The sequence below is a fragment of the Fundidesulfovibrio terrae genome (genome assembly GCF_022808915.1).
Classification (GTDB): domain Bacteria; phylum Desulfobacterota; class Desulfovibrionia; order Desulfovibrionales; family Desulfovibrionaceae; genus Fundidesulfovibrio; species Fundidesulfovibrio terrae.
In genome coordinates this window covers 402438-460108 of record NZ_JAKZFS010000003.1, presented here as the reverse complement: position 1 = coordinate 460108, position 57671 = coordinate 402438, and the positions used below count along the sequence as shown (strand labels likewise).

The window sequence follows — 57671 nt, the reverse complement described above, 5'->3', positions numbered from 1 at the left end:
GCACCACCACCTCGAGGGTCTTCTCGTCCTCGTCCACCATGATGCGGGTGATGCGCGCTGGCGAGAGGGCGTTGGCGGCGTAGCTGGCGATCTCGGGATGCCAGACCACGATGTCGATGCGCTCGCCGTGCAGCTCCTGCACGATGTTCTGGATGCGCGAGCCGCGCACGCCCACGCAAGCGCCCACCGGATCCACGTCGCGGTCCTTGGAGGACACTGCCACCTTGGCGCGCGAACCGGGGTCGCGGGCGACTCCCAGGATGCGCACCGTCTGGTCGGACACCTCGGGCACCTCGCGCTTGAAGAGCGCGGCCATGTAGTCCGGGTGGGTGCGGGAAATGATGATCTGGGGTCCGCGCCCGCTGGGCAGGACCTCGATGATGTAGGCCTGGACGCGGTCGCCGCGCTTGTAGCGCTCGCGGGGAATCTGTTCCTCTTTGGGGAGCATGGCCTCGGTGCGGCCGAGGTTGATGATCCAGCCGCCCCGGTCGCGGCGCTGCACGATGCCGGAGACGATCTCGCCCTTGCGGTCCTTGTATTCCTCGTAGATGATTTCCTGCTCGGCGTCGCGCATGCGCTGGATGATCACCTGCTTGGCCGACTGGGCGGCGATGCGGCCCAGGTCCTCGACCTTGAGCTTGAAGCCCAGCTCGTCGTCCATCTGGACGTTGGGATCGACCTCGCGGGCCTCTTCCAGGGTGATTTCGGAGAGGGGATCCTCCACCTCGTCCACCACGATCTTGAACTGGAAGACCTCGATCTCGCCGGCCTCGTCGTTGTAGCTGACCTCGATATCCATGTGCTCGCCGAACTTTCTGGCGACCGAGGAGCGTACGGCCTCCTCGAGGGTGTCGATGAGCAGGTCGCGGTCGATGCCGCGGTCCTTGCTGATCTGGTCAATGGCCTTGCGAAGCTCCATGCCCATATAAGGTCCTCCGGATGCCGCCTACGCGCCGTCGTCGCGCGGGGCCGGTTTGTCAGCCTTGAAAGTCTTTTTGCCCTTGGCCCTGGCTTTCGCCTTGGACTCCTCGGGCGTCTCGAAAGTATACACCAGCCGGGCCTTGGACACGTCGCTCCAGGGGAAGCTGACGACGGCCCCCTCGCACTCGAGGGTCAGCACCTCGCCGTCCAGGGAAGCGAGGGTCCCCTTGAAGCGCTTGCGGCCTGAGAGCGGCTCGGCCAGGGTCACGTCCAGCTCCTGGCCCGCGTAGGGAGCGAGTTGGGAAAGCTCGAAGAAGCGGCGTTCGAGCCCGGGGGAGGAGACCTCCAGGTCGTAGGCTCCGTGCATGAGCTCCTCGACGTCGAGGGCCACTGCGAGCTGGCGGCTCACCTTCGCGCACTGCTCCACGTCGACCCCCTCGGGGCCGTCTATGTAGATGCGCAGGACGGGACGCCCCGAACCTCCGGCGATCTCGATTCCCCACAAGGAGAGACCGAGGCTTTCGGCGAAGGGTTGGGTCAATTCCCGAATCCTGGTGAGCACTTTTTCGTTGTCTTGGGTCATAATAAAAAAAAAGTGGACCGAACCGATTGGCCCACCCCTGTAATCGCCGGGGGCAACCCCGACGTCATGAGGATTTTTTTGGAGCGGGCGACGAGATTCGAACTCGCGACACCAAGCTTGGGAAGCTTGTACTCTACCAACTGAGCTACACCCGCTCGCAAAGTCCTTCATATTATGCACATTGGGGTGGGTGTCAAGTGATTTGCGGGGATTCCATCCTCTCCGGCCGGAAATAATCCTCATCCTTATAAGAGAAGTGACGAAATCCGAGGCCGGGATCGTCCGCGCGAGTCGGTTTCCGGCGAACGACCGTCTGGCACGCTTCCTGCTCATCCCTCCGGCGAGGAGGAGCACCGCCATGCAGCAAAGCTCAATCAGCGCGCTATTCGGGGCACTCAGCAACGAAACGCGTCTCAACATCATCGCCAATAATTTGGCGAACGCCAACACTGCCGGGTACAAGGCCGACAAGGTCGCGTTCCAGGACGTGTTCCAGCGGATGGCCTCCGATTACGCGCCGGACGCCCGCAACGACCTCAAACAGAAGAACCTTCTGCCGCGCCCCCTGATCGTGGCCAAGCCCCGCCTGGCCGAGCAGACCGTGGATATGACGCAGGGCAGTCTCGAGACCACCGGAAACACCTTCGACCTGGCGCTTTCCGGTCCCGGTTTCTTCCGCGTGCAGACGCCCGAGGGCCAGTTTTTGACCCGCAACGGTCAATTTTACCGCAACGCCCAGGGGCAGCTGGTGACCAACCAGGGCTACCCGGTGCTGGGCGAGTCGGGAACCATAAACATTCCCGACGGCAAGGTGGTGTCCGTCAACGCCGGAGGCCAGATCCTGGTGGACAACCAGGTCGTGGGGACCCTCGGCATCGTGGACGTGGCGAACACCAAGGAACTCCAGAAGGTCGGCCAGAGCTTCTTCACCGGGGCCAATGGCGCGCAGCCCGCCACCCGCCCCGTGGACGGCACCAGGACCACGGTCAACCAGGGCTTCATCGAGAAGCCCAACGTGGAGGTGGTCACGGAGATGGTGGGCATGATCGAGGCCCACCGCAGCTTCGAGGCCTACACCAAGATCATTTCCAGTTCCCAGGACATGGACAAGCAAGTCACCAGCCAGGTCGGCGAGACTCGGTAAGTAAGGAGGACACTCCATCATGATGCGTTCACTCTATACGGCAACCACCGGCATGGTGGCCATGCAACTTCAGATAGACACCATGTCCAACAACCTGGCCAACGTGAACACGCTGGGCTTCAAGAAGAGCCGGGCCGAGTTCGAGGACCTGATGTACCAGACACTCAACGTGGCCGGAACCGAGAACGCCGGCGGATCGCGCCTCCCCACCGGCCTTCAGGTGGGCATGGGCGTGCGCCCCACCACGGTGCACAAGTTCTTCCAGCAGGGGGACTTCCAGAACACCGGCAACCAGCTGGACATCGCCATCTCGGGCCAGGGCTTCTTCCGCCTCCAGGACCCGTCCGGCAACGACGTCTACTCCCGGTCCGGTTCCTTCAAGCTCAACCAGGACGGCACCATCGTCAACGCCAACGGCTACACCCTGCAGCCGACCATCACCATCCCCCAGCAGGCCACCAACGTGGTGATCACCGAAAAGGGGGTGCTGAGCGCCACCGACAACCAGGGCAACGTCCTGACCACGGCCAACATCCCTGTCTACACCTTCATAAATCCTCCCGGCCTCACGGCCCTGGGCAAAAACGTCTACCAGATCTCCGACGCCTCGGGCGCGGCCCAGGAGCTCATCCCCGGCGACCAGAACGCCGGAACCCTGGTGCAGGGATTCCTGGAGATGTCCAACGTGCAGATGGTGGACGAAATGGTGGGCTTGATCGTGGGCCAGCGCGCCTACGAGGCCAACTCCAAGAGCATTTCCACCGCGGACGCCATGCTTCAGACCGCGGCCAACCTGAAGCGGTAAGAGCGGGGGATGACCATGTCGCGAGAAAACCTTCCCATACGCCGCGTGGGCTATCTCCTGGCCGGATTCTGCGCCCTGCTGGCCTTTCTGGCCGCAAGTTCGTCCTTCGGGGCCGGCGTCATGGACTGGAAGCTCAAGATCGCCCCGGCCGCGGCCGTTTCCGGCGACCGGGTGATGCTGGGCGAGATCGCCCAGCCCGTGGGCCAGATCGATCCCGAGACCTGGCGCATCCTGGCAGCCACTCCCCTGTGGCCCTTCCCGGGCCGAGAGGGGCAGATCACGCTCTCCAAGAAGAAGATCCTGGACGATCTGGACAAGCTTTTCCCCAACGCCGAGGGCAACTTCCACGTGCCCGACCAGGTGGTGCTCAAGAAGGGCGGCGGAAAACCGGTGGCCGGAAGCGACGTGGAACGGATGATCGTCGATTTTCTGACGACCAACATGACAGGGCAGGACGGCGAGATCGAGGTGAAGGAAATCTCCCTGCCCGGGCAGCTGTTCGTAGACGACGAGCTCGAGCGCGTCACCGTCGAGGGCGTGGGCAACATGGTCCCCGGCCGGGTGAACCTGCGCCTTTCCATCTCCAACCTGGACGGCAAGGTTCTCAGGCAGATCGCGGCCAACGCCTTCGTCAACGTGTGGAAGGTGATCCCGGTGGCCTCGCGTCCCCTGAACATGCGCGAAGGCTCGCTCGGCTCGGACAAGGTGACGTTCGAGCGGCGCAACCTGGCCTACGTGAAGGGCACCCCCTGGAACGCCTCGGACCCCACCCCCATGCGGGTCAAGGGCTCCATTAACCAGGGAACCCCGCTCACCTCCGAGACCCTGGAGCCCATGCCCGCCATCCTCAAGGGCGAGCAGGTGGTCTGCCTGTGGAACGGCAAGAGCATCCATCTGGTCATGCCCGTGACCGCCGTCACCGACGGAGCCAAGGGCGGCCAAATAACGGTACGCAATGTGCAAAGCGGCAGGGAACTGGTCGCCATGGTTCAGGACTCCAAGACCGTCCTGGCCAGGTAGCGGAGGAACCATCACATGAACACGAACAAGACATCGCGCCTGGCCGCCTGGGCCGTGTGCGCCCTGGCCGCCACCAGCGCCGCCTGCGCGCCGCCCGCCCAGAAGCAGCCCAACCCCATGTCCTCGCTGACGCCGCCGGTGATGCAGGCTCCGTCCCCGGTCAGCAACCCCGGGTCGCTCTATTCCCAGGCGGCCCAGCCCAACTATCTGTACGAGGACAACCGGGCCAGGCGCATCGGCGACATCGTCATGGTCAACGTGATCGAGAAGTCCGACGCCAAGAACAAGTCCAAGACCAAGTCCAACGGCAAGAACACCACGGACATGGAAGTGGCCAACTATTTCACCAACCACTCCATCACCCCCATACCGGGCAACAGCATGATCAAGGGGGCCACGGGCCTCGACATCGCCGGAGCGGTCGGCATGAAGGGCTATGTGGGCACTGGCGCTCCCGTGGTGAGCACCACCCGCAACAACCAGTTCGACTCGGACGGGGAAACCGACCGCTCGTCCTCGGTCACCTACACCATCGGGTGCCGGGTGGTGAACATCCTCCCGGGCGGGGTGATGCAGGTGGAAGGCGCGCGCCAGGTGCGCGTCAACGACGACACCCAGATCATGGTTGTGCGCGGGCTTCTGCGCCCCATGGACGTGGGTCCGGACAACACCGTCAGTTCCTCGGCGTTAGCCGAGGCCCAGATCGACATGTACGGCACGGGCGTCCTGGCCGACCGTCAGAAACCCGGCTGGCTCTCGAGGATTCTGGACAACATTTGGCCGTTCTAGTCCGCTCGGGGGAGGGGACCACGGCTTACGGAGCATCCCATGTACAGGCGAAGATTTTCCATACTGCTGCTGACGGCCCTGATTCTGGCCGCCCTGGGCTCCGGGGAGGGGCGGGCGGCCAGGATCAAGGACGTGGCCTCGTTCTCGGGCGTGCGCACCAACCAGCTGGTGGGCTACGGCCTGGTGGTCGGCCTTGGCGGTACGGGCGACAAGCGCGGGTCCGACTTCACCATCCAGTCCATATGGAACATGCTCGACAAGATGGGCGTGCGCGTGGACAAGAAGACCCTGCGCCCGGCCAACGTGGCCGCGGTCATGGTCACCTGCCAGATGTCCGCCACGTCCAGGCCCGGCTCCAAGATCGACGTCACCGTGTCGTCGCTCGGCGACGCCTCCAGCCTGGTTGGCGGCGTGCTTCTCATGACGCCCATGAAGGGCGTCGACGGCGAGATCTACGCCCTGGCCCAGGGGCCGGTGGCCGTCGGCGGCTACCAGGCGTCGGGCGCGGCGGCCTCGGCCACCAAGAACGTCACCACCGTGGCCTCCGTCCCCGGCGGGGCCAACGTCGAGCGCTCTGTTCCCTTCGATTTCAACGGCCAGCACGACCTGACCATCAACCTGGGGTACGCCGACTTCACCACCGCCATGTCCGTGGTGAAGAAGATCAACCAGACCCTGGGCGGCGGGCTCGCCCGCGCCGTGGACGCCTCCACCGTGAAGCTGGAGATTCCCGAACAGTTCAAGGGCAACATGGTGCCGCTCATGGCCACCATCGAGAACCTGGAGATCACCACCGACAACAAGGCCAAGGTGGTGGTGGACGAGAAGACCGGCACCGTGGTGGTGGGGCTCAACGTGAAGCTCACCCGCGCCGCCGTGACCCACGGCAACCTCCAGATCACCGTGTCGGAATCCGCCGACGTGTCCCAGCCGCTGCCCTTCGCCCCGGTGGGAGCGCAGACCGTGGTCACGCCGCAGACCAACGTGTCCACCAGCGAGGAGAACCGCCAGCTGCGCATGGTGGAAGGCGCCACCCTGCAGGAGCTGGTGGAGGGCCTGAACGTGCTCAAGTCCACCCCTCGCGACCTGATCAGCATCCTGAAGACCCTCAAGGCCTCCGGATCGCTGCAGGCCGACCTGGAGGTCATATAACATGAGCCTGACCCCGGACATCGCCGCCCAGGCATCCCTAGCCACGGACGCCCGCAACGCGTCCCGGGCCCAGGGGCTGGCCTCGCGCCTGGGCGCGGCGCAGACGTCCGGGAAGGCTCCGGCCAAGGCCTTCGGCAAGATTCTCGAATCCGTGACCCCGGAAAAGGCCGAACAGGCCGGCATGGAGGGCGAAGCCCTCAGGACGCTCACCGTGCAGGCCCAGAACAAGCGCATGAACCCCGGTCCCAGCGAGGAGAAAAAGGCCCGGGAAGCCTTCGAGGGCTTCGAGTCCGTGTTCATCGGCCAAATGATCAAGGAGATGCGCAAGACCGTGCCCAAGGACGGCCTGCTGCACAGCTCCCAGGAAGACCAGTACGTCTCCATGTTCGACGAGGAACTCTCCAAGACCCTCACCAAACAGGGCGGCATCGGACTGGCCGATTTCATGCAGCGCCAGCTGGCCATGAGCGCTACGGCCAAATCCCAGCAGCGGGTGGCCGGGCCGGCCTCCCAGCAGGGCTTGCGCATGTCCTCCTCAGACAGCATGGCCGTCAAGGCCGACCCCAAGCGCCTCGGCCAGGGACTGCGCGACAAGCTGATGAATGCGCTCAGGCCCCAGGGGCTCTCCGGCGGACAGCAGACCATTCCCGCCCCCGAGGCGCTCAAGCCGGGCACGGCTTCCGGGGGAGCCCCGTCCGCGACGCCCGGAGCGGCGAATCCCCAGGCTCCGGCCGCGGCGGGCCGCACCCAGGCGAGTTCCCTCCAGGGAACTCCTTCCCAGCATCTGGGCGCTCCCGGGGCGCAGTACCTTGTCGGCGAGGACGCCAAACTGGCCGATGCGCAGGGCTCGTACTGGCCCGTGGACGGCGAGGTCAGCTCGGATTTCGGCTGGCGCAAGGATCCTTTCACCGGGCAGCGCGCCTGGCACAGCGGCCTGGACATCGCCGCGCCCGAGGGAACTCCGGTGCGTTGCTGGAAGGGCGGCACGGTGGCCTTCTCCGGCCAGATGCACGGCTACGGCAACCTGGTGGTGGTGGAGCACGCCGACGGATCGCGCAGCTTCTACGGCCACAACAAGGGCAACGCCGTTGCGGTGGGGCAGGCGGTGAAGGCTGGTCAGGTACTTGCACAAGTCGGTCAGACGGGCAGGGCCACCGGGCCGCACCTGCACTTCGAGGTGCGGGTGGACGACAGGGCGGTGGACCCGTCGAAACTAGGCGGAGCAAGGCTCGCGGCCGCCCCGGAACCTGAAGTAGCGGTTCCGGTCCTCTAAGGGAGATCGCCATGACCCAGCGCATTCTGGAAAATCTTTCCCGGCAATATCAGGCCCTGAAAGTGTTGAACCATCTTCAGGAGGAAGAGTTTACCCACCTGAAGGAGTTCAGGCCCCAGTCCGTGGGCGCGCTGGAATTCTCCATCCACGAACTCATGCGCCAGCTCATGGTCGAGCGCCAGGACGTGCGGCGCATGGTGCGCGAAGTGAACCCCGGCGCTGCCCGCCTGGCGGATCTTTCCGAACTCTTCGGCGAACAGTGGGGCAAGGCCCAGGCGCTGCTCGATCAGATCGACCGCCTGGAACAGGTTTGCGCCAAGCAGGCCGAGAAGAGCTACACCCTGGCCCTGGCCCTGTACGACCAGTCCAGCGGGTACGTGGATTTCTTCAAGGATAAGCTCACTCCGGTGAAGCACTCCTATGGTCGCCAGGGCGTGTTCGCCAAGACCAAGCCCGCCCCGGCCATGTTGAGGGGGGCCCTGTAAATGCCCGGCATCGAATCACTGCTCAATATCGGCCAGAAGGCCCTGAACGCCTCCCAGGTAGGCATCCAGGTCACCGGCCAGAACGTGGCCAACGTCAATACCGTTGGATATTCGCGCCAGAGCGTCGTCTTCTCGGACGACATCTACATCGACACCTCCCCTGGCCAGTTGGGCACCGGCGTCCAGGTGACCGAAATCCAGAGGATGTTCGACAAGTTCATCGAGAGCTCCTACAACGAAAAGGCCTCCTCGGCCGAGCGCTACAACATGCTCAACCAGATGATGAGCACCGTCGAGGCCACCTTCAACGAAGCCAACGCCAACGGCATATCCGACGCCTTGACCAAATTTTTCCAGGACTGGCAGAACCTGAGCCTGGATCCGTCCAACTACCCGCAGCGCCAGAACGTGGTGTCCGACACCCAGACGCTCATGTCCATCATCCACCAGGCCGCCTCGGACCTGGACACCGCCCAGAAGCAGGCCAACGATTACATCACCCAGGACGTGGGCCAGGCCAACCAGCTGATCCAGGACATCGCGGGCATCAACAAGCAGCTGGCCATCCACGACAACCCGACCTCCCAGAACGCCAACGGCCTCTACGACCAGCGCGCCCAGAAGGTCCGCGCCCTGGCCCAGATCATGGACATCAACATGATCGACAACGGCGGCCAGAACATCACCATCACCGACAAGGCCGGGCACACCCTGGTGGACGGCGTGAACACCTACGAACTCAAGCTCGAAACCAACAAGGTCATCAAGAACCTGACTCCGGGCTCGGCGTTCGACGGCAACGTCTCCTTCTCCGGCTCCGACGATTTCGAGTACACCGTGCGGGTGGTGCAGGGCGGCGATGTCTCTTCCGGCGCTTCCGCCGCCCAGTACCAGGTTTCGCTTGATGGAGGCCAGACGTGGCTGCGCAGCGACTCCGGGGCCATCAAGACCTTCTCCGCGCGCCCCGAGAGCCTGTCCACCCAGGTGGGCAACCTGAAGATCTACTTCGGCCAGCTCTCCAACTCGGACCTGACCCCCACCGGCCAGCTCCAGGCGGGCGACACCTTCACCATCGTGCCCAAGACCGGCCTGTTCTGGTATCAGTCGGCGTCCACGCCCATCAACATCACGCCCCAGATCTATTCAAACGGCCAGGACAACCCCACCCGCGTGGTGGGAGGCAGCCTCGCCGGCGAGTTCCAGCTCAGGGACTACAACGTGGGGCGCTACAAGCAGCGCCTGGACGCCCTGGCCAAGACCATCATCTGGGAAACCAACCGCATCCACAGCCAGGGCGCGGGCACCAAGATGTTCACCGACGTCACCGGCACCTACCAGGCCAGGTCCTCCAGCATTGCCCTGGGGTCGGACTCCTCAGGGCTGACCTTCGCCTCGAAGCTCACCTCCGGCGCGTCCTCCATGTACATCTACAATTCCGCCACCGGCCAGCTGGTCTCCAACAGCTTCCTGGATTTCGACACGTCCACGGCCGGGCTGCAGCTCTTCAACCCCCACCTGCACACCCTTTCGGACGTGGCCGGGGCCGTCAACAACACCTTCGGCAACTTCCTGACGGCCACCGTGGTCAACAACAAGCTGCAGATCAACGCCAAGGCCGGATACACCTTCGGCTTCGGCACCGACGCCACGGGTCTGTGGGCGGCGCTCGGGGTCAACACCTTCTTCGACGGCGACACGGCCCGCACCATGGTGCTCAACGCCAAGTGCGCGTCCGACACGGGCTACCTGAACGCGGGGCACATCAACGGGGCGGGGGAGGCCAACTCGGGCGACAACCTCACGGCGCTCAACATCTCCGGGCTCAGCACGAAGGCCGTGACCATCCGCACCACCTTCGACGCCCCCAGCTCCCAGTCCATATCGGCCTACTACAGCAGCCTGGTGGGCGTGGTGGGCGTGGACACCGAGAACGCCAAGTTCAACTACGACTACCAGAACTCGCTGGCCAAGGACCTGAACAACCGCCAGTTGGAAGTGTCGGGCGTGAACCTGGACGAGGAAATGTCCAACCTTGTGAAATTCCAGCACTCCTATCAGGCGGCCGCCAAGATGATCTCCACGGCCGACCAGATGTGGCAGACCGTGCTCGGGCTCAAGCAGTAAGGAGGGCGTCATGGGATATCGCGTCGCCCAGCAGATGATCTATACCAACAGCCTGAACAACATGAACTCCACGCTGACCCAGCTGATGGAGTCCAACATGCAGGCTGCCAGCCAGAAGAAGGTCAACAGGCCCTCGGACGATCCCGTGGGCATGACCCGCATCCTGAACGACCGCAGCAGCCTGGCCGCCATCGACCAGTACAAGACCAACATTTCCATGGCCAACGGCTGGCTCAACCTGGCCGACAGCACCATGGTGCAGGTGAACACGGTCATCACCCGGGTGAAGGAACTGGCCGAGCAGGCGGCCACCGGAACGCTTTCCGCCGACAACCGGTCCCAGATCGCCTCCGAGGCCCGCCAGCTGTTCAAGCAGCTGGTGGGCATGGCCAACACCCAGTTCAACGGCAACAGCATCTTCGCCGGGCAGAAGATCACGGACCCGCCTTACAGCGAAACCCTCGCGTTGACCACCAACCAGCAGGGCGTGGTCTCCAACGCGGGCTACAAGATCGACGGCTTCGCCGAAACCACATCCCTGGTGCAGTTCACCACCTCGGGGACTCTGTCCGCGGGCAGCACCTACCGGTATTCCACCGACGGCGGCTCCACCTGGACCCAGGGGACCGTGAGCGACCCCGGCCCGCCGAGCAGGTTCCAGCTGTCGCTTGGCGGCGTGACCCTGGAACTCGACCGGAACACCAGCGTGGTGGCCACCAGCGCAACCAATTACAACGACACCTCCGGCACCTGGATGTGGGTGCGCCCCACCGCCCAGTACAAGGGCGACGACGAGGACAACATCTCGGTCGACCCTCTGCGCGGCATGGGCTCCACCGTGACCGGCTCGGCCCAGGGCGTGTTCGGCGACAACGTCATCGTGCGCATCGACAGCTCCGGAACCCTGGCCTCCAACGTTTCCTACTCCTACAGCCTGGACGGCGGCGTGAGCTGGCGGCAATCCAACAGCTCGACGCCCGACGCCATGGCCAGCGCGGCCAGCCTGAACCTGCCCGGCGGCGTGCTCACCCTGCATTCCAACAGCGGCAACCAGCTCTTCGCGGGCAATATGTTCGTGGTGCGCCCACGCAAGGCGCTCATCAATTTCGACATCTCCCCCACCGAGCGCGTCGCGGTCAACGGCATCGGCAAGAACATCTTCGGCGGCATCTACAAGGACCCCGCCAGCAACGCGGCCCGGCCCGTGGTCATCGCAGGCTACTCCAACGCCACAAACCTCTTCGAGACCGTGGGCAAGCTGGTGGGCTTCCTGGAGACCAACAACCAGTCCGGCGTGCAGCAGTCCCTGGCGGACCTGCGCAGTTCCAGCCAGACCGTCCTCAACTACGCCGCCGACGTGGGCGCGCGCGAGAACCGTCTGCAGGTGGCCTCCGGAGTGCTGGACAACCTCAAGGACAACCAGACGACGCAGCTCTCCAACACTGAAGACGTGGACATTTCGGAGCTGATGACCAAGCTCGCCCAGCAACAGTTGGCCTATCAGTCCGTGCTCAAATCCACATCCATGATCATGAATTTGAGCCTGATGAACTATCTGTAGAGCAAAGGATGCGTTGACAAGCATCAAACGGCGCTCTAGGGTGCCCCAGCATCGGAAGGATACGAGGCGGGAATGCTCATACTCACGCGTCGTCCAGGTGAGTCCATCCACTTGGGCGACAAAATAAAAATCACCGTTCTTGGGGTGCAGGGAAAGCAGATCAAGATCGGTCTGGAAGTACCCCAGGAGATGCCGGTATACAGAGAAGAAGTGTACCTGCGGGTGCTGGAGCAGAACCGTATGGCCCTTGAGGCCGATCAACAAGACGTTCTCGCAGCGGCGGCGTTATGGCAAAAAAGCAAGAACGAGTGATCCAGAGCCGCCTCGGGAAATTGAGCATTCCTCCTGAGAGGGTGCTGCATTTCCCCAGGGGCCTTATCGGCTTCGAGAGCGAGCGGGAATTCACCTTGCTGAAGATCAAGGAAGATTCACCCTTCCTGATACTGCAAAGCATGAACGATCCCCGCCTGGGCCTTCTTGTGGCCGATCCTTACGGCTTCATCCAGGACTATGACGTGGTTGTCGGCGACGCCGAGCGGAAGCTTCTGCGCATCGAGAATATCCGCCAGGTGCTGGTGCTGGTCACCGTGACCATCCCGCCGGGAAAGCCCGAGAACACCACGCTGAACCTTACCGGCCCCGTGGTCATCAACATGCAGGCCCGCGTGGGGTTGCAGGTGCCCCAGGTGGACGCCAAATATCCCAGCCACTACAAGCCGGGCGACTCCCCGTTGGAAACCGCGGAAAAGGGCAAACCGGAAGAAGACGCCGAGTAACCTGCGCAGAAGGCAACTGCCCGTCATGACGATTTTTCAGGCCCTCCCGGCGTTCCGGGAGGGCCTTTTGATTTATGCCGGCCAGGACGCCGCTGGCCCTTCAGCGGCGCTGGGGCCGGCTCCACGCCTGCCGGACGAGACTTAGTTTCGTGAGCGTCCCCGGTTTCATCCTCGCAGCCTGGTCGTCGCGGACGATCTGGCGTTCCGCCTCCAGCCGTGCTATTGATCTCGTGTGGTGGACTGGCGGAAATCCTCAGCGTGTCTTCTGTTCCAATATACTCGAAGGGTTTTGCGGCCTGATGCTTCTGGTGGGGGTCAACTGATCCCGACAGACAAGGTATGATATAGATCGAAAAACCCATGATAGTAAAAATCTCCGTATCCAATCTCAAGCCAGGGATGTATGTCACCAACCCCGGCTTGTCCCAGGAAGGCAATCCCAACATCTATCTCGCCGAGCGCCTGCTCGCGGGCGTTGACGACATCCGGGAGATCGCCGAGGCGAACCATGCGGATGCGTTCGTGGACACGGAGAAAGGGACGTTTTTCACCGGGAATCCCCGCTACAAGAAGGAGCTGGAAAATCCCTTCGCCGCCGTCACCACGGACAGCCCCTCCGAGGTAGACGGCACGGTGAATTTCGACGCCGTTGTCCTGGCGCTTGAGGAAGCGGAAAGGCAGTACAAGGGCTTTTTGAATTATTCCAGGGAGTTCATGTCCGGATTGAAGGTCGCGAAAGAGATCGACATGAAGGAGTGCGAAGGCTTCATCGACGACGTGATCAAGCAGGCCGAGGAGGTGGGGGGCGCCCTGCAGTTCCTCTCCAAGCTCAAGCAGTTCGACGACTACTCCTATACGCACAACCTCAACGTCTCCATGCTCTCGGTGCTCTTCGGCAGGCACCTGGGCTTCGGGCGCGACAACCTGATGATCCTGGGACTGTCCGGGCTCTTCCATGACATAGGCAAGCTCCTCATCCCCGCGCGCATATTGAAGAAGCCCGGAAAGCTGACGCAGGCGGAGGCCATGGTCATGATGAAGCACCCGGTCTACAGCCGGGACATCCTGCTCAAGCAGCGCGACATCCCGGCGGATGTCGTCCGAGCGGCCTACGAGCACCACGAGTACCATGCCGGAGGGGGCTACCCCGAGGGGATCGCGGGCGACAGGATCGGCAAGGCGTCATCGCTCATAAGCATCGTGGACACCTACGACGCCGTCACGTCGGACAGGTGCTACAGGCCGGCCGTGCATTCCTACAAGGCCGTCAGCCTCATATTCAGCCTGAAGGGGAAGTCGTTCTCGCCCGCCCTGACGGACCACTTCATACGGTTCGTGGGCGTCTATCCGGTGGGGGCCATCGTGGTCCTGGACAACGGCCGCAAGGCCATCGTCATCGAGCAGAACCAGGAGAACCTGCTGTTCCCCAAGGTCCGGGTGATTCTGGACGAGAAGAACCGCTACTGCACGCCGCGCGACATCGACCTGCTCAAGGAGCGGGGAGGGCGCAGGGCCGCCCACGTGGTCGATTGCCTGAGCAACCAGGAGTGCCGCATCCACGTGGATGCCTACCTGAAGGGCGCGGCGTGATTTTCCCCGCTCCGCGCTAGAACACCACCGTCTTGTTGCCGTGCACGATGACCCGGTCCTCCAGGTGGGCGCGCACGGCCCTGGCCAGCACCTGCCGTTCCAGGTCACGCCCCATGTCCTTCAGGTCCTCCACGCCGTGGCGGTGGGAGACGTGGGCCACGTCCTGGGCGATGATGGGGCCTGCGTCCAATTCCTCGGTGACGTAGTGGGCCGTGGCCCCGATGAGCTTCACCCCGCGCGTGAACGCCTGGCGGTAGGGATCGGCCCCGGCGAAGGCGGGCAGGAAGGAGTGGTGGATGTTGATGATGCGCCCGGGCGCGCTGGCGATGAAGTCCGGCGAGAGAATCTGCATGTAGCGGGCGAGCACCACCCCGTCCGCCGTGCCCTCCATAAGCTCCAGGGCCCGGCGTTCGGCCAGGGCCTTGCCTTCGGCGTCCAGGGGGGGGACCTCCACATGGTGGAAGGCGACGCCGAAGCGTTCCACCGCCTCGCGCAGATCCGGGTGGTTGCTTATCACCATGGCGATTTCGCAGGGCAGCTCCCCGCGCGAGAAGCGCCACAGAAGTTCCATCAGGCAGTGCTCGTGGCGCGACACCATCACCGCCAGCCGCTTGGGCGGCCAGGCGTACTGGATGGACCACTGCATCTGGAACGGCTCGGCCACCACGGTGCGGAAGGCGGCCATGAGGGCTTCCCGGCCCAGGTCCAGGTGCGGGGTCTGGAATTCCAGGCGCATGAACAGCGTGCCGCCCTCGGGATCGGTGGAGTGCTGGTCCAGTTGGGTGATGTTGGCCCCGTGGGAGAATATGAACTGGCTCACCGCGGCGACGATTCCGGGGCGGTCGGCGCAGGTGATGAGCAGGCGGGCTATGGTCCTGTTGCGGTCGTCTGTTGATGGCGTGTGCATCGGGGAGGCCTAGCCCAGGCGGCGGGAAAAATCCATCCGTCGTGGGGGCCGTGGCCGGGCCAGCGGGCGTCATTCTCCGGGTTCTCGAACGCAAACAAGCCCGCCCGGTGCGCGGAGGTCCCGCGCGCCGAGCGAGCGCATGATATTCGCTTCCGCCCCGGGGCGGCTGTCCGTCGTCTTTACCGCAGGAAGTCGAGGTCGCTCTGCACCATCTTCTGGGCGATCTGGCGCGAGTCCGGATTGTAGGTTCCGGCCTGCACCTGCGCCTTCAATGCTTCGACCTTGTCCACCCGGACATCCGGGCTTTCCTCGGCTGCCTTGGCGGCCTCGGCTACCAGCTTGGCGTCGGAGGAAACCGACACCCGGTCTCCGGAAGAGACCTGAGCCTGCGCCTTCTCCTTGGCTTTCGCCTTGGCCGCTGCCGCCGCATCGGAACTCTCGCCCTTGTCCACCTTAGACTGCGTGTAGGGGCTCGCTCCTCCCAGTATCTTCTTGATGTCCATGTTCCCCTCCTGAGCGGAATCTCTTCCGCCCGGACGCCGGGACCGGTCCCTTGCTCGGGCAGGGCCGTCTCCCCAGGCGGCTTCCCGTTCCGGCGTCCATGCCATCGGGCCGGTGGCCCGCTAAAGCATCGTTTCGTCGACCTTTTCCAGCGCAATGTGCCACAACTTCTCCAGCACGCGCACCCGCTCCGGGCCGGTCACTTCCACCGCGTCGTTCTCGCCCAGGACCCTGAAGATTTGCAAGTCCAGATCCTCGGGCGGGTAGGCGAAGTGGAACTTTGTTTTGAACGCGGTCTCCAGTTCCTTCTTGATGTCCACCACCACGGGGTTTTCCGAGCCGGTGACGATCAAGCTTTCCACTATCTCGGCGGCCACCTTGTGCACCAGTTCGCGGCGCTTGGCCTCCCGGGAGATCTCGACCTGGTCCTCCGCCCCCGCGGACCGGAGGGTGCGCCTGTAGCGCGCGAGCCTTCTGGCCGTGGTGATCTGCTTCCCGTAGGTGCGCAGCATGTTGCGGAGCAATGCCGGGTTGGCAGCCATTGTCGATTCTCCTCACTCGTCATGGACCCTATCGGCCGTAGCCTCGGGGGACTTTAGGGCCGGGCGCGAAATAACGGCGCTTCCAGCGTAAAATGTCCCGGAGGGGCCGATACGTCTTGAACCCCGCCCGGTATTCCCTTAGACAGCCGCAATGCAGCCAGCAGTGCGCGATGTTCTCGTGGTGGTCAAGTCCGGCGACGACCAGGCCCATGTCATGGCCCGGCAGATGGTGTCGTGGCTCTCTTCGCTCGGTGCCTCGGGGCACATAGTGGAAAACCGTACCGACCAGGAAGGGTGCGTGGACGCCTATTGCCTGGTGGAGTCGGGCATCCATCCCCAGCTTGCCGTGGTTCTGGGCGGCGACGGCACCATGATCAGCGTGGCCCGCAAGCTGTCCTTCCTGGGGGTGCCCTTGGTCGGCATCAACCTGGGCCGCCTGGGCTTTCTGACCCAGCTCACCGGCGAGGACTGGAGCGAGCCCCTGGAGCAGGTGGTGGTGAAGGGCTTCGCCGTGAGCCAGCTCATCATGCTCACCTGCGAGGTGGCCCGTGACGGCAGGCAGATCTTTTCCAGCGGAGCGGTCAACGACGTGGTGGTGCGCGGCTCCATGGCCCGGCTCATCAAGGTGGGCATCGTCTTCGGGGGTGAGCGCCTGGGCGGCTTCCGGGCCGACGGCATGGTGGTGGCCACCCCCACCGGGGCCACGGCCTACTCCATGAGCGCGGGCGGGCCGCTGGTGCACCCCGACCTGCAAGTGCTGACGCTCACGCCCATTTGTCCGTTCCTGTGTGATTTCAGGCCTATGGTGCTTCCGACCGACCGTCCTCTGGATCTGGGAGTGGAGGAGGCCACGGCCGAGGTGGTGCTCACCTGCGACGGCCAGGCGACCTTCATCCTGGAACCCGGCGATTGGGTGCGCGTGCGCCGCGCCCCGCACCCGCTGAAGCTGGCGGCCGTGGGCAGGCACTCCTATTTCAACAAACTCCTGGACAAAGGATTCATCAGAGAACGATGAGCCCGGTCAGCTTCCCCTCCATCGGTTCGCCCTCGGAACTGCGCTACGGCAAGGACCCGCTCCTCGACGCCTGGCTTTTGCATTTTCTGAGCGAGAACCACATCGAGTACAGCATCGACCCCACCCGCAACGCCTCTCCGGAACAAATGCGCTTCATGGTGGCCATGGGGCCGGACCATATCTACGTGCCCTGTTCCGACGCCATGCTCGGCTACCTGCTGGAAAAGAACATGGAGCCCGCGTTACTGGACGCTTACGCCAAGGTCTGGCGGCAGGTGCTCACGCTCATCGAGGACCACTGCCCCGGCCAGTACGAGAAGATGATGATCCTCTCGCTGTGCGACCACAAGTACCGCCAGGCGGTGAACGCGCCGGTGCTCATCCCTTCGCGCCTGCTCAAGCGCCTGACGTCGATCTTCCTGGCCCAGGCCGGGCAGGAGGACCCCCACCGCGAGCGCAAGCGCGCCATGAACCGCCGGGCCAAGCTCTTCATGGAAACCCACGCCATGGACGCGGCCCTGAACACCTGCCCCGGCGTGGTGACCAACTGCGCAACCATCCGCGACATGCGCTTCGAACTGGACATGCTGGAGATTTCCCGGCTCCTGTGCCTGTCGGTGTGGGACATGGTCTGGCAGGAGGATCAGGTGGCGCTCGCCCCGGAGGACATCGAGCGCGAGATATACAACTGCGGCCCCTTCGACGCCCTGCGCCACATCCTTGATCCCGGGCGCCCCAAGTCCATGAAGATTCTCTACCTGCCCGATTCGGCGGGCGGGCTTCTTTTCGACATCCTGGTGATCCGTTCACTCATCCGCATGGGCCACCGGGTGATCCTGGCCCTCAAGGAGGGCTTCTTCTTCGACTGCCCCACCGTCTGGGACGCCGAGGAGGACCCCATCCTGGCCCAATACCTCACCATGTTCGGCGCGCGCCTGCTGGGAGACAGCCGCATGGGCAAGAACGCGCTGCTCCAGGCCCTCAAGGAGAACCCCTTCCTGGTGATCTCCGACGGCACCCGCGAGCGCCTGAACCTCTACAAGACCAGCGTGACCTTCGCCCGGGCCTGGAAGGAGTGCGACCTGGTCATCGCCAAGGGCGAGTTCAACCACAGGCGGCTCATCATGACCCGCACGGAGTTCACCCGCGACGTGATGTGCGTGCACCGCGCGGCCGGGGGGCAGCTCCAGGCCGACTTCAAACCCAAGCCTCAGGGACTGCGCAGCTTCACCGAACCCGAGATCGTGGCCAAGTCCGACGCCATCATCGCCCGCATGCGCGCCGAAAAGGCCGCGGGCAAGACCATCATGTTCTATTCGGCCATCGTGGGCAGCGTCCCCCACGAGACCGAGACCGCCATCAAGATTCTGCACACCTTCGTCAAGCACCTGCGGGGCAGGCTGGCCGGGACCTACATCATAAACCCGGCCGAGCACTTCGAGGAGGGCATGGACGCCGACGACCTCATGTTCATGTGGGAGAGGGTGCAGCGCTCCGGGTTCATCAACGTGTGGCGCTTCCAGACCACCCAGGACATCGAGCAGGCTTTCGAGCTCATGGGCCGCAGCGTCCCCCCCGTCTGGATCGGCAAGGACGCCACCTTCTCCACGGGGTGCACCAAGGAGATGCACATCGCGCTCGACGTGCAGCGCTCCCACTCCGAGATGCAGCTCATCGGTCCCGACCCGGAGAAGTTCTTCCGCAGGCGGGAATACGGTATCGGAAAGTTCTTCGACGCAGCCATCGTAGTCAGCTGATCCATCGGTCTCGAACCGGAATTCCGCAAGGATGCCGGAACGTTTCGGAACAGTCCTGGCGTTTCCGGCCGCGGCCTCCTCAACGCCGTATCCCCTGCATTGGCATCCGGGTCCGTATCCCCCCGTAATCCCGATGATTCCTATTGGACCGTTTAATGTGTTAAATATAACACATTAAAATTATTGACTTTTTATCCATTCGGACCTTGCCCGTCCAGATATGTTGTGTCAAAATCGACATACACAATCGATGCGGCAGGCTCCGGTTTTCCACGTCACGCTTTCATTCCCCGACACCGCCGCAGCCAATCCGCCTGAACGACTCCAGCCGGGGCGAAGAGTTCATCATGGCGTGCGGAGTGCCGCGCTGAGGAGGGGAGACTTCTTGTGCCAAATCGAAAGCAATCTGCTGAGCCATTGACCCGCAGTGGGGCAGTTTCTACTCAGCTATGTCATGTTTGGCATAAGAGTGGGCACGCCAACGCCTCTGCCGTCCGAGCGGCACGGCGCTGGGATACGTTTCGATAGAGCGGCCCGCCGGCGGGCTGCCTCATGAAGGAGTTTCCGATATCCCGGCCGCTCCGTGCGGGCGGGGCACACTTAACTGCCGAAGAGGGAGGTTGCATGGACATTTCGCGGCGTGGATTCGTGAAACTGGCGGGGGCAAGCGCCGTCTGCCTGGGTCTGACCGAGCTGGGATTCAACCTGGCTCCCGTCAAGGCTCACGCGGCGGCGCTCAAGATCGAGGGGGCGAAAGAAGTCGTCTCCATCTGCGGCTTCTGCTCCTGCGGATGCAATATCATCATGTCTGTGAAGGACGGCAAGCTCGTAAGCTCCGAAGGCGATCCGGACTACCCGGTGAGCGAGGGCGCCTTGTGCGCCAAGGGAGCGGCCTTCCTTTCGATGCACCATAGCGAGCACCGGCTGACCAAGCCTCTGTACCGCGCCCCCGGCAGCGACAAGTGGGAAGAGAAGGATTGGGACTGGACGCTTGGCCGCATCGCCCAGAAGGTGAAGGAAACCCGCGACAAGGAATTCGTCCTGAAGAACGACAAGGGCCAGGTGGTCAACCGGGTGGAGTCCATCTTCCAGCTCGGCACCTCCCAAATGGATAACGAAGAGTGCGCGGTGTCCCACCAGATGCTTCGCAGCCTGGGGGTCGTGCATCTCGACCACCAGGCACGGGTCTGACACAGCCCCACTGTACCGGCTCTGGCAGAGTCGTTCGGACGTGGTGCGATGACCCAGCATTGGATTGACATCAAGAACGCTAACGCCATTCTCATCATGGGGAGCAACTGCGCGGAGCATCACCCCATCGCCTTCAAGTGGGTGCTCAAGGCCAAGGACGCCGGGGCCACCGTGATGCACATCGACCCCAAGTTCTCCCGCACGTCGGCCCGCTGCGACATGCACGTGCCGCTGCGCAGCGGCACGGACATCGCCCTCCTGGGCGGCATGATCCGCTACATCCTTGTGAAGGACAAATACTTCAAGGATTACGTGCTGCAGTACACCAACGCCGCGTTCATCGTGGGCAAGGACTACGACTTCAAGGACGGCCTCTTCTCCGGATATGACGCGCAGAAGGCCGGCTACGACCAGAAGAAGTGGGACTTCGAGCGCGACGAGAAGGGCACGCCCAAGCGGGACGTGACCCTCAAGAACCCCCGTTGCGTGTTCCAGCTCCTGAAAAAGCATTACGACCGCTACACCCTGGACAAGGTCTCCACCATCACGGGCGTGTCCAAGGAGAACCTGCTCAAGGTCTACGAAGTCTACACCGCCACCGGCACGCCGGACAAGGCCGGGACCATGATGTACGCCCTGGGCTGGACCCACCACAGCGTGGCCGTGCAGAACATCCGGGCCGCAGGCGTGATCCAGTTGCTGCTGGGCAACGTCGGCGTGGCCGGCGGCGGCATCAACGCCATGCGCGGCGAACCCAACGTGCAGGGGTCCACGGACCATGCCCTGCTCTGGGACTCGCTGCCGGGATACAACCCCGTGCCTAACACCAATTGGCCGACCTACGAGGACTACCTCAAGGCCAACACGCCCAAGACCGCCGACCCCAAGAGCGTGAACTGGTGGCAGAACAGGCCCAAGTACACGGCCAGCCTGCTCAAGGCCTGGTTCGGCGACAAGGCCACCAAGGAGAACGGCTTCGGTTACGAGTGGCTGCCCAAGGTCGACGCCGGCGTGAGCTACGCCAGCATGTTCCTGTTCGACAGGATGTACGCGGGCAAGATCAAGGGCGGCTTCATCTTCGGCCACAACCCGGCCCAGAGCATGCCCAACACCCACAAGATCCGGAAGGCCCTGCCCAAGCTGGACTGGCTGGTCATGGGCGAGGTGCACCACACCGAGACCACGGACTTCTGGCGCGGCCCGGGCATGGACCCCAAGACCGTCAAGACCGAGATGTTCGTCCTGCCTTCCTGCCAGCGCGGCGAGAAGGACGGCACCATCTCCAACAGCGGCCGCTGGCACATGTGGCACCACAAGGGCATCGAGCCCATGGGCGAGAGCAAGCCCATGGGATATATGGTCGTGGAAATCTTCAAGAAAATCCGTGATCTGTACAAGAAGGACGGCGGCACGTTCGCCGAGCCCATCCTGAACGCGGACTGGCCCGAATCCTACGACGCGGACTACTTGGCCAAGAAGATCAACGGCTGGTATACCCGCGACGTGAAGGTGGGCGACAAGGAGTACAAGAAGGGCGACCAGGTGGCGGCCTTCGGCATGCTGATGGACGACGGCTCAACCACCAGCCTCAACTGGCTCTACTGCGGCTGCTACGGCCCGGCGGGCAACCTGGCCAAACGCCGCGACCACACCCAGACGCCCATGCAGGCCAAGATCGGGCTGTTCCCGAACTTCTCCTGGGCCTGGCCGGTCAACCGCCGCATCATCTACAACCGGGCCTCCGTGGACGTGAACGGCAAGCCCTTCAACCCCAATATGCCGGTCATCGCCTGGGAGGACGGCAGGTGGGTGGGCGACGTGCCCGACGGACCGTGGCCGCCCATGGCCATGGAGGGCGGCAAGTATCCCTTCATCATGCACACGGAAGGGCACGGGCAGCTCTACGGCCCCGGCCGCGTGGACGGGCCGTTCCCCGAGCACTACGAGCCGGCCGAAACCCCGGTCAAGACGCATCCGTTCTCCAAACAGTTGAACAATCCCTGCATCAAGTGGATCAAGAGCGACATGGACAAGTTGGCCAGCCCGGCCGACCCGCGCTTCCCCATCGTGCTCACCACCTACAGCATGACCGAACACTGGTGCGGCGGCGGCGACACCCGCAACACCCCGGCCCTGCTGGAAGCCGAACCCCAGCTCTACGTGGAGATCAGCCAGGAACTGGCCAAGGAAAAGGGCATCGCCAACGGCGACCCGGTGATCGTGGAGAGCATCCGGGGCAAGGTGGAGGCCATCGCCATGGTCACGGTGCGCATGACCCCCTTCAAGGTGCAGGGCAAAACCGTGCACCTGATCGGCATGCCCTTCTGCTTCGGATGGACCACTCCCGGAGTTGGCGACGCCACCAACAGGCTGACGCCGACCGTAGGCGACCCCAATACGGCCATCCCCGAGTACAAGGCCAGCCTTGTGAACATCCGCAAGGCCGACAAGGTCACCGAGCTCACCATCTAATGCCGTCCGGCCCGGGGGTGCTTCCCCCGGGCCGGGCAGAGCAGGGAGTCTACATATGCCCAAGGCGATCTTCATAGACACTTCACGGTGCACGGCCTGCCGGGGCTGTCAGGTGGCCTGCAAGGAATGGCACGGCTTCGGGGGCGTCCCCACCAAGCAGCGCGGGAGCCATCAGAATCCCCCGGACCTGAACCCCCTCAACTACAAGCTCGTGCGCTTCAACGAGCATAAGATCGACGGCAAGATCCATTGGCTGTTCTTTCCTGACCAGTGCCGCCACTGCCTGCAGCCCCCCTGCAAGGATATCGCGGACGGGTACGTCAAGGATGCCATCATCATCGATCAGCCCACAGGCATCGTGTTCTACACCCAGGACACCAAGAAGCTGACCCCGGACCAGTGCAAGGAAATCACCGAGGGGTGCCCTTACAACATCCCGAGGCGCAACGCCGAAACCGGCATGCTCACCAAGTGCGACATGTGCATCGACCGCGTCCAGGCGGGCATGCAGCCTTCCTGCGTGAAGACCTGCTGCACCGGAACCATGAACTTCGGCGAACGCGCCGAAATGATGGAACTGGCCAAGAAGCGGCTCGCCGACGTCAAGAAGGAGCACCCGGCCGCCATGCTGGTGGACGCGGACAGCCTGAGCGTCTTCTACCTGATCACCCAACCCAAGAAGATGTACCACACCTACGTCGAACGAGAGACCGGCCCCCTCACGCGCCAGGCGCTGTTCGCCAAGCTCGCCCGGCCGTTCGGAAGCATCGCCGGTTAAGGTGTTTGCGCGATCCCGCGTTCCCAAGGCCGCCCGTCCGCGCAGGCGGGTGGCCACATACGGACACCCGGCCGGGCCGCCTCCCCACAAGGCGGCCCGGCCCAACCCAAAGGAGCCTTGAGACGGTGACTTCCACGCAAAAAACGGTTCATACGGCGGGGAATTTGGAAGAGGCTCTTGCGGCCTTGCATGAACGGCTGCCGGAAATGGACGCTGTGGCCGGAGCCTTCGCCGCCTTGAACGAGGCCGCCAGGGAAATCGTGTCCGGGGATTCTTCCTGGCCGCCGTACGCCGAGTTCGACGCCGAGGCGTTCGGCGCGGGAACGCCGCTGTTGGCCGGGCTCATGTCCCAGGATTTCGAGCAGTTTTTTCTGGACTCCGCCTCTGTGATGCTCCCGGCCATCCAGGCGGGTTTTCCCCTGGCGGCCCGGTTCGCCGTGGCTTTGAACGCCGCCCTTGAAGATACTCCCGGAGTAGCCGTCCGGCTCGCCGCGGCGGTTCTCTCCGGCGACGAGAAGGCTCTGGACGCGGCGGCGGAGCAGGTGGACATCCCTGCTCCGGCCCTCAACTTCCTGCTGCAGGAGATCTTGAGGCCCTGCCTGCGCCGCGCCTCGGAACGCCTGGGCAAGCTGGCCGCTGGCGAGCTGTGGTTCAAGAGCCATTGCCCGGTTTGCGGTTCGCGTCCGGACATGGGCTATCTCAAGGAAAAGGGCGACGAGTCGGAATTTCTCGTCTCCAAGGCCGGAATGCTTTGGATGCACTGCTCCACGTGCGGTCACGACTGGCGGTTCATGCGTCTGGTCTGTCCTTCGTGCGGCCAGAACGACCACGAGCGCCTGGAGGTTTTGTCCGTCGAGGGATGCCCGGAGGAACGCGTCCATGCCTGCACCGAGTGCAAACGGTACCTGCCCGTGGCCGACCTGACCAAATGGCGCGGTCCGTTCAACCCTGATCTCGCCCCGATCGGGATGGTCCACCTCGATATCCTGGCCCAAGAGCGAGGGTATATCCCCCTGGTCCGCAGGCCCTGGAACAGCTTCGGCTGACATCGGCTCGCTCGAACTCCCGGAGCTTTCGCACCTGGACGTGATCGTGCAGAAAAAGGGCTTCCCCCCCCGCTTCGGCCGAGTCCTGCCCGCCGGGCGGGACTCGGGCGAGGCAATCCCCAGCCGCCGGAGCCCGCTTTGTCGATCCTGACGGAGGCCTTTCTCTCCATCCAGGACAGGCGCCTCTTTTCGGTATGTTTTCGTGCGATGCTTTGCTAATGTTTCACCACGTGATGGATGACACCCCCGAGACCACTGAGTTGCCTGAAGGAGGCGATGCGCCCCACGACGCAGGGCTTGATGACGCGCCGCCGCCGGTGGTGCGCCTGCGCCTGTGGCTCGAGACCAGGGACGGCATGTTTTTCGGCACGGGCCGGGGCATGCTCCTGGAGGCCGTGGACCGCTACGGCTCGCTCAAGAAGGCCGCCGAGCATCTGGGCATGTCCTACCGGGCGGCCTGGGGCAAGATCAAGAAGACCGAGAAGGTGCTTGGGGTGCTGCTCATCGAGCAGGCCGGAAGCCGCAAGGGCGGGCACAGGCTCACCCCTGGCGGGCGGCTCCTCATGGAGAAGTTCCGGGTGTGGTTCGACGCGGTGGAGGCGTCGGCCGTGGAGAAGGCCCGCGAGCTTTTCCCCTGGCCCTGCCTGAGCTTCACGGAATCCAGCAGGCGCGAGCGCGGACGCCCTGGAGCCAGCGGCCGCGCAGATGAATCCGACGAAAGCTGAGCGCCCCCCCCAAACGTACCGCCCACGACGCGACGCTCTAGGGATTCAAAAGGGACTGGGCCCTTTGGCCGCCGGAGGCTTCCCCCGCCTGTCCCCTCGGGCCTCAAGGCAAGATGAGCCGCGACCGTCTCCGCGCGTCGCGGCAGTTCCTGCCTCAGTCTCGCCAGTTCGCCATAGCCTCAGCGCAGCGTAAGCCTGAACCGCTTCACCGCTTCGCCGCAGACTTCCACCACCGGGTCGTAGCGATACTTCCGCACCAGTTCGTATCCCAACATGGCGAAGAGCTGTTCGGCGCGCGTGTTGCCGGTGTCGCAGTAGAGCTCAAGCGTTGCGCCCCCCGCCTTGCGCCCGTCGTCCGCAGCGCGGGCCATGAGCCCCCGGGCCACGCCTGTGGCCTGGTTCTCGCGGCGCACGCCCAGGTATTCCACCAGCCAGGCGCCCGGCTGGGTCGGTTCGTCGAACACCGAAAGGGAATCCACGTAGGCCTCCTGCCGGCCCAGGATGTCCCGTACCTGCGCGCCGGCGAGGCCCATGCGCGCGGCTGCGTCCCGGAGCGCCGGGGGGGCGAAGGGATAGTCGCGCGTAGCCAGTTCCGGGCGCACCGTGACCGTGCCCGAGCACACGCCGTCCACCAGGGCCACATAGGTGTTGTCGATGCGGCCCCAGGGTTGATCCGGGTGCATGGCCAGAATGGAGAGGAGCCGGATGATCTCCGGTTCGGGCAGGCCGGTGATGTGGTCCAGGAAGCCTCGCTTGCGGTGGGCGCGCGAGGCCAAGAGGATCATGTCCGCCAGGCATTTGGCGTAGCCGGGTCCTGCGCGGTAGACGGAAAGGGGCTCGGTGTTGTTGACGGGCATGGATAAAGCCTACCACGGCGGGAGGTTACGAGGCAATCTCGGCGGGGCCGCCTGTCAGGCGTAGGTTCCCGACAGACGGCGCCCAGGGCGTCTAACGGTTCTTGCACTGGTTGAGCGCGTTGTTGCAGTTGGCGATGCACGCCGCGCGCTGGTGGGGTTCCGCGATGGTGTTGCAGACCCCGGCGCAGTTCTGCCAGTTCATGTTGCAGTTGGCCTCGATACGCCTGCGTTGCTGCTCGTATTGATCCTGTTGGTTGTAGTATGGCTCGCCGTGACGGCGGTTGTACCCCGGACCGTAGTAGCCTGGTCGGCCGTAGTAGCTGTCGTCGTAGTAGGGGCTTTGTCCGGACTCGACGCATCCGGGCAGTGCGGTGAGAAGCAGCGCAAGCAGCGTGAGTTTCAGCATCGTGCGGTTCATGAAGGGCTCCTTGCCTTGAGGCGATTTCAAACCATCCTTCCCGGGCGGACTGTCACCGCCGGGCAGTCCTAATAGGGCACGTCATAGCAATCGTTGCGCCGGCGGCCGCAATCCATCAGGCAGGCGTCGCGCTGGTACGGATCGTCCAGGGCTCCGCAGCCTCCGGCGCAGTATTCCCATGCAAGGTCGCAATTGGCGCGAACCCGCAGCATGTACTCGTCGTAGCTCTCGTAGGGTCCCCATTCCAGGAAGCCCCGCCCGAAGAAGCGCAGTTCGTGTTCGTGGCGTTCATGGCGCCTGAACTCGCGCCGTTCAGAGCCGCGCTGGTCGAATTCACGCCTGCCGGGTTCGTGCTTTCCGGTATCGTCCCTGACCCCGTCGCGCCGTTCAGAGCCGCGCTGGTCGAATTCACGCCTGCCGGGTTCGTGCTTTCCGGTATCGTCCCTGACCCCGTCGTGCCGATCGGAACCGCGCCTGGTGCCCGGCGTTCCCATGAGCCTGAACTCGTCATGCCCATGCCCGCTCAATCCGCCAGGTACGGCCGTTCCCCGCCCGGTGCCTCCGGACGTCGACCCTCCTCCGTGCCCGTCCCGGGCGATCACCTCGCCCTGGGGCGGCGAGGGCGCCGGGCCGGACTGATCCGGGGAGGGGCGGCCTCCCTGGGCCTGAGCCTGGCCATCGGCCATGCAGGCCATGCAGGCCGTCGCCACAAGCGAGAGGATCAGCATTCGCGCGCTACCGCTCATAGGGCCTCCGGAGGCAAGCGGGATACTTCATCTTCCCATCATACCCGCCTCCGGAAGTCAATGCGCCCCATTGACCCTGTACGCCCTGGGCTGTAAGACCAAGGCCCGCAAGCACACATCTCCCAGGAGCCTCCCCATATGGCGCAGTACGAGGCGGTCATCGGCCTTGAGGTCCACGCCCAACTACTCACCAAAAGCAAGATATTCTGTGGCTGTTCCACCGCCTTCGGCGCGGACCCCAACGAGAACGTCTGCCCGGTCTGTTCCGGCATGCCGGGCGTCTTGCCCGTGCTGAACGCCACGGCGGTGGAGTACGCGGCCAAGATGGGCATGGCCGTGGACTGCGCCGTGAACCCCGTTTCGGTGTTCGCGCGCAAGAACTACTTCTATCCCGACCTGCCCAAGGGCTACCAGATATCCCAGTACGAGCTGCCCATCTGCGAGAAGGGCAAGGTGGACATCCTGGTGGACGGCCAGGTCAAAACCATCGGCGTCACGCGCATCCACATGGAAGAGGACGCGGGCAAGAACATCCACTCCGCCACGGACAACGTGAGCTACGTGGACTTGAACCGCGCCTGCGTTCCGCTCATCGAGATCGTGTCCGAGCCGGACATGCGCTCCTCCGAGGAGGCCGTGGCCTACCTGAAGGAGCTGCGCTCCATCCTGGTCTACCTCGGCATCTGCGACGGCAACATGGAGGAGGGTTCCTTCCGCTGCGACGCCAACGTTTCCATCCGCCCCGTGGGGCAGAAGGAATTCGGCACCCGCACCGAGATCAAGAACGTCAACTCCTTCCGCAACGTGCGCCAGGCCATCGAATACGAAATCCAGCGCCAGAAGGACTGCCTGGAGGACGGCGAGGCCATCGTCCAGGAGACCCGGCTCTACAATCCGGAGAAGAACGTCACGGCCTCCATGCGCGGCAAGGAGGAGGCTCACGACTACCGCTACTTCCCCGACCCGGACCTGGTGCCCCTGAAGCTCGACCCGGCGAGGCTCGAAGAATGGCGCGCCTCCCTGCCCGAGCTGCCCCGGGCCAAGCGCGCCCGGTTCATGGCCGATTTCGGTCTCTCCGCCTATGACGCCGACGTGCTTACCGCCGAGCGCGACGTGGCCGAATACCTCGAGGCCGCCGTGGCCACCGGGGCCGACCCCAAGAAGTGCGCCAACTGGATCATGAGCGAGTTCATGCGCGAGCTGGCCGAGGCCAAACTCACCGCCAGGCAGGCCAAGCTCAGGCCCGCCGAGCTGGCCCGGCTTGTGGCCATCATTGATTCCGGGCTCATCTCCGGCAAGATCGGCAAGCAGATCTTCCCCGAGCTGTTCGCGCAGGGCGGCGATCCCGAGGCGCTGGTCAAGACCAAGGGGCTGGTGCAGATTTCCGACACCTCCGCCCTCGACGCGGCCATCGACGCCGTGCTGGCCGCCAACCCGGCCGAGGTGGAGGCCTACAAGGGCGGCAAGACCAAGCTCATGGGCTTTTTCGTGGGCCAGATCATGAAAGCCACCAAGGGCCAGGCCAATCCGGGCCTTCTGAACGAACTTCTGTCCAAAAAACTCAGCTGATCAGGACTTACCATGACCGACCATATCCAGTTCTCTTCCGACAAAAACGCCCTGATCCTCCTGGACCAGCGCATCCTGCCCGGCCGCGAAGAATACTTCGCCTGCACCAACACCGAAACCACCATCTACGCCCTGCAGACCATGGTGGTGCGCGGCGCGCCGGCCATCGGCGTCACCGCCGCCTACGGCTGCTACCTGGCCGCCTGCGAGGTGGACCCGGCCGACGTGCAGTGGAAGGCCCGGCTCGAAAAGCTCCTGAAGGACCTTGAGGATGCCCGTCCCACCGCCGTCAACCTGCGCTGGGCCGTTGACCTCATGCGCCGCGCCTGGCAGGCCGAGCCCGGCCTGACCCTGACCGGGCTCCGCGAGAAGTGGCTGGACATGGCCAAGGACATCCACGCCCAGGACATCGAGATCAACAAGGCCATGGGCCGTTACGGCGCCGACCTCATCGACGACGGCGACACCGTCATGACCCATTGCAACGCCGGAGCCCTGGCCACAGCCGGGCACGGCACCGCCCTGGGCGTGATCCGCGGCGCCTGGGAGCAGGGCAAGAAGATCCAGGTGATCGCCAACGAGACCCGCCCCTTCCTGCAGGGCGCGCGCCTCACCGCCTACGAGCTGCACAAGGACGGCATCCCCGTGAAGGTCGCCTGCGACAACGCCTGCGCCCTGCTCATGCAGCGCGGCATGGTGCAGAAGGTCGTAGTCGGCGCTGACCGCATCGCCGCCAACGGCGACGCCGCCAACAAGATCGGCACCTTCGGCGTGGCGATTCTCGCCAAGCACTTCGGCATCCCCTTCTACGTGGCCGCTCCGGCCAGCACTTTCGATCTTTCCTGCCCCACGGGCGCGGACATCCCCATCGAGGACCGCACCCCCCGCGAGGTCACCCACGTGGGCGACCACCAGATCACCCCCCAGGGTGTCGGCGTGTTCAACTACGCCTTCGACGCCACCCCCTCGGAGCTGATCGCCGGAATCGTCACCGAGAAGGGCGTCATCCGCGCCCCTTACGTGGAGAACATCGCCAAGATCATCGGCGGGAAGTAAGTTGTTCGACGGGCGCGGGGAGCCTGGCTCCCCGCGCCTTCCTTCACGCTCCTCTTTCCGGTCTTTACGCCGCCGCCAGCGGTGCTACACTCTTCCCAACCGGGAGAATCCAAAACATGAACGTGGTCATTAACGGCAAGGACGCGACCATCCCGGACGGCCAGACCGCCCTGGAATACCTCGCATCCCGTGGGCTCGACCCCCAGGCCGTCATCATAGAACTGAACGAAACCATCGTCCCCCGAGACCAGTGGTCCGGCCTCGCCCTCAAGCAGGGCGACCGCCTGGAGATAGTGTCCTTCGTGGGGGGAGGCTGAAAGCCATGTCCGACCAGCTGGTCATCGGCGGCAAAGCCCTTCAAAGCCGCCTGTTTTTGGGCTCGGGAAAATACTCCACCAACGCGCTCATCCCCGCCATCGTCGAGGCCAGCGGCGCGCAGGTGATCACCGTGGCCGTGCGCCGCGTGGACCCCGAGGCCGGGCGGGAGAATATCCTGACCCACATCCCCAAATCCTGCGTCCTCATGCCCAACACCTCGGGCGCGCGCAATGCCGGCGAGGCCGTGCGCATCGCGAGGCTTGCCCGCGCCGCCGGTTGCGGCGACTGGATCAAGATCGAGGTCATAAGCGACAACCGCTACCTCCTGCCCGACAACCAGGAGACCATCGAGGCCACGCGCATCCTGGCCGCCGAGGGCTTCACCGTGCTGCCCTACATGAGCCCGGACCTCATGGCCGCCAAGCGTTTGTACGAGGCCGGAGCCGCCGCCATAATGCCGCTGGGCGCGCCCATCGGCACCAATAGGGGCTTCAGGACCAAGGAGCTGGTGCGCATCATGATCGAGGAGATCCCCCTGCCCATCATCGTGGATGCGGGCATCGGGCGCCCCTCCGAGGCCTGCGAGTGCATGGAGATCGGCGCGGCCGCGGTGCTTGCCAACACCGCCATCGCCTCGGCCAGCGACCCCGTGGCCATGGCCCGGGCCTTCGGGCAGGCCGTGGCCGCCGGGCGCGCCGCGTATCTTGCCGGGCCGGGAGCGGTGCACGAAACCGCTCGGGCCTCGTCGCCGCTGACGGGATTTTTGCACGAATAGAGACATACCATGACGTTTTTCGACGAACTGCGCCGCTTCGACGGCTTCGACTTCCAGGGATTCTTCGCGTCAGTCACCGACGCCGACGTCTCCCGCATCATCGCAAAAGAGCGCCTGAGCGGCATGGACTACCTGGCGCTCCTGTCGCCGCGCGCCGCGTCGCACCTGGAACCCATGGCCCGCCGCGCCCAGGAACTCACCATCCGCCACTTCGGGCGCGCGGTGCAGCTGTTCACGCCGCTCTATCTGGCCAATTACTGCACCAACCAGTGCGTCTACTGCGGCTTCAACACGAAAAATCCCCTGGAGCGCCGCAAGCTCTCCCTGGATGAAGTCGAGGCCGAGGCCCGGGCCATTGCCGAAAGCGGCCTCAAGCACATCCTCATCCTCACCGGCGAGGACCACAAGAAAAGCTCCGTGTCCTACATCGCGGACTGCGTGCAGGTGCTCAAGCGGCACTTCACCAGCATCTCTCTCGAGGTCTACCCCCTCACGCGCGAGGAATACGCCCAGCTCGTGGCCGCCGGTGTGGACGGCATGACCATGTTCCAGGAGGTCTACGACGAGCCGGTCTACCTGGAGCTGCACCCGAAAGGCCCCAAACGCGACTATCGTTTCCGCCTGGAGGCCCCGGACCGGGCCGCCCAGGCGGGTATGCGCCTGGTGAACATCGGGGCGCTTCTAGGACTCCACGACTGGCGGCAGGAGGCCTTTTTTACCGGCGTGCACACGGATTACCTGCAGCGCGCCTACCCGGACATCGAGGTGGCCATCTCCACGCCGCGCATGCGCCCGCACCTGGGGGGATTCCCGCCCAAGGTCATCGTCTCGGACGCGGACCTAGTGCAGTATATTTTGGCCTTCCGGCTGTTCATGCCGCGCGGCGGGGTGACGCTCTCCACCCGCGAGAACGCGAAGCTTCGCGACAACCTGTTGCCGCTCGGCATCACCAAGATGAGCGCGGGTGTGTGTACCCAGGTGGGCGGGCGCGCCACCGGCCAGGAAGACACGGGCCAGTTCGAGATTTCGGATGAGCGAAGCGTGGCCGAAATGGCCGAGATGCTCTATTCTCGGGGCTACCAGCCGGTGTACAAGGATTGGCAGTATTTGTAGAATCCGTCCCACACCCACCAGAATCCTGCACACTTAGCTTAATCAACTCCTTAAAATAGCAGCTCAATTAGCCAATACACAGGCTAGCTGGGCTGCTTTTGTTTTTTCATACTACCCCTCACATTACACATGGCTATGTGTAATCAGTAGTTAACTACTCTGAATGTAGGACAAAATTATTTATGAATTTTGAGCAATAATTTAGAGCTATTAACTACTTGAGAGAAGGTGAGCCAACTGGGAAGCGATGTCACCAACCAGGAGGAGCTCCAGTTGAGACTGGGATACTTCAGCTAACCGAGAAGGTTGCCAGTGGAGATCAGGATAATGAGCAAATGAGTTGACTCATTGGCCGTGGAGATGCGGGTGGGTGTTGGAATCGAGGTAGCGAGGTTATTTGCTGGACCGTGAGAGGTTTGGGAAAGATCTGGCTGGAGGTGTTGCAAGCCTGGCTGTTCAAATCGACCAGGATGCGTTCGGACGGGTTCAGATAAGGAAGGCTACGAAGAGGGGAGGGTAGGGGAGAGAGACGACATTTGGGATACTCTGAGGCAAATTACACATGACATTCTGGAAAACAGTCTAACATTCTAGAATTATTGATGTGACAAGGGATTGATAGTCCTTAGCCGTGTGTAATGCTGAAATAAAGAATGTGATTCTAGAGACTTGAGCTGATTTGAAGGAGTTGCTTGGTCATACTCCGCTAGATGCCATGATCCGTGAAAATTTTGCCACGGCTCACCGGTTTCAACGAGTGTCGAGCTGTCGTTGATTCTGGCAACACGCGCCAATCGCTTCCCGAGTCACTAAGCCGGTCACTAATCTAAAAAAACTTCCGGAAGGGCCACCAAGCCGACTGAAGGGTGCAATAGCTGTGGGCCGAGCGCCGGGTCAGTTTGCATTAGGTCGGTCTGACCGTGGGTAACCCATCACTCCAGTCCCAGAACATCTCAGCAATTTGCGGCATTGCTGGCAGAATGGCTTCTGACAGAAGTAAACATTCATCGGCCATACAGAGATAATGTCTGTGTGAGCTTTGAAAACAAGGCATATGGCAAGTTCAAATGGAGCAGAAAGAACCGAAAACATTCATGTCAGTATTTTTTCTTTTCCCAAGGCAATAAAGAAATAAAACAGGTAGAAGGCGAAGTTTATGTTTCTTCAAAATATCAAAAGGAGTCAGAAATGACAAAGAAAATCAAAAAAACATGTCACTATCACAATGAACACACATTTTACGTGGAGCCAGGCGAAGAATGGAAGGCGCTTTGTCCATCGTGCTACAAGCACTATTATTTGCCAATGAAACATAAGTATTCTTATTCTGACATGAAGAAGTTTAGAGAGCAGATAATCTCAGAGGTGGACGGACACCTTGATTAACAATCTCAAAGTACACGAGTTAGGAGAAATATATTATGAATATGTTGCAAAACTTACTAAAAAACTCAAAAAAGAATCAATTACGGGAGAAATAAAATGAGTTACTGTCAACTTGCAAAAGAAATGAAAAATGAATATGGGTTTATTGTGTGGGCTCTATGCGACGGAAAGCCAATGGCTGTCGAGCCGCGCACTCGATGTGTATATGAATATTTCCAATATGCAGAATTGATGACGTACAACAAAGCCGTGTGGCACCTGGAAAGACTCAGAGATGATGGGTGTTATGATGTCTACCTAGGTTTCGTCGATGAGGAGGTCAATTTGAAGTTGTTCGATTTGTAGAAATATTGAAAATGCACACAAAACGAGGATGGTTGTTGTTGGCTTTAGGGAGATTGAGCGAACCTAGCCTCAACAAACAGATTTTAGAGGGCCGGGAAACCGGCCCTTTGTATTTTACTAAAAGCATTTGAGAAATACGAACACAATGCAATTCAAATATAAACTAAGAAAGGATAATGTTAATGCTAGAATATCAAGAGCTAATGGGCAATGTTATTAAAGGTCAAAATTCAGATTTGTATCACGCAAGAAAGCTTGATTTGTATGAAAAGCTTTCCGAAAATTTTAGCATGATTCCACTGTGGGGCAACACAAAGAAGGCAATCGACAAGGGGTGGTCCAGGTATTGTCATGAAAAAAACGTATTCGACAAAAACAGGTACAAGTTCAACAATGCGGGAATATGTTGTGGTCCTGCTTCAAAATTGCTCGTGTTGGATGTGGATAATCCCCGGCTTTTTGAAAAAATGCTACGGGATAGCGGGGTGGAGAACATTCCGAAAACATTCACTGTGAAAACAGGAATGAAAGGATATCAGTGCTACTATCTTCTGCCTAACGACGGGAAACAGTACGGAGTAACCGTAATAAAACATGACGGTGAAAAAGTAGGGGAACTGAGAGGTGTCAGAGGTTATGTCGTGGCTCCTGGCTCAAGACATCCTGACACTGGGAATATATACGAGATTGTCTGTTTTGATCAGGTAAACAAAGCCTCTGAATTTATACTTGGCTTGAATAAGGAGGAAGTCAAAGCCAGCAACGAGAAACGTGAAACTAAATACATTGAAAGCGTGTACGGAGAAATTGATTTGTATGAAATGGGTATCCCAGAAGACACAATTAGGCAAATTCAATATCCATGGCCTGTAGGCGAGCGCTCTGAGAAAGAGATGTCCGTCATATTCAAGCTCCTGCTGGCTGGTGTGTCAGAAGAAAATATCCATTCCGTATTTGAGTATTGCCAGATTGGTGAGAAGCATCATGAGCGTGGAACTACACGTCACAATATATTGCAATATGAAATTGAGAAGGCAAAAGTTGAGATAGAAAAATCAAAAGGGAAATGCGCGATGAATGTCTTAGAATGTAAAGCAACAAAAAAATACAGAACTTCCTTGAAGGAGATTCTCGTACGGGACAAAAGGCTAGAATATCTTATCGAAGGGTTTTGGCCAAAAAATGAAACGATGGTGATTTTCGGCGCTGGCGGTACGGGGAAGTCTTTGTTGACAACTTTGATTGCAGCAGAAATTGTCACGCCAACAGAAAATGGTTTATTCGGTATGTTTAAGGTTGGCGAGCCAGGCCGAGTATTGATCTTTCAGTCTGAGAATGGCGAGGAAGCAATAAACGAGAGAAATCATGTGTCAGCCAGACTGCTTGAAGTTGCTCAGAACAATGGAGAAAACATTGAATTTGTTTCATTGGGAGGCGGCGAGGATATAACAATATCTGGCGACATTGAAAATGAAGATTTCTTCAAATTTATTTGCGAACAAATTGAAGAATTCAAACCAACTGCTGTCATTTTTGACCCGCTGTCATGTTTTCATTGCAAAGATGAAAACGACAATAGCGGGATGCACAGGGCACTAAACAGATTGAATATTATTCAGCAAAAGTATAAAATTAATATTTTGATTGTACACCACAGTGGTAAGCAAGACAGCGCAAATGGAAGGTCAGCCGGTAGAGGTGCAAGCTCAATCCATGGGTGGTGCAGAAATGCAATTGAATTGAAATGTACAGATGAACTTGGTGGGAAGTTCAAGCTTGTACATCAAAAGGCTAATAATTTTAAAAAATTTGGAGAGATTGAACTCGTCAGAGATGAAAAATTGAACTTTGTGGCTACAAGTTGTGGTGTTAAATCAAAAAATGTTGACAGCAAAACTGCAACACCAAAGAAAGCAACGCCAGAATTTGTCTTGGCTGTTTTGAAAAAACTTGGAGGTAAAGTTGACAAGCAACAAGAGCTTATTGACAAAATGATTGGGTTTGCGCCGACTGAAGGGATAAGCATGTCTATTGGAAAAGCACAGCCTTTAATTCAAGAAGCAATTGAATCAGGCTCAATAATTGAGTTTAAAGGTCCACGGAACTCTAAAGGTCTCAGAGTCAACGACGGTTCTGACATTCAGTTCTGAAATGCTTTCAGCTTTCAAGTTTCACGTTTTCAGATTCTGAGTCTGGACCAAGGTGAAACCTGAAAACCTAGGCGTAGCAACGACTTTCACATTTCAAGTCTGATTTTCAGTCTGAAACCTGAAAACCATTGATATCACTGAGTTTTCAGTTTTCAAATCGTCCTATATATGGTGAGACTGGGGGAATGTTGAAATACATTCCCCCATCCAGACTCTTTCACAAAATTAGAGAGGAAGAAAAATGCCTTCCTTCTCCCACCTTGTGACAAAGAAAAGCATGCTACTTGTATTCCGAGATTTTCGTATTACACTGCCACTGGCGGGAAATATATTCAATCTCAACAAACCTCCTCCCAATTTGTGACAAACAAGAAATTCAAATTCCGTACTATACAAAACATATATTTAAACATTCTCTAATGAAAATGGGATTTTAAAATCATGGCATGGTTATGTATGATAAAACCCTACGCATTAACTCGTCCATTCCGGAATTTGCTGGTCATGTCGAAGTCTAATCCTCTGAACATTTACCGCATCGAACAAGTTTGAAATGTCTAGTCTATCTCTAGATAGGTCTACTCCAGGCAAAGTGGATTTCGCTTCGAGTTCAAATCTTGAAAGCAGGCTGGTATTGTTTGATTCCAAATACGCATTGTTCCACCATTTCTGAATCAAATCACCCGCACGCGCCAAGGCAATTTCGCTGGGAAGCCTGTCACGCTTCTTGTGCTGGTTAATCGACCTGTGGGACGGAAGAAGGTTCCATAGGTCATCACACGGCCACGCAGACCATGGGAAGCAGTGGTCAATGTCAATATTGTCTGAGTCCAGTTTCTTTTCGCTCCAGACACAGTACAACTTCACACCTTGAGACATGAGTCTGAGTGCTCTGTCTTTGGCTACTCGAACATCTCTCGTAGGATCAGACCAAAACATAGCTTGTGATATCTGAACATCATCCAGCAACCGCCCTTGACTGGCGGCATACGACTTCATGAGCCTTACCCACTCGGCAATGAGCGAAGGCTCTATCCAAACATCAAACCTTTGGAGCGTGCGCCAAATATTTCTGGGTATATACATCTCACCAAAGTTCAGAAGAAACGTCTCATCAATGGTGAGTTTGTTTGAAGCACGGATTCCTGTTTCGCGAATTACCTTCAAGATTTTATTGCCGTCAGGAAATGTCAGGTACGTTGCAGGCATTGTGTCGATGATCTTGCATGACTCCCGTATGGCTTGGAAAAGTGCTTGAGCGATTTCACCGGAAAACGACATGCCAATTCTGAGGTCAAGATGGGATATGCTTGAAAGTTTGCGAAATCCCTCGTTTACGAAACCAAGACCGTTGCCCAACCTGTTCGCTGAAGTTTGCGGCAAGTCGGCTGCCAACAGCGGCTTGAACATTCTGATCCAGTTGAGAGCGACAAGACCAAGTGGCAATGACACGAAGTCATCTCCAGCGTCCCTAGCCATCCCAGCTGCTCCATCAGCTATCCGGCAAAGGACGCGAAGAAGAGCCAGCTTGTAGGTGGAGCTCTTCTTGTCGTTGAGGATGACATGGCGCAGGAGAGGAAGCGCTCCAGTGCCATCGTCAGGCAGTCTGATCGCTACCTGGGTCCATGAGATCTCTTTCCTGCCCAAAGAGTCCTCAGAGGTTTCTGTGTGAGCTACGTAGGCACCATGTTCACGCGCGAGTTTCTCGACCTCTTCGAGTGACACCTCGTGAATGAATCTTTCAGGCTCAGCTGGCCCATGCCGAAGGGACATTGCCAGCACGCCACCTGGTTTGAGCAACGTGAGAAGTTTTCTGAACGCCCGTGGACGATCCGCGCTTGGCAAATGCATCCAGACGGCGCTGAGCAGGATACTGTCAAAGGAGATACCGAGACGGAGCGTTTGATCCAATCCTGGAAGTTTGTCGACCAGCCAGTTTATTCGAGCATCAGGATGAAGTTTCTGACCTTCCGCTCGCATGGCCGCTGAAGGCTCTACGGCGAAGACCTCATACCCTTTGGAGGAAAGCCAGGCCGCATCTCTGCCAGTTCCCGCGCCTACATCCAGAACCACGCTTGGAGCTTTCGGCAACATGGGAATCAGCCAACCGTGGACATCCTCGAAGGATAGTCCCTCATAGCTGGTTGAAAGCTCAGAAGCTTTGGTCTGATACCATCCAACGGTGTCCATCAAATGCTCCCACAAACGGTCATGTCCTAATACCTAGCGTCATACCGCGTAGAATGCTTGAAATGCGTTTCCCAATTGGAAGCGTAAATCCTGGCTAGCTCGGATGAGCGGACAATGAGAAGGTTCTCAGCGTTCTTCTCCTCTGCCGCTTTGGTGAAATTGTAGCTACCCGTGATCACCGTCTTGCCGTCCAAGACCATGACCTTGTTGTGGGCAATGGCATGGGCTGCATCGATGAAGGTGGGAATGCCCGAGTTGGCCAGGAAGGTTGCGCTGGTATACCGCTCGCTCTTCTGGCTCTTGTCGAGAATGACCCGGACCTTGACGCCACGCTTGTGAGCTTCGACCAGTGCCTTGGCGATTGGCTCTGCCGTGAATGAATAGGCTTGAACTAGGATGCTCTGCTGAGCTTTGTTTATCTCAGCGACGATTGCCGCTTGACCGCCTCCATCTGGGCTGAAATAGACGGAAACATGTGTGTCTTTGAGGACCAGGGATTCAGCCAAGAGAGGTCTTGTTGAGGCAACTGCCAGAATGAGTATGAGAAGGAAACTTGTAGCTATTTTCATTTGTTTAATTCCTGAAGGAGCGATTGACCATGGAAAATAAGGACAAACTTCGCCAAGATTTGTTAAGCAATTTTTCAAAACTCGAAATGCACGACATGTCTCTTCAAACAAATGCCATCAACCGCGCTACATATGAATTATTGAGCTGCAAGCTGTTTATATGTATGAAGACGGTTGTCGACTTAGCCAATAAATATTATACGGGCACTCGCGCCAGCCAGGGGAAGATTATTCCGTTAAGAGTTAAAAAACATTTTGGTGGCGACAGCAAAACCGCCGGGGTAAATGAAATAAACAATCGACTCTCTTCCTCTGGGTGGAAATTATTGCTTAACAATTCTACGTGCAAGGCTAGAAATTTTAAAATTTCGAACGGTATTGAGTTCGATTTGAATGAGTAATTACTTGTCAGTCAAGACCTGCCGGTGTGTAAATGACCGCTCGTCCCCATTGACCCATGAGCAAGATCGCTGACTACCTGAAATCCGAAAAGCCTTGGGCAATCCTGGGTATTTCTCGGAGGCATTACGAGACATCAAAACCTTGGAAGCATTCTGGCATGTCCAGAGAGAAGTTTGAAGAAAGCATTCGGTTGATCCCAAACGATCTGATTCAAGAGATGAAACTCCATGCGGCAGCTGACTTTTTGACTGAGAAATTGGTTGAGTCACTAGAGTAATCACTACCTCTGCATCGCCTTCGTAGCCTTGCCCACATCAAACCTCTCCGGGTCAAACTTCTTGGCCCAAGCTTTGTAGTCTGCGTGGCTCTCATGCTTTGGATCGGAAATAGCTTCCAGGAAGTCATCGTATCCGTATATTCCGCCAACATCTTCAGGCGGACATGCGCGTTCACCGGCAATGCACTGAGGATATTTGACTTCTTTTTCGCGCGGGAAAATATCCTCGACAACAACTTTGTGCTGCCAGTCATCTCCAAAGTCATATGTGAACAGAAAACTTTCTCTGGCAGCAGTCACAACTTCACAAAGTTTGAACTTCTTGAATTCGTAAATACCTTCTGCAAAGTGGTCCTGTTCAGTCGCGCCATATTTGCGGCCATCTATGTTAAACTCACTCAAGTGAGTATTCTTCCAGCCAATGGCTCGCTGGATGAGTAGATTCATTCGGTAAAGACTGATGTCTCCCGGAACCTGAATCCTGCGCCAGATCAGAGGCGTTATCCCCAGCAGCTGCACGTGTAGCTGATAGATCATGGGTGTCTTTATGCGCGAATGGCCACTAGCAGTTAACGTAAAGAATAGGTGACTGCGAGTTTTTACTAATGTGTTGCACACTTTTCCCCAGGAGATGGGAGTATTCTCCTGTGTTATCATGTTCGCCTACGAATTCTTTTCTGTTCAATGCGGATACATCTGTTCCGAATTGATCGGCCGTGGCTTTTTTCCATTTGCTAACTATAAAAACTGCTCGAATCAGTCCGTTGGCAACTGCGAGAACCCTGCTAGCATTGCCAGCCCGTCCGGTGTTAACTTTCCAGCATGTTCTTGTCGCATTATATATTTCTTCATCTGTCATGGTTCTCTTCCAGTTGCGATTTATCTTAATAAGCATGGCAGGAAAATTGATTTCTGCTTTTTCGGCTCTGTACTCAGCGACCAATGAGTCTAATGACATTATGCCAAACTTTGCAGAATCATGGCCTGACTGCATGTTTGTCAACGTGCCATCGTATAACGTCCCTACCGTGTCGATCAAGGCGGACTCAATCATGATCGCATCGTCATCACTCAGCCCATGGCGAACAATATAAATAAGAGGCTTCTTTTCCTGTGATAGGATACTCCTGATCTTTTCGAGTTTGGAACTATCAAGTTCTGGGCAGTCGGCGGCAGTGTAAAAGTGAGATAGAACTCTTGATCCTCTTCCTTTGCCTATATAAAAAGGAATTCGTTTGTCAGGGCACACCATCATATACACATAGGCTCCGACTTTTTCGGCAACCGACACGTCCATTACGATACTCTCGCAGAATGCTTTCATCGAATTATTCTCGTCAGCCATCTTGACTCCAATTGTCTACATTGTTGTCCACGTAGAGCCTGATTTCAGCGCTATCAGGGCGTAATCCCGAGCAGCTGCACGTGCGTTGCTGGTAGATTATGTCGCTCCCGTCTTTTTGATCCTAGGAAGCCCTTCTGAGGCATCCTGCTGTCATTTCAAACACCATGTCAGCTCGGCATGGCGTACCGCCTCCTGACGGTCGCGTTTACCCACAACATGGGTGTGTCTCCGGGATCATGTGCCCCGTCAAGACCTGATCGAAAGCCGCCACGGCTCCCATAGAAATCTAATCGCTTCATAACCTCGGAGCTCCTGGGCACCTGATATCACGAGCTCAGCTTCCTCTCCTGTCTCCTGGCGCACCAGGAAATCCTTTGCTGAATGCTCGCACACACTGGTTATTGTTTTGAGCGGGCAATCATTGCTTTGAAGAGTTTTAACATTCAGGCGCGATATATAGAAATTGTATTGTAACTACATATATGGAGGTTTTCAGCATGCTACAGGAATACTTGAAGGCAGGTTTCCCGGCATTGCTTCTGCTCACAACTGAGCCAGCAAGAGCCGAAAAGATCATCCCATTTGACGGTCATTGGCGATTCTTCGCCTGGGATTGTCAGCGCGGTATACGACTCGCTGGTAGCTCAAAAATCCTGGAGGAAGTACGCGATCCAGTTGAAGCCATTAATTGGCTCAAAGGAAGTCAGGATACTGTCCTGCTCGCTCACAACCTACACCTGTTTACGGATAGTGTTGAAGTTATTCAAGGAATCCAGAATGGCGCAGAGACTTGGAAATCCCGTGGTAACTGCCTCATCGCTGTTGCTCCGCAAATCCAAATGCGCCCAGAACTCAAATCGATATTCACTGTTCTTGACCTGCCACTTCCTGATACTGAAGACCTCTATGCACTCCAACAAGAACTCGGCAACCCACTGAATGTCAGACCGAACCGCAAAGCTGCTCGGCTGGCTCGTGGACTCACTGAATACGAAGCCGAATGTGCAAACGCACTTTCGCTCGTCAAACGTGGCTACTTCTCCTCTCGTGTCATCTCACAACTGAAAGCTCAACTCATCAGAAAGTCAGGTCTTCTCGAAGTCTGGGAACCTGAGCATTTGTCGAATGTTGGAGGCTTGAGTCAACTCAAAGCCTACATCAAGTCCCGTGCGAAGGCGTTTACGCCTGGCTGTGAACATCTCCCCAGGCCGAAAGGCCTATTACTGGTCGGGATACCCGGCACAGGCAAAAGCCTCTCATGCAAAGCCGCCGCGTCAATACTCGGCTGGCCATTGATCCGATTAGACATCGGAGCCTTGAAAGGCTCCCTTGTCGGAGAATCTGAAAAGAAGATTCGTCAAGCTACTCAAATCATATCGTCATTTGGCGAATGCGTTGTCTGGCTTGATGAACTTGAAAAAGCACTTTCTGGTGTCAAAAGCTCTGGAGAAACTGACGCTGGAACAACTTCCGGCATGTTTAGCCACCTATTAACGTGGTTGGCTGAGAACAAATCTCCGGTGCTGGTCATGGCCACGGCCAATGACATCACCAAGCTCCCGCCTGAGACAATCAGAGCTGGAAGATTCGACGCAATCTTCATGGTTGATCTGCCATCTCAACGAGAACGGCGAGACATCCTGAAGATCATGAACGCTCGATACGGTACGAAAGTACCTCTCGAATACGCTGCCAACCTTAACGGTTATTCAGGTGCTGAGATTGAGCAGATTTGTCGTGAATCCATGTTTACAGACTTGGAGACGGCATTTCACTCAGTGATCCCCCTGTCACGCACAATGCGAGAGGAAATTGAAAGCCTCCGCAATTGGGCAAGAACTCGCGCCCGCCCCGCAAATACCCCTGATGATGAGCCTGAAGAGACTCGGAAGATACGAACTGGTCCATCTACAACTCCAACGGTACAGTAGCCGGAGGTGACATGTCTCATGTTAGTAAAATCGAGATAGAAATAAACGATTTGGCAAGCCTGAAAATGGCTTGCCAAAGACTTGGTCTCGAATTTCGAGAGGGTCAAAGAACTTACGTTTGGTATGGACGTCTCGTGAAACCAGAATCTACACCTTTACCTGAAGGCATTACCGAGAAAGACCTCGGAAAATGCCATCACGCGATTCACATCCCAAACGCATCCTATGAGATCGGCGTGATCCAGCAAGGAATGAAATACTTGCTGCTCGCCGACTACTGGGACTCGCGCTTGAAGAACGCAATTGGCGAAAACGGCGGAAAGCTCAAGCAAGCTTACGCGGTCGAAAAGACGATCCTCGAAGCACGACGCAAAAACTATCGCGTCGTAGAGCAAACCATTGCAAGTGGCATTCGCTTGGTTCTCTCTGCCTAATAGCCGCTCTCTCTAGCTGTCTTACACCATTCAATTTTGGCGCGCGGCCAAACAAACAATCAACTATGCATTGCATATGTTGGAATAGAGGTGCTTTGCCTATGACAAAACAGATCATTGTCGACATCGACGACACTGGCGAAGTCCGCATCGAAACAACAGGTTTCACTGGTCCAGTATGTCTTGAAGAATCTCAATTCATCAAAGACCTACTTGGTCACGAAACATCCCGGTGCCTTACGCCAATGTTTTACCAACAAGGTAACGTCGTAAAGAAGCAACACATTAACCTCTGTGGCTAGATTCCAAAGGAGACGTGACAGCATGAGCAACGACATCTTCAAGAAGGCGTGTCTTGTACAATTAGCGACAAGCTGCTGGACCGGTGCCAAAGACATCAAACAAAGCCTCATGGGCAATCTCGGGAATACCGAGTGGCTCAAGGGTAAGAAACTTTTGGTGAACCCGGAAGTTCTATCCCCATTGAAAGCCACGATACAGATGGCGAGAAAATTGTTGCAACGATATGCGTTGCCGTTTCCCATCTCTGGGCTTCACCTAGTGCCCAAAGAATCGATCGATGAGATCGATAATCGCCTGGAAATGTTCCAGTCCGATTTCATGAACAAGGTGAGCTCATTCGCGGAGTTCTACGCGGAAGCTCGTGAAGAAGCCAAGACAGCTCTTGGCGAACTCTTCAACGACACCGATTATCCCCAGGATATTCGGACCAAGTTCAAGTTCGAATGGCGCTTCCTTCTACTGGATGTGCCCACGAAGGCGACGTTTCTCTCGCCGGAAACTTACCAGCGTGAGAAAGAGAAATTTCAAGACCTTATGGCTGAAACTCGTGAGCTGGCTATTGCCGCGCTTCGCGAGGAGTTCAGCGAGGTCATTACCCATCTCTCTGACAAGGTCACCGGCGGCGACAAACCGAAGATTCTCAGGTCGAACATGACCAATCGCGTGAATGAGTTTTTGGACGGCTTCTCAGACCGAAACTTGTTCGACGACGAAAAGCTCTCCGCACTGGTCAACGAGGCCAAAACGCTGGTCAAGACCATCAACGGGAACCCATATGCCGTGCAGTACAACGACGTGCTCAGGCAAAAGGTCACCCAGGATTTCAGCAACCTCAAAACAGCCATCGACGCTGCCATCGAAGAGATGCCCCGACGCAGAATCCATTTGGATGCTGCTGCTGACCGGGGGAATCTTCAAGAAGCAGCCTAGTCACTGAACAAACGAGCGAACACGATTGCAAACTCTCATGGTGGGGAGGTGGCTTGAAAGATAGCTGCCTCCCTATTCCAATTTCTGGAACGTCAAAAACATAGGAGCTATCCATGCTCACCCTCTCGAAATCGAGGATCAATACCTACCTCGGATGCTCGGAGAAATACCGACTCCATTATGAACTGGGTTTGCGTCCTCTCAGGCGAGCAAAGAGCCTGGTTGAAGGATCAGCCATCCATCACCTGGTTCAATGCGGTCTACTCTACCGGGACAATCCGGTCGATTTGCTCGAACAAGCATCGACGTGTTTCTGGTCAGAGAATCCTATTGAGCTTTGCAATTACGAAAAAGAAAGTGATTACGAACTAGCTCAAAACAAGTGTCTCTCTGACTCGATGCACTTTCTCGATCAACTCGGACCATTGCCGGTCTCGCAAGTTGAACTCAAGCTCGAATCGCCATTGGTTCATCCAATCACACTGGCTGAGCATCCTGAGATCAATCTGCTCGGATACATCGATTTACTACTACAAAATGACAAGGGGTCTTTTTGTATCGCAGATTTAAAGACTGCGGCGAAAACACCCCGAGACGGCCTTGGCAGGTTGGTAATGGAACTGACGTTTTATGCCTACCTGCACTCCACGCCATTCTCACGGGAAACTACTCCAATTGTCCCCGTGGCACTGATCCACCTGGTCAGAACTAAAGAGCCGAAAACCATCTGGGATGAAGGTCGACGTAGTCTTCCTGATTTCCTCAATCTCTACCGACTTTGCCGAAAAGTTGCGGCTGACATCAAGGCTGGTCATTTCTGGCCATGCCCAGGTGTCGCATGCACATGGTGCGAATACGAATCTCTGTGCTTCATGCACGATGAGAAAGCTGTTCAAACCTTCGGCGAACGACACTGGTTCCTGTATCATCAGGACCTCAAGGAACGTCGAGAGATCAAGATACCTCTCCAACCCGTTGTTGGTTTCTGAGGTAGCAAGATGATCTGCTGGTTATGCCAGGAAATCATTGAGTCACCTGACGAGATGGTCAAGGCTCTCATGGGTATCAATACCTACAGCGAGGAACGCATCTTCCACAAGAAATGCTTCAACAAGAATCGTGGGCAATGCCTGCGACCAGATCACGGAGGAAAACGCCATGTTTCAGAAAGCTACACGTAAATCCTCAAAGCTTCGATTGGCTCTCACTGGACCAGCTGGAAGTGGCAAAACATTCAGTTCACTTCAGATCGCTAAAGGTCTCGGTGGACGAATCGCTATGATCGACACCGAAAGAGGCTCCGGCGTTCTCTACGCCAACATTTGCGATTACGACGTGCTCCAGCTCGATCCGCCCTTCGAACCCAAGAAGTATATTCAGGGTATCAAGGGGGCTGAAGAAGCCGGGTACAACGTGCTCATCATCGACAGCCTGTCCCATGCGTGGGCTGGCGAAGGAGGCATCCTCACGATTCATGATCGTGCTGCCAAGGCAGTCAGGAACTCATTTGACGCTTGGCGTGAGGTTACTCCCCAGCACAATCAGCTGGTGGACGCCATTCTCGCAAGCACCTGCCATGTCATCGTGAGCATGCGTACCAAGACCGGCTACGAGGTCACTACCGAGAACGGGAAGACCAAAGTCAATAAGGTCGGACTGGCTCCAATCCAGCGTGAAGGTCTGGAATATGAATTCACTGTGGTCATGGACCTCTCAATCGAGGGCCATGTAGCCACCGCGAGCAAAGACAGGACCGGGATTTTCGACGGTACCCGGTTGACGCCGAGCCCCGCCATGGGTGAAGGTCTTCTCAACTGGTTGAATAACTCGGGAATCTCAACCGAAATCAGGAAGATTTCTGAAGTCGATAGCCTCTCAGAGGCCTTCAGCCAGCTAGGCCTCAACGACCTCTGGGATGAATACCAGGGCTACGTGTGCGAGCGATACGGAGTGAATGCCGTGAATGAATTATTGCGCGACCAGGTTGCCGAGCAGATCACCCTGCTCAAGCAATGCCAGGTACGCGAGGAGAAGTTGTCGCAGTTTTCTGAAATCCTTCGGGATAGGAAGCTGGCGGCTTAGTTTACAAATTTAACTGGGTCGAGAAATCGGCCCTTTTTTTTCAATAAAGCCACCCACAACAATGCCAAGCTCGTGACAGTTTATGTATAGGGTCATGCCATTCTTAGTGCGATCAGCGCCGATGCGTTTTTAAACCTAGTTGTCATTGTCTTGGAATTTTCTAGCTGACTATCTATCACCCACATACTGGGAGATTCAAACATGGCTAAGCTGATTAGCGTTGAAAAACTTGCAAGAAAAGTAGATGGGATCCTAGGGTCGAGAATTCCGGTCATACTCTTTATGGGAAAGCGCAGCGGCTATTTAGACAACTCACTCGCAAGTAGACCATGGAGTGGCATTGTGACGTCGCTGCAGAAAGAAAGTCTTTTGTACGATTTTACAATAGAAAACAAAAGACGAGTATATGCAATCGAAGACCAGCACTCAATGGTTGAAAAGGCAGCCCTTAATCAGAGCGAGCTAAATATTATATATGTATATGGAATGCAAGAGTCGGGAGCCCTCTCCACTGCCGACATAAGACGGCGTGACTCTGAAGCCGCTTCGATGCTTAAGTTGCTCCCTGACATGGTTAGGAGTAATTTTGGGTACTTTATTATAACAGGATACGGGGATGCGAATGATGGTGAAATAGATTTTTCATACATGTTTGATTTTATCGATTCGATGCGCAAGGGTTCAGTCTTCATGTTTGGAGTTCCGGATAGCCTCCTGGACAATCCTCTTTTCAATGAGCTGCAACATGAAGGAAAAATTGAAGCTATTACGGAAGATCTTTCTGGAATGCTACAGAAAATTGATGCAGAAAGGTCATATAGCGAAGATTTTGAATTTACACCAGAACAAAAAGCAGATGATGTCTATTTTTACATAAACAACAAGAGGGAGATGATTGAAGGCGGATATTTATTTGAAACACGCGGCTTTGTGTCCCTTTTGTCAGAAACAGAAATTGGTGACACAAACTATCCGGCCTTTTTAAGGAAAGAATATTTTTATAATTTTCTAAAAAACAGCCCACAGCGCCCAGTATGGTATGGCTTTGCGAATAAATTTAATTTGAAACGTAACTTTGAGGATGAATTAGGTGGTGCTGTTGACGCTTCGCTACGCACAGCTAAAGACTCTCAAGATGAGAAACCAATACTTCTTGTTGGCCAGACAAGCAGCAGCAAGAGCATTGCCCTTGGATGTCTTGCCTATACTACTTACCTAAAACAGACCTTTCCAGTCCTTTATATAAATAATCCAGATGTGTACCTTGAAAGAAGCGGGGTCAACTTCGAAGCCCTGGATATGCTAATTCAGAAACTTGAAAATATTGGCGCGAAGAAAGTTTTAATTATATGGGACAATTCTTCCGCCTTCAACCACAGACGCGAGACTGAAAAGCTTTACACAAACCTCAGGAACCGTGGGCGTAAAATTGTAATTGTAAGTTCGGGCTATAATTACGGCGATGAACAAGACAAAACTAATTTCAAAGTTATTCATGCAAGAATAGGCTTAGATCAAATAGAGCGTGACAACTTGCGCGCACTTGTTTTGTCGAACGGAGAAATGTCTGGCGAAAAATATGACCACTGGGTCGAAAGTGCAGATAGCAATAACTTGCTCACCCTTTTGTATATCTTGCTTTACGAGCATCTAGGTGAGGGAATAATTCGCGGCATAGGGAGGGAAGCAGATTTTGGAATGGAGAAGTTCTTTAGTCACTTGAACGGTATGTCGAAGAACGGTGAAGAATTCGCCGCGATGACTGAAATGGGAAAGGCGCTGCAAAGATCAGGCTATAAGCTGTCCGACTTTTCCCAAAAAGATGACGAGGACCAACAGGCTGTAGAGCTTATTAGCAACATACGTGACTTTTTCATTGTCATTGCAGTAAGTTCTAAACTTAAGGTGTCTTTACCTCTATACATGGCGTTGCGCTCTCTCGGGTTAGCTTTGGACAATTATTTTGCCACAATTTTGCGATCGATCGAAGACGTTCCATGTATAAAAATCAATCCTATTGCACAGGATGGAAGCTCGTTTGAATTTCTCATTAGTTTTCGTACTCAGCTTGAAGCTTCTTTATACTTGAAGAGCGCGGGCATAACTCCCGAGCAAGAGATAGACCATATAGCAGGGTTAGTGATTAATATATCTAGCTCCGACACATACTCAAAGTATAGCGACATTGCAACAGTTGAAAGACTTATCAGGACAATAGGGCCGAATTCTGATAATAAAGAAAACATAAATATATATTTTCAATACTATAATAAGATTGTCGAGGCTCTTTGTGAGCTAAGAATTAAGTACAAAATTCGTGAACCACGTTTGATTTGCCAAGAAGTTACATGGCTAAGGGAAATATATGGCGTCCCTAGAATTGGATATGCAACAATTCCTGATGACGAGCGTGTATCGAAATTGAAAAGCGCTATAGTGCTCGCTAAGTCTACTGTAGAGTTTTTGCGCTCTTCCAGCTCGTTGCGCAAAGACAAAATATTAAATAGTTTGACTGTGGAATTAGTTCTTTGCGAACTGCGTCTTTATGATTTGTCCCGTAGGAACGGCCTGACAGGTGCGCCTTTGACATTTGACTACATGTCTTTATATGCTCAGCTAAAATCAAACATTTCATCTGATCCATCCAACATGTATCAGCGCAATGCTCTTATGAAGCTGTTCTTTGCTTTTTATGACAGCGAGGGCGTAGGAAATGAAGAAAGGTTTAAATTTCTGAGTGAGATCCTTAGTATTGTTGAATTTATCGAAAGCCAAGTCGGGTCTGTTTATAACGACGATGAGTATAATGGACATGTCCTAACATTGAGGCAGATTGAATCCAAAAGTTCCTATGAGATGTATTTTGACGAACTTGTCAAGAGGGGGGACGCTGTTGGAATACATCTTAGGGCCAGGCAGTTACTTGAAAAAGAAGACATTAGCCTTAGTCGCAAGATTCTTCCTGAAAAAGTTGTAAAGGCCTTAGAGGTTGTTGAGTTTATAAGATCCTATGCGCAGGTTGCCAGAAGTCATGCCGGGTGCCAGTACTTACTACTTAGACTTACGTGGTTAATATACAATCGGAGTCCTATTTTTGAGGGCCACGAGATGCAGCGAACCGCAATGAGTAACGAGCAGTGGCGCGAGATACTTACCATTTGTAATGACTATGAACAGCAATTTTTACGTGACATAGATAAGCCAGTTAATGCGCCGACTATTTACTACCTTCTTGCACTGTCATGTGCACAACTTGGTGAATATTCGAGAAGTATTGATGCTTTTAGGCAAATTGACCGAAGCATTTCTTTTCATGCGCCTGTGCGCAATAAGGTTTGGCACCTTCTTTGCGATGAAAAGGGCCTTACAAAAAAATTTAGAGGCAATATTGACGAGAGATCTTACGACAGCACAAGAAGAAAGGGGCGTATACATGTTTTTACTATAGGGAATGTGTATTTTTACGGTCCCTCTTTGAAGCTTGCAAAACATAGTGGGGCATTCACAGACATTGAAATAGGCACTAGCTACATTGGCTTTGAGGCTTTTCGCAGGCTGGAGGATTGATCATGAATATTATACAGGCAGCGCAAAACTCAATTGCCTTCAATGCAAATATTGCCGAGGAATTAAACGCCAAGGCTTGCCAATTGGATTCACGTCTTTTTTGCTTTGCCTACTACGAGCCGACATCTTTGCCAGAAAACCCTGACAATTACACCATTTTTTATCTTTCAGTACTGAATATTTATGGCCTACTTTGGGATTGTGGAGCATTTGTAAAGGACACAATTTTTTCACAGTCGACTTACTCTTCACTTTCCAGGCACCATTCCACGCTGCTGAAATGCAAAAAGTTTTTTTCAATTGTTCAAGCTGTTCGGAATAATATCTGTCATAATAACAGCGGGAGATTATATTTTAATTCAGTAACAAAATCCTTGTCGAACGAATACATCAGCAAGCAATCTACAGCTTCTGGCGATGGCAAATCAATAATTGACTGGACTTCTTTGTGTCGGAATTTTTTTAATGAATGCAATGCTTTTTCCGGTGAATTGGAAACTGTCATGAAGTTGGCTTCTTCTAGGTCAATTCAACGCGTAAAAGAAATGTGGTTGTTGTCGATAGAAAATTGGTACAAACAAGATGAACATCTTCTTTTGCATGTCCTTGCCGAACGGTACATTTTAAAGCAGCGAGCTCAAGGGCTTCCAATTAACAACATAAACGAGTCGACAATAAGAAGATGGATTGATTCTTCAAAAGTTGGTGATACTACTGATTTTTACGAGTCCTACCGTGATATGTGCGCAAAAAGAGTTTCAAATATATTGAATAGTAAAGACTGCCCTACCCCTGCTATGCCATTGGAGTTTTTTGGTCATGTAACTAGAGATGCCAGTCATTTCTAACATATGCCGCTAAAGACTATTTGTCGTCAGCAAATCGCTATAAATTATACTCTATATCAGAAGCGCTCTGAGTATGCTTGTAGGTTGTTGTTTGCAAGTCTCGATTTCTCCCTGCGAGTCAAACGGTTAACTTCCATGAAAGTTTCTTAATCCAGATCCCCGAGAAGGCTCTGGCCATCCACAGGAAGGTTTTAACGGACGAGTAAAAGCTTGGACGTGGTACATTCAGCTAATACTGAATGTTGTAACCAACCTTTGGATCTTCTTGGTCTCAGCCGGATGAGTGGGAAACCCAAAAGTCTCACTTCGGGATTTTTCGCACCGACCTTCTGAAAAACAGCCTTAAGTGGTAAACAGCCCAAAAGTTTTGTTCCTCAAGCCAAGAGCGAGCTGAACGGAATCACCTGGCATCTCGAAGCCCCGAAACCTGATTAGCCTGGCTCCATTAGGTGGACATCGAATGGCCTCATTGGGGCGATCGCCGATAAGAGGAACATCACGACGCTTCCACAGGGGGCAGTTAACCGGACCCCGTGAAGCACTCATCGTAACGGCTGCAACAAACTTCTTTGTGACGTCGTAGGGTGGCAAGAAGACACCCGCTTGACGCCTGCTCTTGAGATAGGCAAAACTCTTCAGAGTTGGTTAATTAACTCGGGAATCCCTACTAAAACCGAGTAGATCTTCGATATTGACCGGATCAAGTGAGGTCATCTACCGCCTTGGGCTCATTGATCTCTGAAGCCCGTGCGATGTCTTCATTTGCAATGCAACAGGAGTTGTATCGTGATTAAGTCTTCGAGGATCAGCCCAACTCGCGAGTGACTATGCTTGGGAGTGTCTGTCATAATCTATTGATGGCATCTAAATCCTGGAGATAATGCGATGTCTGAACTAAAAATTAACTACTTGCCAGTCAGCAATATTGTTCTTGATTGCCGCAATCCTCGTGTTGCACCAGCCATAGAGTCTCTTGATGGAGACCCTCCACAAAATTTTATTGAACTCGCACTAGGTCAATTCGCGCCAGATGATGATGAAAAAGGGGCGTCGACAACTTTTTCGAGTCTTAAGGCATCGATACGAGCCTATAAGGGATTGATTAACCCCATTGTTGTCACCCCGCGATCCGACGGAACCTACGTGGTGATTGAGGGGAATACCCGCGTCTCAATCTATCGACAACTTGCCGAAGAAAACGCTCCAGGCTCCTGGGGGACGATCCCTGCGATTGTTCGACCAGACATCGAGGAAGATGGAGAACACGCCATACGACTTCAGGCTCACTTGGTGGGTCCTCGCCAATGGCGTCCCTACGCCAAGGCAAAGTACCTCCATGGGCTCTATACTGATCAAAAGCTATCGATCAATGAAATACTCGACTACTGCGGCGGATCAGCTCGGAGGCGTGAAATTGAGGAATACATTGAAGCATACAAGGACATGCATCTTCACTATATGCCACTAGTTGGACAAAATCCACCCGATTACTCTCGCTTTAGCGCCTTTGTCGAATTGCAAAAACCTAGGGTCAAAGAATCAATCGTAAAAGCTGGTTTCACTTTGGACGATTTTGCGAAGTGGGTCGATGACTCTAAGATCAGCCCATTGAACACGGTTCGTCAGCTTCCTCGCATCCTGGGAAATCAAGAAGCGAAGAAGCGATTTCTATCTCACGACGCTCGGGAAGCCATGAAGGTCTTAGAGCAACCCAGTGCAAATGCAGCGATCAAAGAAGCCACCATCGATCAATTGGCCATCGCTTTGGTCAGCAAGATCAGAAGTCTTAACTATCCAGACGTAAAGGCGCTCAGGGAAGACAACGAATCGCCACGTGTTCAGGCGCTATTCGATTGTTACGGGGAACTATATGACCTATGCAAAGATGTTGGCCTGATCACTAATAATGAGTGAGAGCGTTCATCACCGGAAACTCGTCAAGGAACTGGGCAGTGACGTCACTTACGATGCTGGCTGGAGCAGGCAACCTATCGTTTATGTTGATCTTCAGGATGGTCTCGCAGGTGAACATCCCCGGCACATCGGCGCTAATCGCCCTGATATCTATGCCCGCGATATCTCGACTGGTCGCACAGTCATCGGAGAAGCCAAGACGACCAACGACATAGACAACCAGCACACGTGCGTTCAGCTTGCCTCTTACTTTGAGTATTTAAGTTTGCAAACCGAAGGTGAGTTATGGATCGGTGTTCCCTGGATGTCGGCAGGTACTGCCATCCGCATCAGTAAGCTTGTGCGACGGCAAACTCGGTCCTACAACATTCCAATCTGCGTGGTGGGCTACATGATCTGCACCATGACTGTCAGGAAATTCTGGCGTGAATGATTTCAGATTCCGGCTCCGATCCGAACCTATCCTGGAAGCAAAGTATAAGGCGTTTCCCTATCAGGAAGAAGCCACCGATTTTGTCGCCAGCCGGGAATACGCAGCCATCTTCCATGAGCAGGGTCTGGGCAAAACCAAGATAGCAATAGATGTAATGTTGCGTTGGCTTCAGCGTAAGGAAGTCGATACTGTCCTTGTCTTCACCAAAAAGGGTTTGATCGCCAACTGGGTCCGCGAATTCGAAGCGCATAGCCAACTCACGCCACTCATAGTCACGGAAAATGCGTCAAAAAATTACTACGTCTTCACTACCCCGACTCGATTAGTCCTCAGCCACTTCGAGGCAGCGAAGAAGGAAATTAAGCGTTTTCGGGCCTGGGTGTCTTCACGACAAGTCGGTGTAATCATCGACGAATCAGCCAAAATCAAGAATCCAGATACTGAACTCACACAGGCGTTTTTCGCTCTGTCACCGCTCTTCGCTAAGCGAGTTATCATGACAGGCACACCGGTCGCTAACCGTCCCTACGACATCTGGGCTCAGGTGTATTTCCTTGACCGTGGGCTCTCACTCGGCAACGACTTTGTCGAATTCAAACGTGAAACCGACCTGACAGCAGACCTCCGCCATGACGCGCAGGCATTCGGGACGTACCAGCAACGATTGGAAGGAATCAATAGTCGTATTTCAAGCTTCTCAATCAGGGAGACTAAGGATGGGGGGCGAATCGTTCTGCCCTCCAAAGAGTTTCAAAGGATTGAATGTGATTGGGAGCCAGCGCAATTCGAGTTGTACCGCAAGGTTCGCGAGGAGCTTCGCGCCCAGGTTGTTCGGAACGGGCAGCTCATCGAAGAAGACCAGGAATCCATTCTGAAACGCCTGCTACGTCTCATTCAGATTGCTTCCAATCCTGTCATGGTTGACGAGAGCTATGCAGCTGATCCAGGAAAGTTCGATCCACTCTACAATTTGCTAACAGATATTACGCGCCAAGGTGAGAAGGCGATTGTCTGGACTAATTTTAACGTCAACTGCGATTGGTTAGTAAAGAAACTCTCTGTATTCGGTGCTCATTCGCTTAATGGAAAAATGCCAATAGATAGGCGCAACGCAGTCGTCAAATGGTTCATTGAAAATCCCGAGGATCAGGTACTTGTCGCAACACCTGGCGCAGCCAAGGAAGGACTGACGCTGACCGTAGCCAATCACGTTATATTTTACGACCGCACCTATAGTCTCGATGACTACTTGCAAGCACAAGATCGTATTCACCGTGTTTCCCAGACCAAGACCTGTTACGTGTATAATATGCTCATGGTTGATTCGGTCGATGAATGGGTCGATTGCTTGCTTGAAGAAAAACGACTGGCGGCACAGCTCACCCAAGGTGACATTGGTGCGCAGGCCTATGCCGAACGGGCAACACTCGGATTCTTTCAAATACTGCAAAGGATTCTTGGATGAAATCAGGACAGGTGAGTGATTTCACGGAAGACACCATCACGTTACGCAAGCGTGAGATCAAGGTCAGGACAGGATTTCTGCCCCATCATGCGCTCCTGTTCTATGCAGAGAATCCTCGCATTTATTCCATCGTCTGGAAGGAGGACGGTGATCAACCGACTCAAGAAGAAATCTTCGAGGCTCTGGCGAAGACTGCGCATGTCCGCGAAACCCTTGTCCCGAGCATCAGGAGTAATGGTGGCTTGATCGAACCCATTATGGTTCGCAAAAATGTTGTCCTCGAAGGAAATAGCCGCTTGGCAGCCTACCGTCTTCTCGCTCAGAAAGACGCCAACGCATGGGAGTTGATCCGCGTTCGAATCCTTCCAGATACTATCTCCGACAGCGAAGTATTTTCGTTGCTCGGCGAGTTTCACATCGTCGGCAAAAAGGACTGGTCACCTTTTGAACAGGCCGGGTATCTTTACCGTCGCTTCAAGACTCATGGTATTGACGAAAAGCAGTTGCAGCGTGAAGTTGGGCTTACGACAGCCAAAATTCGGCATCTAATCCATGTATATGACTTCATGTTGAACGCTAATGATCGTAACCCTGAGCGATGGAGTTACTATGACGAACTCTTGAAAGGGCGTCGCTTTAACCAGGCGCGGGACCTATACACGAACTTTGACCATAAAATCACGGAAATGATCCAGAGTGAAGAGATAGAGCGTGCTGTCGATATCCGCGATGGGTTGCCAAAGATTGTAAAAATCGGAGGAAATACCCTCAAGAAATTCATGAACGACAAACTTTCGTTTCACGACGCAGTCCATGAAGCACACCATCGTGGCGCTGGAAACTACTACATTAAAAAACTAAAAGACATTAAAAGTTTTTTAGCTGAAGACAACCTTGATGAAGAGCTTGCAAGAGTTTCGGGCGAGGAACGTTCAAATCTGTCCTACCTGATTCAGCGCATTGCTGCTCGCGTTAATCAAATTGCAAAAAAAATCAACGGGAATAGTCACTAGTTATGAAGCGCCTCATGTCCCCAGCTAGTCAAGATTAGGACTTCCAGGGTACATTTGTCTGAGCCAGCTCTAAGCGATCTTTAGACTGCTAGTTGCGAAATCCTCTTTGAGAACAGCTCTCTTTCTTCTGGCAAACGTTCTTTCGGAATAACAACGCTACTGTCATTTTTATAGTGCTCCAGGACTGTACCAAGGCGACAGTTTTCGTTAGTGGCCATGTTTACATCGCCTGACTCTAGGACCTCAAGTAGTTGTGCCTTTTCATTTTCGCTCAGCAAAGTATATTTCAACTCCCAATCGATAAAACTCTCAGGAATTCCAAATTCAAACAAATCCCTGTTGATTATGTATCTAAAGGGCATCGAAAGAAGTTGAAGAAATTTCTCTAAATTAAGTCCAAATGCTCTGTAAAAAAAGTTAGGCTTGTGAGAAACGATGCCATGCGTAGCATTTAGTATCAACTGGAACGCTCGTATCTGGCGTCGATGCCAAAACTTTCCTACATGCCTTCTGTCTGTTTTTAGCACAGGACTGTAGCGCATCGGAAATGAAAAGATTCTAATCTCAGGGTGCTCTTCTTTGATCTTCGTGTTGATCAGCATCCTTTGGTAAAGATCCTTTGGAGTGTCCCTATGGTTAAATAGCATGTAATTTGAAATATCTAGCACACCTTTTGAGATCGCCAGTTTTACTTTGCTCGTGTAAGTATCTTTGTACTTAATGTCGTCAAAAGCTAGCCGAAGGGGGTTAATGCAAATCCCAGAAATCAATTCCATTTTGTTTTCATCCATCAAGCGGGCATCAACCCCTTGATTGAAGTCAACAGCACGCTTCTTCCTGAATGTCTTTCCGGATTTTTTGTATTCAAAGGTTGCGCCCACTTCAAAGCCAGTGCTTTTTATCTCCGAAATAATTTTAGTGTACGACGTTGATGCGGCAATGTTATTGTCAAGAAAGGTGATGTTGGGCCTCTCTCCAAAGTTGTCTTTTATGTAGTCAATACGCGGCACGATTGGTATGTAGTCTACGGATTCAGGCTCAAGTTGCTTCACTGCGCAAAAGTCACATTTATTTGGACACCCTTTTGTAGCATATAAAAAGTAGCTGTTATCTATGATTTTTTTGTATTTTGTGTCTTCGGGGAAGATTGAGTAGTCTGGGGGCAGATTGTCGATGGATGGATTGCACTCTTTAAGATAGAAGAATCGCTTGTCCGTGTTAGCGAGTTCTTTTAGGAACTCATCATCTTGATTCAAAAGGCCAATGTGGGGTTTTATTCCTGTTCTTTTCTCAATAAAATCTGGCATCAAAGTTGCTGCCACACCGCCAACCCTGAGATTTTTGAAATTGAATAGATTTTTAGAGTAAAAGTTGATTGTTTCAACCGCTTGTTTGAGGTCGTATGTAAATACTGTTGTCAGATAGATGACGTCCCAGAACTGTGAATAGGACTTAGCGTCTTTTCCGATTACATAGCTAACCTCGTCGCCCTTTAATTTGTGATAAGTGGCGATCTTCATCAATCCAAGCGGGGGGTATGTCGTGCTTGACTTCGGTTCAACGAGTAAAATTTTCATTGTTAAATACTTGTTACTTCTTGAATTTTTGATATGATTTCAAGGTGTTCATTCTTGAGGGCTCCAGACTTTGCGGCAGCTTTCACCGAGTCGAGACACTTCATAAGTAATTCTGTGATCATTAAGCTGTTTCCAGTCTTAATGATTTTTTTCCGAGCCTCGTCTACTGTGATTTTGCTATTCATAACATCTTCAAATACATCCTTGTTTTCGTATATTAATGGCAGATCGTCTCGTACATTTCGAGACATTACGGGTTGTTTTTTGTTTTTGCCAATGATTAAATCGTAAAATTTGAGAAGGTTCTCCTTGTTTGTATACTCATGAAGCTCATCGTTCCATTCCATCCAGTCTCTGATCGACTTTTTTATGTACGCCTGTTCGAAATGACTAAACAGATTTGCATGAGCAAACTCTTTGTATTCATCAAATTGTTTCATCTGGAGAATGGCTAAATACGCTCGAAGCATTGTCGACACTCTGTTGAAGTGAACTCCTATT

Annotated in this window: 51 protein-coding genes and 1 tRNA gene (2 of these 52 cut by a window edge); 37 read left to right on the top strand and 15 right to left on the bottom strand. The window is 55.9% G+C overall.

Annotated elements, in window-relative coordinates; translation table 11 throughout:
* The 3 genes from nusA to ML540_RS12840 all read right to left on the bottom strand — a co-directional run.
* A protein-coding gene (gene nusA, locus ML540_RS12850) for a transcription termination factor NusA (protein ID WP_243361698.1) crosses the window boundary here: on the bottom strand, window positions 1-925 show its 5' portion. Its footprint begins 410 nt before the window's first position; the window shows 925 of its 1335 coding nt (coding positions 1-925); its start codon is at window positions 923-925; its stop codon lies beyond the left edge, outside the window.
* Between the two features lie 21 nt (window positions 926-946).
* The gene (locus ML540_RS12845; protein ID WP_243361696.1) at window positions 947-1462 is read right to left on the bottom strand and encodes a ribosome maturation factor RimP; all 516 of its coding nucleotides are present in this window, start codon (window positions 1460-1462) and stop codon (window positions 947-949) included.
* Window positions 1463-1583: 121 nt separating this feature from the next.
* Window positions 1584-1659, bottom strand: a tRNA-Gly gene (locus ML540_RS12840).
* A 203-nt stretch (window positions 1660-1862) separates the two neighbouring features.
* Between ML540_RS12840 and flgF the strand changes: the two genes are divergently transcribed.
* The 12 genes from flgF (at window position 1863) to ML540_RS12780 (ending at window position 14223) form a co-directional block, all read left to right on the top strand.
* Window positions 1863-2648, top strand: coding sequence for a flagellar basal-body rod protein FlgF (gene flgF / locus ML540_RS12835; RefSeq protein ID WP_243361694.1), 786 nt, complete (start codon window positions 1863-1865; stop codon window positions 2646-2648).
* 19 nt (window positions 2649-2667) lie between these two features.
* Window positions 2668-3453 carry a flagellar basal-body rod protein FlgG gene (gene flgG / locus ML540_RS12830; protein WP_243361692.1) on the top strand — a complete coding sequence of 262 codons (786 nt, stop codon included), beginning with the start codon at window positions 2668-2670 and terminating at the stop codon, window positions 3451-3453.
* A gap of 9 nt (window positions 3454-3462) precedes the next feature.
* Window positions 3463-4473 carry a flagellar basal body P-ring formation chaperone FlgA gene (gene flgA / locus ML540_RS12825; RefSeq protein WP_243361691.1) on the top strand — a complete coding sequence of 337 codons (1011 nt, stop codon included), beginning with the start codon at window positions 3463-3465 and terminating at the stop codon, window positions 4471-4473.
* Between the two features lie 15 nt (window positions 4474-4488).
* Entirely contained in the window at window positions 4489-5262 is a 774-nt protein-coding gene (locus ML540_RS12820; protein WP_243361690.1) for a flagellar basal body L-ring protein FlgH, read from the top strand.
* Window positions 5263-5301: 39 nt separating this feature from the next.
* Complete coding sequence (locus ML540_RS12815; protein ID WP_243361688.1) at window positions 5302-6414, top strand: flagellar basal body P-ring protein FlgI; 1113 nt, start codon at window positions 5302-5304, stop codon at window positions 6412-6414.
* A 1-nt stretch (window position 6415) separates the two neighbouring features.
* Window positions 6416-7687 (top strand): peptidoglycan DD-metalloendopeptidase family protein, encoded by a 1272-nt coding sequence (locus ML540_RS12810; RefSeq protein ID WP_243361686.1) that lies wholly within the window; start codon window positions 6416-6418, stop codon window positions 7685-7687.
* 11 nt (window positions 7688-7698) lie between these two features.
* Window positions 7699-8172, top strand: a complete 474-nt coding sequence (gene flgN, locus ML540_RS12805) for a flagellar export chaperone FlgN (protein ID WP_243361684.1) — start codon at window positions 7699-7701, stop codon at window positions 8170-8172.
* On the top strand, window positions 8173-10296 hold the full coding sequence (gene flgK, locus ML540_RS12800; protein ID WP_243361682.1) for a flagellar hook-associated protein FlgK: 2124 nt from the start codon (window positions 8173-8175) through the stop codon (window positions 10294-10296). It abuts the gene before it with no gap.
* A gap of 10 nt (window positions 10297-10306) precedes the next feature.
* Window positions 10307-11857 (top strand): flagellar hook-associated protein FlgL, encoded by a 1551-nt coding sequence (gene flgL / locus ML540_RS12795; protein WP_243361680.1) that lies wholly within the window; start codon window positions 10307-10309, stop codon window positions 11855-11857.
* Window positions 11858-11929: 72 nt separating this feature from the next.
* Entirely contained in the window at window positions 11930-12169 is a 240-nt protein-coding gene (csrA, locus tag ML540_RS12790) for a carbon storage regulator CsrA (RefSeq protein WP_243361677.1), read from the top strand.
* Window positions 12145-12633: a flagellar assembly protein FliW gene (gene fliW / locus ML540_RS12785; RefSeq protein WP_243361675.1), complete on the top strand. Its 489-nt coding sequence runs from the start codon at window positions 12145-12147 to the stop codon at window positions 12631-12633. The genes csrA and fliW overlap by 25 nt, the downstream gene beginning before the upstream one ends.
* A gap of 360 nt (window positions 12634-12993) precedes the next feature.
* Entirely contained in the window at window positions 12994-14223 is a 1230-nt protein-coding gene (locus ML540_RS12780; RefSeq protein WP_243361673.1) for a cyclic di-GMP phosphodiesterase, read from the top strand.
* A gap of 16 nt (window positions 14224-14239) precedes the next feature.
* Here the strand turns inward: ML540_RS12780 and purU are convergent, their stop codons facing one another.
* From purU to ML540_RS12765, 3 genes are all read right to left on the bottom strand, one after another.
* Window positions 14240-15130, bottom strand: coding sequence for a formyltetrahydrofolate deformylase (gene purU / locus ML540_RS12775; RefSeq protein WP_243361671.1), 891 nt, complete (start codon window positions 15128-15130; stop codon window positions 14240-14242).
* Between the two features lie 179 nt (window positions 15131-15309).
* Window positions 15310-15633: a flagellar biosynthesis anti-sigma factor FlgM gene (gene flgM / locus ML540_RS12770; protein ID WP_243361669.1), complete on the bottom strand. Its 324-nt coding sequence runs from the start codon at window positions 15631-15633 to the stop codon at window positions 15310-15312.
* 120 nt (window positions 15634-15753) lie between these two features.
* Window positions 15754-16173, bottom strand: coding sequence for a DVU0524 family FlgM-associated protein (locus tag ML540_RS12765; protein WP_243361667.1), 420 nt, complete (start codon window positions 16171-16173; stop codon window positions 15754-15756).
* 163 nt (window positions 16174-16336) lie between these two features.
* Between ML540_RS12765 and ML540_RS12760 the strand changes: the two genes are divergently transcribed.
* The 6 genes from ML540_RS12760 (at window position 16337) to ML540_RS12735 (ending at window position 25157) form a co-directional block, all read left to right on the top strand.
* On the top strand, window positions 16337-17188 hold the full coding sequence (locus tag ML540_RS12760; protein WP_243361664.1) for an NAD(+)/NADH kinase: 852 nt from the start codon (window positions 16337-16339) through the stop codon (window positions 17186-17188).
* Entirely contained in the window at window positions 17185-18945 is a 1761-nt protein-coding gene (locus tag ML540_RS12755; RefSeq protein WP_243361661.1) for an ARMT1-like domain-containing protein, read from the top strand. The genes ML540_RS12760 and ML540_RS12755 overlap by 4 nt, the downstream gene beginning before the upstream one ends.
* 624 nt (window positions 18946-19569) lie before the next feature.
* Window positions 19570-22608, top strand: coding sequence for a formate dehydrogenase-N subunit alpha (fdnG, locus tag ML540_RS12750; RefSeq protein ID WP_243361658.1), 3039 nt, complete (start codon window positions 19570-19572; stop codon window positions 22606-22608).
* 55 nt (window positions 22609-22663) lie between these two features.
* Window positions 22664-23386: a 4Fe-4S dicluster domain-containing protein gene (locus ML540_RS12745; RefSeq protein ID WP_243361656.1), complete on the top strand. Its 723-nt coding sequence runs from the start codon at window positions 22664-22666 to the stop codon at window positions 23384-23386.
* 206 nt (window positions 23387-23592) lie between these two features.
* Entirely contained in the window at window positions 23593-24432 is an 840-nt protein-coding gene (locus tag ML540_RS12740; protein ID WP_243361654.1) for a formate dehydrogenase accessory protein FdhE, read from the top strand.
* Window positions 24433-24650: 218 nt separating this feature from the next.
* Entirely contained in the window at window positions 24651-25157 is a 507-nt protein-coding gene (locus ML540_RS12735) for a winged helix-turn-helix domain-containing protein (RefSeq protein WP_243361652.1), read from the top strand.
* 179 nt (window positions 25158-25336) lie between these two features.
* Here the strand turns inward: ML540_RS12735 and ML540_RS12730 are convergent, their stop codons facing one another.
* From ML540_RS12730 to ML540_RS12720, 3 genes are all read right to left on the bottom strand, one after another.
* On the bottom strand, window positions 25337-26014 hold the full coding sequence (locus ML540_RS12730; protein WP_243361650.1) for a GNAT family N-acetyltransferase: 678 nt from the start codon (window positions 26012-26014) through the stop codon (window positions 25337-25339).
* Window positions 26015-26105: 91 nt separating this feature from the next.
* The gene (locus ML540_RS12725) at window positions 26106-26432 is read right to left on the bottom strand and encodes a hypothetical protein (protein ID WP_243361648.1); all 327 of its coding nucleotides are present in this window, start codon (window positions 26430-26432) and stop codon (window positions 26106-26108) included.
* A gap of 68 nt (window positions 26433-26500) precedes the next feature.
* Complete coding sequence (locus tag ML540_RS12720; RefSeq protein ID WP_243361645.1) at window positions 26501-27178, bottom strand: hypothetical protein; 678 nt, start codon at window positions 27176-27178, stop codon at window positions 26501-26503.
* A gap of 138 nt (window positions 27179-27316) precedes the next feature.
* Here ML540_RS12720 and gatB point away from each other — a divergent pair, with 138 nt between their 5' ends.
* The 6 genes from gatB to ML540_RS12690 all read left to right on the top strand — a co-directional run bounded on the left by gatB (window position 27317) and on the right by ML540_RS12690 (window position 35890).
* Window positions 27317-28747, top strand: a complete 1431-nt coding sequence (gatB, locus tag ML540_RS12715; protein ID WP_243361643.1) for an Asp-tRNA(Asn)/Glu-tRNA(Gln) amidotransferase subunit GatB — start codon at window positions 27317-27319, stop codon at window positions 28745-28747.
* Between the two features lie 12 nt (window positions 28748-28759).
* Window positions 28760-29803, top strand: coding sequence for an S-methyl-5-thioribose-1-phosphate isomerase (gene mtnA, locus ML540_RS12710; protein WP_243361640.1), 1044 nt, complete (start codon window positions 28760-28762; stop codon window positions 29801-29803).
* A gap of 116 nt (window positions 29804-29919) precedes the next feature.
* A complete protein-coding gene (gene thiS, locus ML540_RS12705) occupies window positions 29920-30120 on the top strand; it encodes a sulfur carrier protein ThiS (RefSeq protein WP_243361638.1) in 201 nt (66 codons plus the stop codon).
* Between the two features lie 5 nt (window positions 30121-30125).
* Window positions 30126-30896 (top strand): thiazole synthase, encoded by a 771-nt coding sequence (locus ML540_RS12700; protein ID WP_243361636.1) that lies wholly within the window; start codon window positions 30126-30128, stop codon window positions 30894-30896.
* Window positions 30897-30905: 9 nt separating this feature from the next.
* Entirely contained in the window at window positions 30906-32009 is a 1104-nt protein-coding gene (gene thiH, locus ML540_RS12695) for a 2-iminoacetate synthase ThiH (RefSeq protein WP_243361634.1), read from the top strand.
* A 1913-nt stretch (window positions 32010-33922) separates the two neighbouring features.
* Window positions 33923-35890 carry an AAA family ATPase gene (locus tag ML540_RS12690; RefSeq protein ID WP_243361632.1) on the top strand — a complete coding sequence of 656 codons (1968 nt, stop codon included), beginning with the start codon at window positions 33923-33925 and terminating at the stop codon, window positions 35888-35890.
* A gap of 474 nt (window positions 35891-36364) precedes the next feature.
* Here the strand turns inward: ML540_RS12690 and ML540_RS12685 are convergent, their stop codons facing one another.
* Complete coding sequence (locus ML540_RS12685) at window positions 36365-38080, bottom strand: class I SAM-dependent methyltransferase (RefSeq protein ID WP_243361630.1); 1716 nt, start codon at window positions 38078-38080, stop codon at window positions 36365-36367.
* A 26-nt stretch (window positions 38081-38106) separates the two neighbouring features.
* Window positions 38107-38649, bottom strand: coding sequence for a phospholipase D family nuclease (locus ML540_RS12680; protein WP_243361628.1), 543 nt, complete (start codon window positions 38647-38649; stop codon window positions 38107-38109).
* A 29-nt stretch (window positions 38650-38678) separates the two neighbouring features.
* On the opposite strand from ML540_RS12680, the gene ML540_RS12675 reads away from it, so the two are divergent.
* Window positions 38679-39050 carry a hypothetical protein gene (locus ML540_RS12675; RefSeq protein ID WP_243361626.1) on the top strand — a complete coding sequence of 124 codons (372 nt, stop codon included), beginning with the start codon at window positions 38679-38681 and terminating at the stop codon, window positions 39048-39050.
* Between the two features lie 281 nt (window positions 39051-39331).
* Here the strand turns inward: ML540_RS12675 and ML540_RS12670 are convergent, their stop codons facing one another.
* Window positions 39332-39865 carry a plasmid pRiA4b ORF-3 family protein gene (locus ML540_RS12670; RefSeq protein ID WP_243361624.1) on the bottom strand — a complete coding sequence of 178 codons (534 nt, stop codon included), beginning with the start codon at window positions 39863-39865 and terminating at the stop codon, window positions 39332-39334.
* Between the two features lie 25 nt (window positions 39866-39890).
* Window positions 39891-40673: an LEM-3-like GIY-YIG domain-containing protein gene (locus ML540_RS12665; protein WP_243361622.1), complete on the bottom strand. Its 783-nt coding sequence runs from the start codon at window positions 40671-40673 to the stop codon at window positions 39891-39893.
* Window positions 40674-41170: 497 nt separating this feature from the next.
* Here ML540_RS12665 and ML540_RS12660 point away from each other — a divergent pair, with 497 nt between their 5' ends.
* From ML540_RS12660 to ML540_RS12605, 12 genes are all read left to right on the top strand, one after another.
* Window positions 41171-42604 (top strand): AAA family ATPase, encoded by a 1434-nt coding sequence (locus tag ML540_RS12660; protein WP_243361620.1) that lies wholly within the window; start codon window positions 41171-41173, stop codon window positions 42602-42604.
* Between the two features lie 11 nt (window positions 42605-42615).
* On the top strand, window positions 42616-43038 hold the full coding sequence (locus ML540_RS12655) for a DUF1257 domain-containing protein (protein WP_243361619.1): 423 nt from the start codon (window positions 42616-42618) through the stop codon (window positions 43036-43038).
* 65 nt (window positions 43039-43103) lie between these two features.
* Window positions 43104-43340 carry a DUF2997 domain-containing protein gene (locus ML540_RS12650; protein ID WP_341482659.1) on the top strand — a complete coding sequence of 79 codons (237 nt, stop codon included), beginning with the start codon at window positions 43104-43106 and terminating at the stop codon, window positions 43338-43340.
* Between the two features lie 22 nt (window positions 43341-43362).
* A complete protein-coding gene (locus ML540_RS12645) occupies window positions 43363-44271 on the top strand; it encodes a DUF3150 domain-containing protein (RefSeq protein WP_243361615.1) in 909 nt (302 codons plus the stop codon).
* A 113-nt stretch (window positions 44272-44384) separates the two neighbouring features.
* On the top strand, window positions 44385-45260 hold the full coding sequence (locus ML540_RS12640) for a PD-(D/E)XK nuclease family protein (RefSeq protein ID WP_243361614.1): 876 nt from the start codon (window positions 44385-44387) through the stop codon (window positions 45258-45260).
* Window positions 45261-45429: 169 nt separating this feature from the next.
* Window positions 45430-46353, top strand: coding sequence for an ATP-binding protein (locus tag ML540_RS12635; protein WP_243361611.1), 924 nt, complete (start codon window positions 45430-45432; stop codon window positions 46351-46353).
* A 201-nt stretch (window positions 46354-46554) separates the two neighbouring features.
* Window positions 46555-49920: a hypothetical protein gene (locus ML540_RS12630; protein ID WP_243361609.1), complete on the top strand. Its 3366-nt coding sequence runs from the start codon at window positions 46555-46557 to the stop codon at window positions 49918-49920.
* A 2-nt stretch (window positions 49921-49922) separates the two neighbouring features.
* A complete protein-coding gene (locus tag ML540_RS12625) occupies window positions 49923-50768 on the top strand; it encodes a hypothetical protein (protein ID WP_243361607.1) in 846 nt (281 codons plus the stop codon).
* 885 nt (window positions 50769-51653) lie between these two features.
* Window positions 51654-52682, top strand: coding sequence for a ParB N-terminal domain-containing protein (locus ML540_RS12620; RefSeq protein ID WP_243361605.1), 1029 nt, complete (start codon window positions 51654-51656; stop codon window positions 52680-52682).
* A complete protein-coding gene (locus ML540_RS12615) occupies window positions 52675-53115 on the top strand; it encodes a hypothetical protein (protein ID WP_243361603.1) in 441 nt (146 codons plus the stop codon). Before ML540_RS12620 ends, ML540_RS12615 begins: the two co-directional genes overlap by 8 nt.
* Complete coding sequence (locus ML540_RS12610) at window positions 53108-54580, top strand: DEAD/DEAH box helicase (RefSeq protein WP_243361602.1); 1473 nt, start codon at window positions 53108-53110, stop codon at window positions 54578-54580. Before ML540_RS12615 ends, ML540_RS12610 begins: the two co-directional genes overlap by 8 nt.
* Window positions 54577-55593 carry a ParB N-terminal domain-containing protein gene (locus ML540_RS12605; RefSeq protein ID WP_243361600.1) on the top strand — a complete coding sequence of 339 codons (1017 nt, stop codon included), beginning with the start codon at window positions 54577-54579 and terminating at the stop codon, window positions 55591-55593. The genes ML540_RS12610 and ML540_RS12605 overlap by 4 nt, the downstream gene beginning before the upstream one ends.
* A gap of 80 nt (window positions 55594-55673) precedes the next feature.
* Here the strand turns inward: ML540_RS12605 and ML540_RS12600 are convergent, their stop codons facing one another.
* On the bottom strand, window positions 55674-57170 hold the full coding sequence (locus ML540_RS12600; protein ID WP_243361598.1) for a radical SAM protein: 1497 nt from the start codon (window positions 57168-57170) through the stop codon (window positions 55674-55676).
* Window positions 57171-57172: 2 nt separating this feature from the next.
* Window positions 57173-57671, bottom strand: the final stretch of a protein-coding gene (locus tag ML540_RS12595) for a ParB/RepB/Spo0J family partition protein (RefSeq protein ID WP_243361596.1). The gene runs 551 nt beyond the window's last position; the window shows 499 of its 1050 coding nt (coding positions 552-1050); the start codon falls outside the window, past its right edge — the gene reads right to left on this strand; it ends in the stop codon at window positions 57173-57175.

Excerpts from the sequence above, each read along its gene's own strand:
- flgF (WP_243361694.1), top strand. The coding sequence starts at position 1,863 with ATGCAGCAAAGCTCAATCAGCGCGCTATTCGGGGCACTCAGCAACGAA.
- flgG (WP_243361692.1), top strand. The coding sequence starts at position 2,668 with ATGATGCGTTCACTCTATACGGCAACCACCGGCATGGTGGCCATGCAA.
- flgA (WP_243361691.1), top strand. The coding sequence starts at position 3,463 with ATGACCATGTCGCGAGAAAACCTTCCCATACGCCGCGTGGGCTATCTC.
- ML540_RS12820 (WP_243361690.1), top strand. The coding sequence starts at position 4,489 with ATGAACACGAACAAGACATCGCGCCTGGCCGCCTGGGCCGTGTGCGCC.
- ML540_RS12815 (WP_243361688.1), top strand. The coding sequence starts at position 5,302 with ATGTACAGGCGAAGATTTTCCATACTGCTGCTGACGGCCCTGATTCTG.
- ML540_RS12810 (WP_243361686.1), top strand. The coding sequence starts at position 6,416 with ATGAGCCTGACCCCGGACATCGCCGCCCAGGCATCCCTAGCCACGGAC.
- flgN (WP_243361684.1), top strand. The coding sequence starts at position 7,699 with ATGACCCAGCGCATTCTGGAAAATCTTTCCCGGCAATATCAGGCCCTG.
- flgK (WP_243361682.1), top strand. The coding sequence starts at position 8,173 with ATGCCCGGCATCGAATCACTGCTCAATATCGGCCAGAAGGCCCTGAAC.
- flgL (WP_243361680.1), top strand. The coding sequence starts at position 10,307 with ATGGGATATCGCGTCGCCCAGCAGATGATCTATACCAACAGCCTGAAC.
- csrA (WP_243361677.1), top strand. The coding sequence starts at position 11,930 with ATGCTCATACTCACGCGTCGTCCAGGTGAGTCCATCCACTTGGGCGAC.
- fliW (WP_243361675.1), top strand. The coding sequence starts at position 12,145 with ATGGCAAAAAAGCAAGAACGAGTGATCCAGAGCCGCCTCGGGAAATTG.
- ML540_RS12780 (WP_243361673.1), top strand. The coding sequence starts at position 12,994 with ATGATAGTAAAAATCTCCGTATCCAATCTCAAGCCAGGGATGTATGTC.
- purU (WP_243361671.1), bottom strand. The coding sequence starts at position 15,130 with ATGCACACGCCATCAACAGACGACCGCAACAGGACCATAGCCCGCCTG.
- flgM (WP_243361669.1), bottom strand. The coding sequence starts at position 15,633 with ATGGACATCAAGAAGATACTGGGAGGAGCGAGCCCCTACACGCAGTCT.
- ML540_RS12765 (WP_243361667.1), bottom strand. The coding sequence starts at position 16,173 with ATGGCTGCCAACCCGGCATTGCTCCGCAACATGCTGCGCACCTACGGG.
- ML540_RS12755 (WP_243361661.1), top strand. The coding sequence starts at position 17,185 with ATGAGCCCGGTCAGCTTCCCCTCCATCGGTTCGCCCTCGGAACTGCGC.
- ML540_RS12745 (WP_243361656.1), top strand. The coding sequence starts at position 22,664 with ATGCCCAAGGCGATCTTCATAGACACTTCACGGTGCACGGCCTGCCGG.
- ML540_RS12740 (WP_243361654.1), top strand. The coding sequence starts at position 23,593 with ATGGACGCTGTGGCCGGAGCCTTCGCCGCCTTGAACGAGGCCGCCAGG.
- ML540_RS12735 (WP_243361652.1), top strand. The coding sequence starts at position 24,651 with ATGTTTCACCACGTGATGGATGACACCCCCGAGACCACTGAGTTGCCT.
- ML540_RS12730 (WP_243361650.1), bottom strand. The coding sequence starts at position 26,014 with ATGCCCGTCAACAACACCGAGCCCCTTTCCGTCTACCGCGCAGGACCC.
- ML540_RS12725 (WP_243361648.1), bottom strand. The coding sequence starts at position 26,432 with ATGAACCGCACGATGCTGAAACTCACGCTGCTTGCGCTGCTTCTCACC.
- ML540_RS12720 (WP_243361645.1), bottom strand. The coding sequence starts at position 27,178 with ATGAGCGGTAGCGCGCGAATGCTGATCCTCTCGCTTGTGGCGACGGCC.
- gatB (WP_243361643.1), top strand. The coding sequence starts at position 27,317 with ATGGCGCAGTACGAGGCGGTCATCGGCCTTGAGGTCCACGCCCAACTA.
- mtnA (WP_243361640.1), top strand. The coding sequence starts at position 28,760 with ATGACCGACCATATCCAGTTCTCTTCCGACAAAAACGCCCTGATCCTC.
- thiS (WP_243361638.1), top strand. The coding sequence starts at position 29,920 with ATGAACGTGGTCATTAACGGCAAGGACGCGACCATCCCGGACGGCCAG.
- ML540_RS12700 (WP_243361636.1), top strand. The coding sequence starts at position 30,126 with ATGTCCGACCAGCTGGTCATCGGCGGCAAAGCCCTTCAAAGCCGCCTG.
- thiH (WP_243361634.1), top strand. The coding sequence starts at position 30,906 with ATGACGTTTTTCGACGAACTGCGCCGCTTCGACGGCTTCGACTTCCAG.
- ML540_RS12690 (WP_243361632.1), top strand. The coding sequence starts at position 33,923 with ATGCTAGAATATCAAGAGCTAATGGGCAATGTTATTAAAGGTCAAAAT.
- ML540_RS12685 (WP_243361630.1), bottom strand. The coding sequence starts at position 38,080 with ATGGACACCGTTGGATGGTATCAGACCAAAGCTTCTGAGCTTTCAACC.
- ML540_RS12680 (WP_243361628.1), bottom strand. The coding sequence starts at position 38,649 with ATGAAAATAGCTACAAGTTTCCTTCTCATACTCATTCTGGCAGTTGCC.
- ML540_RS12675 (WP_243361626.1), top strand. The coding sequence starts at position 38,679 with ATGGAAAATAAGGACAAACTTCGCCAAGATTTGTTAAGCAATTTTTCA.
- ML540_RS12670 (WP_243361624.1), bottom strand. The coding sequence starts at position 39,865 with ATGATCTATCAGCTACACGTGCAGCTGCTGGGGATAACGCCTCTGATC.
- ML540_RS12665 (WP_243361622.1), bottom strand. The coding sequence starts at position 40,673 with ATGGCTGACGAGAATAATTCGATGAAAGCATTCTGCGAGAGTATCGTA.
- ML540_RS12660 (WP_243361620.1), top strand. The coding sequence starts at position 41,171 with ATGCTACAGGAATACTTGAAGGCAGGTTTCCCGGCATTGCTTCTGCTC.
- ML540_RS12655 (WP_243361619.1), top strand. The coding sequence starts at position 42,616 with ATGTCTCATGTTAGTAAAATCGAGATAGAAATAAACGATTTGGCAAGC.
- ML540_RS12650 (WP_341482659.1), top strand. The coding sequence starts at position 43,104 with ATGCATTGCATATGTTGGAATAGAGGTGCTTTGCCTATGACAAAACAG.
- ML540_RS12645 (WP_243361615.1), top strand. The coding sequence starts at position 43,363 with ATGAGCAACGACATCTTCAAGAAGGCGTGTCTTGTACAATTAGCGACA.
- ML540_RS12640 (WP_243361614.1), top strand. The coding sequence starts at position 44,385 with ATGCTCACCCTCTCGAAATCGAGGATCAATACCTACCTCGGATGCTCG.
- ML540_RS12635 (WP_243361611.1), top strand. The coding sequence starts at position 45,430 with ATGTTTCAGAAAGCTACACGTAAATCCTCAAAGCTTCGATTGGCTCTC.
- ML540_RS12630 (WP_243361609.1), top strand. The coding sequence starts at position 46,555 with ATGGCTAAGCTGATTAGCGTTGAAAAACTTGCAAGAAAAGTAGATGGG.
- ML540_RS12625 (WP_243361607.1), top strand. The coding sequence starts at position 49,923 with ATGAATATTATACAGGCAGCGCAAAACTCAATTGCCTTCAATGCAAAT.
- ML540_RS12620 (WP_243361605.1), top strand. The coding sequence starts at position 51,654 with ATGTCTGAACTAAAAATTAACTACTTGCCAGTCAGCAATATTGTTCTT.
- ML540_RS12615 (WP_243361603.1), top strand. The coding sequence starts at position 52,675 with ATGAGTGAGAGCGTTCATCACCGGAAACTCGTCAAGGAACTGGGCAGT.
- ML540_RS12605 (WP_243361600.1), top strand. The coding sequence starts at position 54,577 with ATGAAATCAGGACAGGTGAGTGATTTCACGGAAGACACCATCACGTTA.
- ML540_RS12600 (WP_243361598.1), bottom strand. The coding sequence starts at position 57,170 with ATGAAAATTTTACTCGTTGAACCGAAGTCAAGCACGACATACCCCCCG.